The sequence below is a fragment of the Sagittula salina genome (assembly GCF_017813235.1).
Classification (GTDB): domain Bacteria; phylum Pseudomonadota; class Alphaproteobacteria; order Rhodobacterales; family Rhodobacteraceae; genus Sagittula; species Sagittula salina.
In genome coordinates this window covers 453381-510213 of the sequence record NZ_JAGISH010000001.1, presented here as the reverse complement: position 1 = coordinate 510213, position 56833 = coordinate 453381, and the positions used below count along the sequence as shown (strand labels likewise).

The window sequence follows — 56833 nt, the reverse complement described above, 5'->3', positions numbered from 1 at the left end:
GATCGATAAAATTCGCCGCGGCCTTGCTGGCCGCTTCGCTTGCCTTGCCCGTACTTGCCTTGCCCGTACTGGCCGAAACGCAGCAGGGCTTCCCGGAATTCTCCGCGCGGCGGGTGAAGCCGCCGAAGCCGGGCGAGAAACGGATCACCGTTCAGGTGCCTCTGCGGGCGAATCCTGCGGTGCCGCCCTTGCCGGTGGCAAAGGCTCCCGTGGCGGGCGGGGCGCTGGCCGTGCCAGCCGTCGCGGCCACCCCACGCGCGGGCGGGGACCAGACCCGTGGCCAGTACGCGTGGTTCTGGGATGCGGTTTCGCCTGATCGCGGGGCCAGCACGCCGGGGCGTTTGGCACCGGCTCTCGTCGCGCTTTCCCAAGGGCCGGGGGGCGCACGGGTCATGGCGCCACGCCTGCAGGACCTCCAGGACATCGCGGCGCGGCACGGGCTGGACCTGTTGCGCGAAACCGTCGGAACGCGGGTTTCCCCGGCGCTGGCCCTCGCGGTGATCGCGGTTGAATCCTCCGGCAGGGTGGCGGCGCAAAGCCATGCAGGCGCTCTTGGCCTGATGCAGCTGATGCCTGCCACGGCGGACCGTTTCGGCGTGACGGACCCGATGGACCCGCTGCAAAACATCCGGGGCGGAGTGAAATTCCTTGATCTTCTGATGGAGAAGTTCGCAGGCGATCCGATCCTCGTGCTGGCGGGCTACAACGCGGGCGAGAATTCCATTGGTGATGCCGGGGTCCCGGATTATGCCGAGACCCGCGACTACGTCCCGAAGGTACTCGCCGCCTTCGAAGTGGCACGCGGCCTATGCCTGACCCCGCCGGAGCTGATCTCGGACGGCTGCGTGTTCCGGGTATCGCAATAAGGCGGGCGCGCGCGTCGCGGTGCCTCACGCCGGCAGGACAGCGCCCGGGTTCATGATCCCATGGGGGTCGAGCGCGCCCTTGATGGCCCGCATCGCGGCAAGCTTGGCCGGATCGCCGTAGCGTGCAAGGTCGCCGGTCTTCAGCCGCCCGATGCCGTGCTCCGCGCTGACCGATCCGCCCATGGCGTGCGTCAGATCATGCACGCAGGTCTTGATCGCGTCGCTCTGGTCTGCGTGGTCGGCCCGGGTTCGGCCGGGAACGGGAAAGACGTTGAAGTGCAGGTTGCCGTCCCCCAGATGTCCGAAACAGTTGATGCGGAAGCGATCGATGCAGGCCAGCGCTGCGGTCGCTTCGGGGATGAAGGCCGGAATGGCGGAGAGCGGCAGCGCGATGTCATGGCTGGAAATCGCGCCGATACGGCGGTTGGCCTCGGGAATGTGTTCACGCACCGTCCAGAAGTCCTGTGCCTGCGCTTCTGACTGGGCGATGAGGCCGTCCTCCGACAAACCGTTGTCGAGGGCGGTCTCAAAAAGCGTTTCCAGCAGCCCTGCCGGATCTGTACCGGGGCCGGTGCCGATCTCGATCAGAACGCACCAATCGGGCGGCTCCGACCAAGGGCGGCGAATGTCGGGCAGGGTTTCCGCGAGGAAGTCGAGCCCCTGCCGGTGGATCAGCTCGAAAGCCTGAATGGCATCGCCTAGCTGGCTGCGGGCAAGGGTCAGCAGGCCCAACGCGGTGTCCGGCGAGGGCGTGGCAAAGAAAGCGGTGCCAACAGCGGCCGGGCGGGGGTAAAGCTTCAGGCTGGCGGCGGTGATGACGCCCAGCGTACCTTCGGCACCGATCAGCAGGTGGCGCAGATCATAGCCGGTATTGTCCTTGCGCAGGCGCTTGAGTCCGTTCCAGATCTGACCGTCGGGCAGCACCGCCTCCAGCCCCAACACGAGGTCGCGCGCATTGCCGTACCGCAGCGTGTTGATGCCGCCGGCGTTGGTCGACAGCAGCCCGCCGATCCGCGCGGACCCCTGCGAGGCAAGCCCCAGCGGAAAAAGCCGGTCGGCGCCTTCCGCTGCGGCGTGGACATCGACGAGGATCGCCCCGGCGTCCACCGTCATTGCGTTTTCCTGCGGCCATATTTCACGAATGGCTGTCATCCGGTCGAGCGACAGCAGAAGCGGCGCGCCCTTCGGCGCGACCTGCCCGCCCACCAGCCCGGTGCCGCCGCCGTAGGGCACGATACCCACCTTCGACTTTGCACAGGCGCGCACGATGGTGGCGACCTCCGACGTTTGGCGGGGCAGGGCGACCCAGCCAGAGGACCCCTGCCAGCGGCCGCGCGGCTCCTCGATATGGCGGGGCTCTGTCCGGCGCAGGCTGTCGGGCGGCAATTGCGCGGCAAGAGTGTCGGCAAAGCTGTCGTCGGCGGGGTTCAGCATGGGTCGTCTCCTCGTCCCACGGGATAGGGCAGGAGACGGAGCTTGGAAAGGTCATTGCCGCAGGTGGGCCGGTTGCAGCACCACCACCGTCGGGCGGCGGGGCAGGCTGCGCAGGCTGACCTCCAGCGATGGGGCATCGCGGCGGTCTATCTCGAAACTTTCGCCAATCTGGCCGAGGAACCGCTCCAGTCCGTACGCCGAAAACCAATGCATCGGGATAACGACAGAGGACCGCAGGCGGCCCAGCATGGTCACCACGTCGCGTAACGGCAGGGTCATGCCTCCGTCAACCGGCACCATGACCACATCAAGACGCCCGAGCGCGGCGTATTGTTCGGGACTGGGCACGTGATGCAGGTGGCCGAGGTGTCCGATGCAGAGGCCCGCCACCTCGAAGACAAAGATCGAATTTCCCTTCGGCTCCGTTCCGCCCCCGGCGGAGCGGATATCGGTGGAAACGTTGCGCACCAGCATTTCCCCCAGATCGAGGTGATGGTCCGTGCCGCTGCCAAAGGGGGAGCCCCAGCCTTTCAGCGCGTGCGGGATGGCCGGGTCCGGGTAGGCCGTCCAGTGCGTTTCGTGCGCGTGGTTCATGGTCACAACGTCCGGAATCAACGGCGTGTTTCCGATGAAGCCCGTGAAATCTGTCACGGCGGAAAGCCCGCCGGTGGTCTGTAACAGGAAACTGGCGTGGGCGATGTAATGCAGGCGAACGGTGTCCTGCGCGACCGGATCGGTCCAGGCGGCGGCCTGGAGGTAGGCAAGGCCTGGCGCGGCCTCGGCTATGGCGATGCAATGGGAGGGGATGCGCTGCATCTGGGCGGTGGCTGTGGAAGCGATGAGGACGAGGGCTGCGGCGAGGCGGATCATGGCACGGGCTCCTGCGAGGCCCGGAAACTGTGCCACGCCGCAGCGGTTCGCCAAAGCGCGCGGGGCTGGCAGGGCGATCACATCAAAGTGAACGCGCAACCTCCGGGCAGGCGGGAGAACCCCGCCCGCGCCCGAGATCAGCCGATATCGGTGCGGCCGCGGCGGTCCAGGCGCAGACCGGCGTAGAGAACGTGCGTTCGCCAGCGACCGTTGATCTGCAGGTAACTCTGGGCCACGCCCTCGTATTTGAAGCCAGCGCGTTCCAACAGTCCGCGCGAGGCGGCGTTTTCCGGCAGACAGGCGGCCTCCAGCCGGCTGAGGCCCAGCCGTTCAAAGGCGTGATGGGTAACGGCGGCGATGGCCTCCGACATGTATCCGCGTCGGCCATAGCGTTCGCCGGTCCAGTACCCCAACGTGCCAGCCTGCGCCGGGCCGCGGCGGATGTTGTCCAGCGTGATCGCGCCGATCAGCGCCTCGTCCTCGCGCCGGATGAGAAAGAGCGGCACCGCCGTGCCGTTCTGGATCGAGCGGGATGCCCAGTAGACCCGGTTGGTAAAGGCCTTCCGCGAAAGGTGGTCGGGCGACCAGGTCGGTTCCCACGGGGACAGGTAGTCGCGGCTTTCCTCACGGATCGCGGACCAGGCGTTGTAGTCCGAATGCACCGGCGGCCGCAGGGTGAGACGTTCGGTCTCTATTCGCAACTTGCGCCGGAAGGAGAGCATCAGGCGGCCCGCCGCTCTGCGATCTCCTCAAGCGAGGGAGCGGATGCCACGGGGCCGTAAAGCGCCAGCGCCGCTGCAGAGTCCGTGGCCTGCTTTTGGGCGAACCCCAGAACCTCTTCGCGGGTGACCGCGTCGATACGGGCGACGGTTTCCTCGATCGGCGGCACCTTGCCCCAGATCTGGATCATCCGTGCCATCCGTTCGGCGCGCGACGACGGGCTTTCCAGCCCCATCAGCAGACCGGCCTTCATCTGGGCGCGGGCGCGCTCGATCTCCGCGTCGGACATGTCTTCCGCCGCGCGCTTCATCTCGTCGATGGTCAGGGTCGTCAGGTCTGCCAGTTCCTCGCCTGAAGTTCCGGCGTAGATCGTCGTCATGCCGGTATCGGCGTAAGCGCCAGACTGGGCGAAGATCGTGTAGCACAGGCCGCGCTTTTCGCGGATCTCCTGAAACAGCCGCGAGGACATGCCGCCACCCAGCGCGATCGAATAGATCTGCGCCGTGTAGAAGGCCGGATCGCGGTAGCCCGGAGCCTCGAAGGCCAGTGCGAGGTGCGCCTGCTCGAGGTCCTTCACCCTGCGCGCCTCACCTCCGCGGAAGCTGGCGCTATTGGGTTCGAAGCCCGGGCGCGGTGCGCGGTCGCCGAACAGCGCTTCGGCCTGCTTTACCAGCGTGTCGTGATCGACCGCCCCGGCGGCGGACAGGATCATTTGCCCCGGTCCGTAGTGCTCCTTCACGAAGGTCTGCAGATCGCCGCGCCCGAAATTGCGCACCCGTGCGGCCTCGCCGAGGATGGTCCGGCCGATGGGCTGGTCGGGGTAGGCTTTTTCCTGCAGCCAGTCAAAGATGATATCGTCGGGCGTGTCGTTGGCCTGCCCGATTTCCTGAAGGATCACATGGCGCTCGGTCTCGATCTCCTTCTGGTCGAAGACCGGGTTGAGCAGGATGTCGGACAGAACGTCCACCGCCAGCGCGGTGTCCGCCTTCAGCACGCGGGCGTAATAGGCGGTCACCTCGCGCGAGGTATAGGCGTTGATGTAGCCGCCCACGTCCTCGATCTGTTCGGCGATCTGCAGCGCCGTCCGCGAGGTCGTGCCCTTGAAGGCCATGTGCTCGAGGAAATGGGCGATGCCGTTCTGCTCCGCGCGCTCATGCCGTCCGCCGGCGGTGATCCACAGGCCGACGGCTGCGGATTCCAGCCCTGGCATGTGTTCGGTGACGATGCGGAGGCCGTTGGACAGCGTGGAGAGTTGGACGGTCACTTGTGAATGCGCTCCTTGATAAGGGATTCGAGGGCGGCAAGGTCGTTGGCGACCCGCGTCACCCGTTCCGGACGCTCATACAGGTCCGCCATCCGGTTGGGAAGGGGCGGGCGGATGCCGGAGGCCTTCTCCACCGCGTCGGGAAACTTTGCCGGGTGGGCGGTGGCCAGCGTAATCATCGGCACGTCGGGCTTGCGCAGCGCTTCGGCCACGCGCACGCCGACGGCGGAATGCGGGCAGAGCAGTTCGCCCATGGTAGTATTCGCCAGCAGGATGGTGTCGAGGGTCTGCGCCTCCGACACGCAGCCGGAATCGAAGTGTTCCCGCAACGCCTGAAGCGCGCCCTGGCTGACGCTGAAACCGCCAGCCTTCAGCTCGTCCATCAGCTGCGCCACCGCCGCGCCGTCGCGGGTGTAGGCGTCGAACAGGGCGCGTTCGAAATTGGAACTGACCTGAATGTCCATCGAGGGGCTGATGGAGGGTTGCACCTCGGAGGTCTCATAGGCGCCTGAGGTCAGGCAGCGGTGCAGGATGTCGTTCTGGTTGGTTGCCACCACCAGCCGGTCGATGGGCAGACCCATCCTTTTGGCGATATAGCCGGCGAAGATGTCGCCGAAGTTGCCGGTGGGCACGGTGAAGCTGACGGTGCGGTCCGGCGCGCCCAGGCTGACGGCGGAGGAGAAGTAGTAGACGACCTGCGCCAGAACGCGCGCCCAGTTGATGGAGTTCACACCGGCAAGCCGCACGGTGTCGCGGAACTCGAAATGGTTGAACATGTCCTTCAGCCGCGCCTGACAGTCGTCGAAATGCCCGTCCATCGCCAGTGCATGCACGTTTGCCTCCGCCGGCGTGGTCATCTGGCGGCGCTGCACTTCGGAGACCCTGCCATGCGGGTACAGGATGAAGACATCGACGTTGTCGAGGCCCCGGAAGGCTTCGATCGCGGCCGAGCCGGTGTCGCCGGATGTCGCGCCGACGATCGTCACGCGTTCACCGCGACGCTCCAGCGCTTCCTGGAAGAGCTGGCCGATCAGCTGCATGGCGAAGTCCTTGAAGGCCAGTGTCGGCCCGTGGAACAGCTCAAGCAGGAAATGGTTCGGCGCCAGTTGCACCAGAGGCGCGCGGGCATTGTGGCCAAAACCGGCGTAGGCCTTGGCGATCAGGTCGGCAAAGATTTCGTCGGTAAATCCCTCGCCCACGAAGGGCCGCATCACGCGGAAGGCGGTCTCCTCGTAGCTGAGGCCGTTCAGCGCGCGGATGTCCTCCGCCGACATTTGCGGGATGGTCTCGGGCACATAAAGGCCGCCGTCACGGGCCAGGCCCGACAGCATCGCTTCTTCGAACGTCAGGGCAGGGGCCTGCCCGCGGGTAGAGATGTAACGCATCAGTCAGTGCCTTTCGCGATACGGCGCATCCAGACGCCGGTCATCAGGAGCCATACCAACCCGAGGGCGTACCAGGTGATGGCGTATTGCAGGTGATCGTTGGGAATGCCTGACGTGTCCACCGGCATGGGGTCCACGCGGGCATCAGCCGGGTCCATGGCACGGGCGACAACGAGCAGCGGTTCGGTCCGCAAGGCGTCCGCCATGGGGCCGAGGTCGCGCGCGAACCACGTGTTTTTCTCCAGGTCGTTCGCGGGCGTGGAGGAATTCCGGTCGTCGGGCCAGTGCAGGTTTCCCAGCAGGCGGGCCGGGCCGCTGTAAAGGGGCGCGGTCTTCTCGTCCACCGGAAGGAAGCCCCGGTCCAGCAGCACACGCCGCCCGTCCTCTGTCTCGAAGGCGGAGATGACGCGCCAGCCGGCGCCCTTCAACTTCGCCGAGACGAGGACGAAGAGCGCCTTGTCCTCGATGGCACCGGTCAGCGAGACCGGCCGATAGCGTTGTTCGGTGGGGGCGATCGTCCCCGGCAAGGGCTGCGGATCGCCGGAGATGGTACTTTCGATCTCGGCGAGGATGTCTTTTTTCCAGCCGAGACGCTGCATCTGCCAGGTACCCAGCCATGCAAGAATACCCGCGCCGACAAGGCCGATAAGCAGGGGAGCGGCGTAACGCTTCATGGTCGCCTCATTTCCAGTGGCGCACAGAGGGGAACGCTGTGGCGTGCAGCGCGGGGGCCTGTGGACTGTCGTGAACGGTGATTGCGCATTCTGCCTCCCTTGCGCCGCGCAAAGCGTGCTGCGCACGCCAGTGTCGGTAGTCGGATTTCCGGGCGAATTCAACTCTGTCCGAATGGCGGGGGAGGCGGTTGGCGTTAACGTGAGAAGAGATCGGTTCGGAACGCTGCTCGTTTCCGGGCCCGACGGAAAAGGGCGCGCCCAGACGGACGCGCCCCTTCCTGTTTCAGCGGGCGGGATGGCGCAGGCTCTGCGAGGGAAGGCCCCGCCAGATGTCCCGCCGCCGCGATGCCCTTACTGGCCCCAGATGTAGATCGAGGCGAAGAGGAACAGCCAGACCACGTCGACGAAGTGCCAGTACCAGGCAGCCGCCTCGAAGCCGAGGTGGTTTTCCGGGGTGAAGTGGCCGCGGTAGACGCGCAGCAGGCAGATGAAGAGGAAGATCGTCCCGATGATCACGTGCGCGCCGTGGAAGCCCGTCGCCATGAAGAAGTTCGCGCCGTAGATGTTGCCGGCAAAGCCGAAGGCGGCGTGCGAATATTCGTAGGCCTGGAAGACGGTGAACAGCAGGCCCAGCAGGATCGCGATGATCAGGCCCTGCTTGATCTCGTCACGCTTGTTGCCGTGCACCAGCGCATGGTGCGCCCAGGTCGCCGCGGCACCGGAGCACAGCAGGATCAGCGTGTTGATCAGCGGCAGGTGCCAGGGGTCGAAGGTTTCGATCCCCGCGGGCGGGAACACGCCGTCGACCTTGGGCGACAGGCCCTCCGGGTGGATCGGATAGAGCGCGTGCTTGAAGAACGACCAGAACCACGCGAAGAAGAACATCACCTCCGACATGATGAAGAGGATGAAGCCGTAGCGCAGGCCGATCAGCACGACCGGGGTGTGGTCGCCGATGGCGTTTTCCTTGATGGTCTCACCCCACCAGCCGAACATGGTATAGAGTACGCCGACAAGGCCGATCAGGAACAGCCAGGGCCCGCCGACCTCGATCGCACCGAACAGCATCGTCATGCCGCCCGACATCCAGGCGACCGCGCCGAAAAGCATGATGAACCCCATCAGCGCGCCCAGAAGCGGCCAGAGGCTCGGGCTCAGGATGTGGTAGTCGTGGTTTTTTGCATGCGCCATGGCGTTCCCTCGTTAGGCGTTAGTTCAGCGACGCTTTCGCATCTGCCGTGGTTGCGGTGTCAAGCGCGGCCTGCTCTTCCGGCAGGTCGATCTCGTAGAAGGTGTAGGACAGCGTTATGTGCTGCGTGTACTTCGCATCCGGGTCGTCGACGATCTCGGGATCGACGAAGAAGCTGACCGGCATCTGGACCCGTTCGTGCGGCTGCAGAACCTGTTCGGTAAAACAGAAGCACTCGATTTTGTTGAAGTAGCCGCCCGCCTGATAGGGCGTCACGTTGTAGGCGGCCTGCCCGGCGACGGGACGATCGGTGGGGTTGTAGGCCTCGTAGAAGGCCAGCCCCTCCTCACCGATACGCAGGGTCATCTCCGTCTGCATCGGCTTGAATTCCCATGGCATTCCGCGATCTTTCGATGCGTCGAACTTGATCTTGATCGTGCGGTCGAGAATGGCTTGTGCCTGCCCTGCCTCGGCGACCTGTGTGGTGCCGCCAAAGCCGGTCACCCGGCAGAACCAGTTGTAGAACGGAACGGAGGCCCACGCCAGCGAGCCCATTCCGATCACGACGCCCAGCGTGAGTCCCAGGGTTTTGGTCTTCGGATCAATTGCCATCTGCGGCCTCCGACTGTTGCGACACCCGCGGCGTTGCCTCCACCGGTTTGCCGGTCTCGATATCGACCAGAGTGGAGTTCGCGTCCGGGCGCATGTCGAAATCGCCTCGGCTGACCTTTACCATGGTCATGCCGAAAACGATCATGATGAAGGCCGCAAGCGTCAGCCCGAGGCCGACATTGCGCGACTTGCGGCGTTTGTGCAGGTCGTGTTCGCGCGCGATGGACATCACAGGCCTCCGAAGCGGCTCAGGCCGGCCTCGACCAGGATCGCGCCGAAGTGCGCGAAGAGGTAAAGCAGCGAAAGCTTGAAGAATTTCTTTTCGGCCCGGAAGTTGTCCGCCTCCGATGCGGCCTCGTCCCGGCGCCAGATGTCGAAGGCACCCTTCAGGAACAGCGCGTTCAGCAGCAGTGCCACCGCGAGGTAGAGCGGTCCGCCAACCTGTGTGAAACCAAGACCGATGGCGAAGGCCGCCAGCAGGATCGTGTAGACGAGGATATGGGTGCGGGTCGCGCGGCGCCCGTGGGTGACGGTCAGCATCGGCACCGTGGCATTATCGTAATCCATGCGCACGAACAGCGCCAGCGCCCAGAAATGCGGCGGGGTCCACAGGAAGGTCAGGCAGAACATCAACACGCTCGCGGTGCTGATTTCGCCGGTTGCCGCCGCCCAGCCGATCATCGGGGGGAAGGCGCCGGCCGCGCCGCCGATCACGATATTCTGCGGCGTCAAACGCTTCAGCCACATGGTGTAGATCACCACGTAGAAGAAGATGGTGAAGGCCAGCAGGCCGCCCGCGAGCCAATTGGTGGCGAGGCCGAGGAAAACCACCGCGAAGGCCGAGAGCGTCAGGCCTAGGGCCAGCGCCTCGTCGCGGGTGACCTTGCCCGCCGGGATGGGCCGCTTTGCGGTGCGCTTCATGACGGCGTCGATGTCGCTGTCGTACCACATGTTCAGGGCGCCGGATGCGCCGCCGCCAAGGGCGATGAAGAGCACGGCACAGAAGCCGAGGAAAGGATGGACGCCGACAGGTGCCGCCAGCAGACCCACGAATGCGGTGAACACGACGAGCGTCATGACGCGCGGCTTCAGCAGGGCGAAGTAATCGCCGAACTGCGCATCCTGTGTCTCGGGGCGTGTCTCAAAGCTGGCGTCGGTCATGGCTCGGGCCTTCGGGGTCATGTCGGGGATGTAGGTCGGGGATCGCCCCGACCTACGATTTTGTGGGATCAGTTGGTCAGGACCGCGCGAACGTCGGTGTAGCCACCTTCGTCGACGGAGGCCGCGAGCCATGCGTCATAAGCTTCCTGGCTGACCACCTTCACGGTGATCGGCATGTAGGCGTGGTAGATGCCGCAGAGTTCCGAACACTGGCCAAAGTAGACGCCCTCGCGTTCCGGCTTGAACCACAGTTCGGCCAGGCGGCCGGGGACCGCGTCCTGCTTCACGCCGAAGGCCGGGATAGTCCAAGCGTGGATTACGTCCGCGCCGGTAATCTGCATCACGATGGTCTTGCCCACGGGGACGACGATCGCGGTGTCGGTGGCCAGCAGCCATTCGTCCTCGGAGTAACCTGCCTCTTCCAGTTGCGCGATGGCTTCCGGGGTCTTGCGGTAGGTGCCGTCGGTGGCGGCGGAGCCGATCATGTTGCCGTCATAGGCCAGGTCGGTTCCGACGTATTCATAGCCCCAGTACCACTGGTAGCCTGTCGCCTTGATGGTGATGTCGGCCTCCGGGATTTCCTGCTGCTTGAAAAGGACCGGCAGCGAGAAGGCACCGATGAAGATCAGCACGACGATCGGAACGATGGTCCATGCCACCTCGATCGGGGAGTTGTGGGTAAAGGTCGCCGGGACCTTGTTGGCCTTGCGGTTGTACCGCACGAACACGTAGGCCAGCAGCCCGATCACGAAGAGGCAGATGGCGATGATGATCACGTTGATCATGCCGTCGAGCCACTGGAGGTCGCGGGCCAGTTCGGTCACGGCAGGCTGGAAGCCCACGCCACCCTGGTGGGGCCGGCCCACCACCGGCAGCTCTTGCGCCAGTGCCGGCGCCGCGACAAGGCCCCCTGCGAGGCCCGTCATCATCGTCTTGAGGTTCATGTGTCTTACCCTGATCGATTCGAGTTGCACGCGGGCCCGCCGACCCGGAAAGTCCTGAATGGTATATAGAAAAGAGGCGCAGTCTTGCAGCCCTGCTCCTCTTCACGGCATACCGTTGCGTTCTGCCGACCCAGAAACCATATTCTTTCCACCCGTGAAAGCTTGGCGTCCGCGGCAAAGCGCCGCTTTCTTGATCCAGATCAACTCCGAGGTCCAGATGTCAGATCAAAATTTCCGTCCTTTCGAAACGCATCTCGACCTGGATCGCACCCGGGCGTTGCTGCGTGACACCCTTTCTGGGGCGGAAGATGGCGAACTTTTCCTTGAACGACGGCGGGGCGAGGCGCTCGTGCTGGACGACGGGCGCGTGAAGACCGCGAGTTACGACGCATCCGAAGGATTCGGACTGCGCGCCGTGCGGGGCGAGGTCGCGGGCTATGCCCATGCCACCGAGATTTCCGAACAGGCGATCCGTCGCGCCTCCGAAACCGCGCGTCTTGCGGTGGGCGAGGGGGGCGGGGTCATGGCGCCGCCGCCGCCGGGCACGAATCGCCACCTCTATACCGAGGCCGATCCGATCACCGGGCACAGTTTCCCGGTGAAGGTCGACACGCTGAAGGAAATCGACGCCTATGCCCGCGCGCTCGATTCCCGCGTGGTCCAGGTCACCGCCACCATCGCGGCCTCCCTCCAGGAGGTCACGATCCTGCGCCCCGAAGGCGGTGTCGTCACGGACGTGCGCCCGATGACGCGGGTCAATGTCTCTGTCATCGTCGAGGATCAAGGCCGCCGCGAGGCCGGCACCGCGGGCGGCGGCGGGCGGGTGACGCTGCACGGCCTTCTGACGGCCGACGCGTGGCAGTCGAAAGCCCGCGAGGCGCTGCGCATCGCTCTTGTGAACCTGGAGGCGGAACCCGCCCCGGCGGGCGTCATGGACATCGTGCTGGGTCCGGGCTGGCCCGGCATCCTGCTGCATGAGGCGGTGGGTCACGGGCTCGAAGGTGACGCCAACCGCAAGGGCGCGTCGGTTTTTGCCGGGCTCATGGGCCAGCAGGTCGCGGCGAAGGGCGTGACCGTACTCGACGATGGCACGATCCCGGACCGGCGCGGCTCCCTCACTGTCGATGACGAGGGCACGCCGTCGGGGAAGAACGTCCTGATCGAGGATGGCAAGCTGGTGGGCTTCATGCAGGACCGCCAGAACGCGCGGCTGATGGGGGTGAAGCCCACCGGCAATGGTCGCCGCGAGAGCTATGCGCATATCCCGATGCCGCGCATGACCAATACCTACATGCTGGGCGGTGCGGTCGCGCCGGGCGACATCGTGGCGGACCTGAAGGACGGTATCTGGGCGGTGGGTTTCGGTGGCGGGCAGGTGGACACGACGAACGGCAAGTTCGTCTTTTCGTGTACGGAGGCCTACCGGGTGAAGGACGGGAAGGTCGGCGCGCCGGTGAAGGGAGCCACCCTGATAGGCGACGGCGCCACGGCGCTGATGGGCATTCGCGCCCTCGGCAATGACATGGCGCTGGATCCCGGCATGGGCAACTGCGGCAAGCAGGGGCAGTGGGTGCCGGTGGGCGTGGGCCAGCCGACGGTGATGATCTCCGGCCTGACCGTGGGCGGCAGCGGCGCCTGAACTTCTGCGGCAGTGTCTCACGGGGGTGTCGCTCTGGCGGTGTCAGAGCGACCGATGGGGGGAAGCGCTGCTTCCCCCCGACCCCCATCGCGGTATTTAGGAACCAAAGAAGCAGAGCAGCGGGCGCATCCCTGCGGCAGTGTCTGCAACCGTTGAAATGGGGCGAAATATCTGTCGGGGGGCGGCGGGAAGTGCGGTGTGCTGGCGACGTTGAAAGCGGCAGCGCCCGTGCCCTGCGTGGGGCGATTCCGTTATGGCAGGGCAGAATGCCGCTGGCGCTGTATTCCATCCGCATGGACGCCGTATCGCGCGTCTGCGGGATTCGCCACATCTGCCACGGGGATTTGACTTAATTTATCAAGGATTCAGCGGGTTAAATTGAATCTCGCAGTGATTTGCCTCACTTCCCGTAGCGGTTTACCAGTGGTTAACTAATCTCGCGCTATAGATGATCCCGCAAGACGACGGGGCCAGGATGCGCGAAGACAGCTACTCTTCCACTCACCCCCCACTCCCACCCACCACGGAAGATGCACGTGTGGACTGGCTCCGTCTCTTGCGCTCTCGCCGGGTCGGCGTGTCGACCTTCTGGAGATTGCTGGCTGAGCACGGCTCCGCCGCCACCGCGCTGGAGGCGTTGCCGGAAGTCGCCCGCGCCGCAGGTGTGGACCGCTACGAGCCATGCCCCGAAGGCGTCGTACTGGCCGAGATGAAGGTCGCGCGCCAGACAGGGGCCCGCCTCGTGGCGCATGGCACCCCGGACTACCCCCCTGATCTCGCTGAGCTCTCCGATGCGCCGCCACTTCTTTGGCTGGTGGGGCAATCCGACGCCCTGTGCCGCCCCATGGTCGCGCTGGTTGGCGCGCGCAATGCCTCTTCTCTGGGTTTGCGTATGGCGCGTTCGCTCGCGGAGGGTCTGGGGGAGGCGGGCTATGTCGTGGTCTCCGGGCTGGCGCGGGGCATCGACGCTGCCGCGCATCACGCGGCAATCGGGACTGGTACCGTGGGCGTGCTGGCGGGCGGTGTGGACGTCCTGTATCCGGCGGAAAATGCTCGGCTGGCTGAGGAAATCGCCGAAAAGGGTGGTGCGAGACTGTCCGAACAGCCGATGGGGATGCAGCCCCTTGCGCGGCATTTCCCCATGCGCAACCGGATCGTTTCCGGCCTGTCGAGGGCCGTCGTGGTGGTGGAGGCCGCCGGAAAGTCCGGGTCGCTCATCACCGCGCGTGGCGCGCTCGACCAGGGTCGGGAGGTTCTGGCGGTGCCGGGCCATCCGCTCGACGCGCGGGCCTCGGGTTGCAACATGCTGATCCGCGATGGAGCCTGGCTGGTGCGCGGTGTCGATGATATCCTGGAGGTGCTGCCGGCATGCACCTTGCCCGCATCGCAGCAAAGCGAATTGGACCTCGGGCCTTCGGAACCGGTGCCATCCGAACACAGGGCACGCGGTCGGACCCAGCCGAACCGGCCAAAGGCCCGCAGCCGGCCCGAGGTCTCCGGGGGCGAGGTCTCCGGGGGGCAGGAGCCCCGTCGCACGGCCCTGAGGCGGATTGCCAACTTGCACCGCGAGATCCTTGACCGCCTGGGTCCGTCGCCCACCGCAGAGGATCAACTGGTGCGTGATCTTCAGATGGGGGCCGATCAGGTCGCCTCCGCCCTTACCGAGCTGGAGCTGGATGGTGCGGTTCAACGCCAACCCGGCGGGTTCCTGTCGATCGTGCCGAAGGGTTAGTTGGCGCAGGCATCCGGAATGACAGACCACCACACCGGGCACAGCGGGGGCCAGTACCACCACGCGTCCGTCGCCCCGATTTCCCAGTGCACGGCAACCCAGGTGTCGCCGGACCGCTGGTACAGCGCCTGGATCGACGGCCCGCCGAATTCGAAAAGGTCGTCCGCCCCGTGGCCCGGCCGAAGGTCGGCTTGTGTCATGGCACGTCCGTCGGGTCGGAGCGGGTCCAGCATGGCAAAGGCCACATCGCCATCGACCCGCAATTCATCCACGCGAAACACGAGCGGCGCGCCAAAGATCCACTCCGCATGGGGGCGCATGGCGTCCATCAGGGCGCCGCGCGTGGCAGTCCCGCGAGACGGCGTTTCCCATGCGGCGAGCGGTGCGGGCGCGGCCAGCGCAAGGGACAGGAAAAGTGCGACGTGGCGCATCGGAAACCTCCGTATTGATGCGTCCACAATAGGCAGGGCGCCCCTGATATGGGAAGCGGCGGATGCGCCCACATTGACAATTCCCCCTTGTGCCCCACATCTGGCACCGCAATACGCATCCCCTGTGAGGGTCGCCAAGAGCAAAGCAGAGAGGTCCGAGTAGAGATGCCCGTCGTCGTCGTCGAGTCCCCGGCCAAGGCCAAGACAATCAACAAGTATCTGGGATCCGACTACACGGTTCTGGCTTCTTACGGGCACGTCCGAGACCTGCCTCCGAAGGATGGATCGGTCGATACCGACCACGAATTCGAGATGAAATGGGAGGTCGCGAACGATTCGCGAAAGCACGTCGCGGCCATCGCCGAAGCGCTGAAAAGCGACGACACGCTGATCCTCGCCACCGACCCCGACCGTGAGGGAGAGGCGATTTCGTGGCACCTGAAGGAGGCGCTCACGAAGCGCCGCTCGATCAAGAAAACGACCCACGTCAGCCGCGTGACCTTCAATGCGATCACCAAGCAGGCCGTGACCGAGGCCATGCAGAACCCGCGCGACATCGATGCGCCCTTGGTGGAGGCCTACCTCGCCCGCCGCGCGCTGGACTACCTTGTGGGCTTCAACCTGTCGCCCGTGCTCTGGCGCAAGCTGCCGGGCGCGCGTTCGGCGGGGCGGGTGCAGTCGGTCTGCCTGCGGTTGATCGTGGAGCGGGAGATGGAGATCGAGGCTTTCAACCCACGCGAATACTGGCAGGTGAAGACGGCATTGGTCACCCCGCGCGGCCAGTCGTTCGAGGCACGTCTGGTCGGCCTCGCGGGCAAGAAGCTGGACCGCTATGACCTGGCCAATGTCACCGATGCGGAGATGGCGGTCAGCGCCATCGAGAAACGCGCGCTGAAGGTCACGAGCGTTGAGGCGAAACCCGCCGCGCGCAACCCGTCGGCGCCTTTCATGACCTCGACGCTCCAGCAGGAAGCGAGCCGCAAGTTCGGCATGGGGGCGAAGGCGACGATGAACGCGGCGCAGCGGCTGTATGAGGCCGGGCACATCACCTACATGCGGACCGACGGCATCGACATGGCACCCGAGGCCGTGCAGGCCTGCCGTGCCGCGATCAAGGACCGCTTTGGCGCGAAATACGTTCCCGATGCCCCGCGCGTCTACAAGAACAAGGCGAAGAACGCGCAGGAAGCGCACGAATGCATTCGCCCCACCGACATGACGAAGGACGCGGAGGCGCTGCGCTTGACGGATGCCGATCAGCGCCGCCTTTACGACCTGATCTGGAAGCGGACGCTCGCCTGCCAGATGGAAGCCGCGCGGCTGGAGCGGACGACGGTGGAGATCGGCTCGGACGACGGGCAGGTCGGGCTGCGCGCCACGGGGCAGGTGGTGCTTTTCGATGGGTTCATGGCAGTCTATGAGGAAGGCCGCGACGATGTTGTGGCGGATGACGACGACGGGCGTCTGCCGCAGATCATGAACGGCGAACCCGCGAAGTTTGACGGCGGCGCGATGAAAGCCGAACATGCCAAGCAGGTTGAAAAGACCGGAGCCACGAAGAACGCCGTGATGTCCGGGGACAGCGCGACACTGGCCACCCAGAGCTTTACCAATCCGCCGCCGCGTTACACGGAAGCGACGCTGGTCAAGAAGATGGAGGAACTGGGCATCGGGCGCCCCTCGACCTATGCCTCTGTCATCACTACGATTCAGGACCGTGAGTACGTCCGCAAGGAGCAGAACCGCCTGTTCCCCGAAGACAAGGGACGTATCGTCACGATCTTTCTGCTGAATTTCTTCAAGCGCTACGTGGAATACGATTTTACCGCCGCGCTGGAGGACGAACTGGATCAGGTGTCGGCTGGTGAGTCGGACTACAAGGAATTGCTCGCCCGATTCTGGCGCGATTTTTCCGCCGCCATCGCGGAAACCTCGGACCTGCGGATTTCCGAGGTTCTGGACGTGCTGGACGAAGCGCTGGCACCGCAGCTCTACCCGCCGCGCGAGGACGGATCGGACCCGCGCGTGTGCCCGAAATGCGGGCAGGGGCGGCTGCACCTGAAAACCTCGCGCACCGGAGGGTTTGTCGGTTGCGGCAATTATCCGGAATGCACCTACACCCGTCCTATCGCGGGCGAGGGCGCGGATGGCGAAGAGAAGCTGCTCGGCCACGACGAGGGCGACGAGATCTGGCTGAAGGCCGGACGCTTTGGGCCCTACGTTCAGCGCGGGGAGCCGACGCCGGAGAACAAGAAACCGCCGCGTGCCTCGTTGCCGAAGAAGGGCGGTGCCTACCTGCCCGGCTGGGAGCCGGAAGGCATGACGCTGGATAAGGCGCTGACGTTGCTGACCATGCCCCGCGAAATCGGGATGCACCCGGACGGTGGCGTGGTCAGTGCAAACTTGGGTCGCTTTGGCCCCTATATCATGCACCAGATGCCCGACGAAGAGAAACCGGTCTACGTCAACCTCAAGGAATTCCAGGAGGTTTTCGAGATCGGTATGAACCACGCGGTGGAATTGCTGGCTCAGAAGCGTGCCAATCCGGGGCGGGGACGTCAGGCGGTAAAGGCCCTGCGCGAGATGGGTGACCATCCCGATGGCGGGAAGATCCAGGTCATGGAGGGGCGTTATGGTCCCTACGTGAAGTGGGAGAAGGTCAACGCGACCTTGCCGAAGGACGTGGAACCGGCTGACCTGAGCATGGAACAGGCACTGGCGCTGATCGCGGAAAAGTCAAAGAAGAAACCGGCGAAGAAGGCGGCTGCCAAGAAGGCGGCTCCGAAGTCGACCACCGCCAAGAAGGCCCCGGCCAAGAAGAAGGCCTGAGTGGGCTCCTTTTGTGATCCAGCGGCGCGCGTTTGTGCGCGCACAGGTTAGCAGGCGCGGCCGCGCCTGCCGCTGAGGCCCTGCCACGGTATGCGCTCCGGAGTCTCCCGGCCTGGAAGAAGGCGACGGGTGTAGCGGATCTGCCGTTACATGCGCGCTGACGAATGTGTGATTCGTCAGCGGCGCGGAACGGAGGCATGCAGCGGTCATGGTATCGAGCAAAGAGGTTCGACAATGACCCAACTGACCCGACGCGGCCTGCTGATCGCCAGCGGCGCGGCGCTGATCGTTCCCGCCACGGCACGCGCGGCAGATATGCGGCGCAACGTTTCGAGTTTCGCCATGCAGGACTGGCGCGATCATTTTGACCAACTGGGCAAGGGCTGTATCGTCTGCGACACCGAAAGCCGCGCGCTGCATTACTGGTCGGCGGACGGTATCGACTACAGGGTCTACCCGACCTCCGTACCGAAGTCGGACGAACTGACGAAGCGCGGTTATACCGAAATCGTGCGCAAGCAGGTCGGCCCCACATGGACGCCGACCGCCAGCCAGATGGAACGCTTCCCGGACTGGCATCCGGTGGAGGGCGGCGCGCCGGACAACCCGCTTGGAAGCCACGCCATGTACCTCGGCTGGCCCGCCTACCTGATCCACGGCACGCATGACACGCGGAAGATCGGGCGCCGATCCTCGGACGGGTGCATCGGGCTGTACAACGAAATGATCGCCGAGTTGTTCGAAATCACTCCTGTCGGCACGCAGGTCCGCCTGATCTGAGCGAAACCCGGCGCATGGGTTTGACGCCCATGGCGCCGGTCTACCTTGTAGGATGCCTGCCCGTTTGGGGAGGGCATTTTACGAGGAGGGAAGAGAGATGATCCGTTTGCTGCCCTTGGCCATTCTGGCCGCCGCACCCTTTGCCGCCATGGCGGAAAGCCACATGCCCGCCGAGACCGCCAGCGCCGACATCCTCGGCGCAGAGGGCGACACGATTGGAGAGGCCACCCTGACGCAGGGGCCGAAGGGCGTCCTGCTGCACGTCCGGGTCGAGGGGCTCGCCCCCGGCAAACACGGGCTGCACCTGCACGCTACCGCCGTCTGCGATCCCGCCGAGGGGTTCAAGACTTCCGGTGGTCACGTGGGCAAGATCGAGGGCGGCCATGGTCTGCTGAACATGGACGGGCCGGAGGATGGCGACCTGCCCAATCTCTACGTCAACGCGGACGGCACGGGCGAGATGGAAGCCTATACCACCATGGTCACGGTGAAGGGACTGATGGATGAGGACGGCTCTGCGCTGGTGATCCACGAAGGTGGCGATGATGGCGTGACACAGCCTATCGGCGGCGCGGGCGCTCGCGTCGGCTGTGCTGCCATCGGGGGCTGAGACCGCTACCGGTCAGGGCGCTGGCATCGAGCAGAGCACGGTGTTGAACACAGCATGACATCAGAGAGAGGCCATCCCGCGCGCCGGGCATGGCCTCTTGGGTCGTGTGAACCGGACGGTCCGTTGACACCGTGCTGCGGAGCGGCGACAACCCCTGCCAGACACAACAGGAGGGGTGTTTCCATGAAAAAGGTATACGGTTCGGCAGCCGAGGCGCTGGACGGTCTGTTGACGGACGGCATGCTGATCGCCGCAGGGGGCTTTGGCCTTTGCGGTATTCCGGAACTGCTGATCGATGCCATCGTCGAAAGCGGCGTGAAAGACCTGACGGTTGCCTCGAACAACGCCGGGGTCGATGGCTTTGGGCTGGGCAAGCTCCTGGCGACCCGCCAGGTGAAGAAGATGATGTCCTCCTACGTCGGCGAGAACGCGGAATTCATGCGGCAATACCTCTCCGGCGAACTTGAGCTGGAGTTCAATCCGCAGGGCACGCTGGCGGAGCGTATGCGCGCAGGCGGCGCCGGCATCCCCGGCTTCTACACCAAGACCGGCGTCGGTACACAAATTGCCGAGGGCAAGGAAGTGAAAGCCTGGAACGGTCAGGACTACATCCTCGAGGAAGGCATCTTCGCCGACCTCGCCATCGTGAAGGCGTGGAAGGCCGATACCACCGGCAACTGCATCTTCCGCAAGACCGCGCGCAACTTCAACCCTCCGGCGGCGATGTGCGGCAAGGTCTGCGTGATGGAGGTCGAAGAGATTGTCGAGCCCGGCGAACTCGACCCGGATCACATCCACCTGCCCGGCATTTACGTGCACCGCCTGATCCAGGGCCAGCACGAAAAGCGGATCGAACAGCGGACTGTCCGCAAGCGTGAGGAGGCCTGAACCATGGCATGGGATCGCAATCAGATGGCGGCGCGGGCCGCGCAGGAACTCGAAGACGGCATGTACGTCAACCTTGGCATCGGCATCCCGACGCTGGTGGCCAACTACGTGGGTGACAAGGACATCACGCTGCAGTCCGAGAACGGGATGCTGGGCATGGGTCCGTTCCCTTTTGAAGGTGACGAGGACCCGGACCTGATCAACGCGGGCAAGCAGACCATCACGGAACTGCCGCGCACGGCCTATTTCGACAGCGCCATGTCCTTTGGCATGATCCGTGGCGGCAAGATCGCGGCGGCAATCCTCGGTGCCATGGAAGTCGCAGAGAACGGTGATCTGGCGAACTGGATGATCCCGGGCAAGCTGGTGAAGGGCATGGGCGGCGCCATGGACCTCGTTGCGGGCGTCGGCCGGGTGATCGTCGTGATGGACCACACCAACAAGCACGGCGACAGCAAGGTTTTGAAGGAATGCACGCTGCCGTTGACCGGCAAGGGCGTTGTGGACCGCATCATCACCAACCTCGGTGTGCTGGACGTGGTCGAAGGCGGCTTGAAAATCGTCGAGTGCGCCGATGGCGTGACCGAGGACGAATTGCGCGCGGCGACACAGGCGACCCTCGTCTGACGCGGCGCACAGCTCGAATTCAGACGGCGGCCCCTGGCGGGCCGCCGTTTTCCATTGGGCATTGCGTAAATCCACCTTGAAACCGGGCAGGCCGCGCTAGCTCCCCTCACGGTGTAGTCGCCGCAGTCAGGCGGGGGCGGATGGCATTCAAAAGCGCGGAGCAACCGGGCGGGGATGCGGACAGGACAAGTCAAAGGAGCCGCATGAGTCTCAGGACCGGGGGAATCCCTCTCCGGCAGGCCGTGGTTGCCTGCCTGCTTTCGATCATGCTGGGTCTGTTCGGACTGATGCCTGCCGCGGCGCAGACGCCAGGTCCGGTGACCACGGATCAGGCAAGCACAGGGCAGGGCACGGGGCAGGGGGGCGACGCCACCGCCGGGGTCGGCGCATTGACTACCGAACAGGCGCAGGCGCTGGCCGATCTGCTCCGGAACGACCAGACGCGTGCGGCGCTTGTCGATGCGTTGACCACGGTTGGCTCTGCGCCTGCGACGTTCGGTTCCGCCGATCCCGCGACCTCTGCCGCCATCACCCAGCCGGAGGATGTGTCGCTGACCCGTCGCGTGGCGCAGGCGACGCAAGGCGCGGCAGAAACCCTGGGCACGACGCTTACCGCCTTTTGGGGCCACCTCCTGCGCGCGCCCGAAACCTTGACCAGTGCGGCGCAGATCGATCCGCAAGTGATCTGGGATGCAATCCGGGAACTTGCGTTGGTGATCGTTGCCACGGTTGTCATCTACAACCTGCTGCGCTGGATCTCCAAACGGCTCTACCGTCGCATGGGGTCCGCCGCGAACGAACGCGGGCCGCTTCAGACCGGCTTCATCATTCTCGGATCGGTGTTGATCGACGCGGTGGTTGTCGTCGCCGCCTGGGGTGTGGGCTACCTGCTGGCGCTTCTGGTCTTCGGTTCAGTCGGGCAGATCGGCATTCGTCAGACGCTCTATCTGAATGCCTTCCTGATCGTGGAGATGGTAAAGATGGTGGTTCGCGCCATTCTCTCGCCCACGACGCCGGATCTGCGGCCGATCAACATCCCCGATCAGGGTGCGCGCCATCTCAACCGCTGGATTGCCTTCATCGCGAGCCTACTGGGCTACGGCCAGATGCTCGTGGTTCCGATTATCAACCAGAACGTCGATGTCATGACCGGGCGCGGCGTCTCCACGCTGATCTCGGTACTGGCCATTGTTATCGTGGCAATTCAGGTGATCCGGTACCGCCGCGAGGTGGCCGACTGGCTGCTGGGCTCGCGGCTGCACGACTGGGGCAGCGTCATCCGCTTTCTTGCGCGGAACTGGTACATGGCAGCGCTGGGCTACCTTTTCGTGCTGCTGGCGGTGGTCCTCGCGCGGCCGGGCGGTGTGCTGTTCCCGATGCTCTATGCCTCGGGCAAGGTGTTGGCGGCAATCGTCGTGGGCTTCATCGCCTCGAACATCGTCGGCCGCCTCATCATGCGCGGTGTCAAGGTTCCGCACGGCGTTTCAGAGCGTCTGCCGCTGCTGGAGCGCCGCCTCAACGCGTTTGTCCCGCGCATGCTGACTGTCTTCCGGCTCGCAATCTTTGCCGCGGTGGTCTTCTTCACGCTCAATACAATCGGCATCATCGACGCGCAGGGCTGGCTGGAAAGCCAGGTGGGCGTACAGCTTACCGCCACCATCGTGTCGATCTTTCTGATCCTCATCGTGTCGTTCCTTGTCTGGCTGGCGGTGAACTCCTGGGTCGACTTCCGTCTCAACCCGGACTTCGGCTCAGCTCCCACCGCGCGCGAAAGGACACTGCTTTCCTTGCTGCGCAACGCGGTGACCATTGTGCTGGTGGTCATCACGCTGATGTTCGTGCTCTCCGAAGTCGGGATCGACATCGCGCCGCTCATCGCCTCTGCCGGTGTACTGGGCCTTGCCATCGGTTTCGGCGCGCAGAAACTGGTGCAGGACATCATCACCGGTGTGTTCATCCAGCTGGAGAACGCGATGAACGTTGGCGACGTGGTGTCGGTCGGCGGCACCACCGGCACTGTGGAACGGCTGACCATCCGCTCCGTGTCGCTCAGGGACGTGCAGGGGGTGTTCCACATCATCCCCTTCAGCTCGGTCGACATGGTGTCGAACTACATGCGCGACTACGGGTTCTATGTCGCTGACATGGGCATCGCGTATCGCGAAAATGTCTCGGATGCGAAACAGGCCATGCTCGATGCCTTCGAGGAATTGCGCGCCAACCCGGAGTTCGCGCCCCACATCCTAGAGGACCTGCAGTGGTTCGGTCTGAACAGCTTCGGCGCCTCCGACGTGGTGGTGCGCGCGCGCATCAAGTGCGTGGCCGGCCAGCAATGGGGCGTGGGCCGGGCGTACAACGAGATCGTAAAGCGCATTTTCGATGAACGCGGCATCGAAATCCCCTTCCCGCATCAGACCATCTACTTCGGCGAAGATAAGCAGGGTCGCGCCCCCGCCGCCCCGGTCCGGCTGATGGGCGAAAGCGAGCGCCCGGCCGAGATCGAAGGAAAGGCCAACCCGCCGGCCGCTTCGCCGGACCCGGAGGTGACCCTCGATGATGGCGTGGCCGAGGGCGACGACGCACCGCGCTAGCACGCCAGGCACGCCAAGACGGGCGGGACTTCAGGTCCCGCCCGTCGTCGTGCCCGGTCGGACCTGGGCCCTGCTTCTTCGTGGTTGAAATATTCCCGTCGGAGGCACCCCGAGGTCAGGCCTTGCCTGACCGAGATACCCCTTGCGCCGCAGGCGCGCCCTTGAACAACGAAAAATGCGGCGCACCCGGAGATGCGCCGCCTCAAAAAGGAAGGGGGCAAGTTTCCGAAGAAACCTGCCCCCAGGATTTTGCGCCAAATGGGAGGAGAGGGCGCAAACCCGAACCCCAGCGCGCCGATGCGCGCTGCGGGAATTACTTCGCTGCTTCGGTGACCTTCTTGGCCGCAGCGGTCATCTCTTCCGAAGCCTTCTTGGCCGCGGAGGTCATGTCCTCGGAGATGTCCTTGCCGGCTGCCATCAGCAGTTCGACGGTGTCCATCTGCACTTTCTTCGCGATCTCTGCGAAGGCGGCCATGTTCTCGGCGGCGGTCTCTGCCTGTGCCGAAGCGAAGTCGGTCATCGCCTTGGCGTAGTCGGCCGGTTCGGACTTCGCGGTGGTCATCGCGGCCAGCTTGGACAGCGTGTCCTTGGTCCACGCAGCGGACAGCTCGGTCGACTTCTCGGCGGCTTCCAGAGCGACGGAGGACAGCTTCTCGTTCATCGTGGCGGTGGTCTTGAAGGCGTCTTCCATTGCCTTGGTGTCCACCGGGAACGCGCCCATCATCTCTTTCATCATCGCGGTGAAATCTTGCGTCTGTGCCATTTCCAAATTCCTCTTCAATCTCCGCTGCTCAGCGGGCCCACCCCGTATCTCTGCAGCTGCACTCAATATGCATGCTGCGGCGCAGCATTTCAAGGGTTTTTCTGCGCCGCAGCAAAGTGGGAGGCAAGTCATTGAATTTGTTTGGCCGCCTTGACCTTGACGTAAGTTCCGGGGGCTGGCGCGAGTGGTGGGTGGTCCGAATCGCCCGGAGCGCGAGCCGGAACCAGCTTGCCGGAACGCGTGGCCAGCCATGCTTCCCAATGGGGCCACCAGGACCCCTTGTGATGCTCGGCGCCCGCCTGCCAGTCGTCGAAGGCCAGCGACAGGTCGTCGTTCACGAAGTGGCCGTACTTGTCCTTTCCCGGCGGATTCACGATGCCCGCGATGTGGCCCGACTGGCCCAGCACGAATTCCTTAGCCTTCGATCCCATCATCTGGACACCACGATAGACATCGCGGGCGGCAGCGATGTGATCAGTCTCCGTCGCGATGGACATCAAGGGCACATCGACGTCCCGGACCGACAGTATCTCTCCCAGAAGTTCATAACGCCCCTCGGCGAATTCGTTGCGTTGGCACAGTGCGCGCAGATACTGCAAAAACATCTTGCCCGGCAGGTTCGCCCCGTCGCCGTTCCAGTAGAGCAGGTCGAAGGCGGGCGGGGTCTCGCCCATCATATAGCTCTTGATGGCAGGGCCATAGATCAGGTCGTTGGACCGCAGGAAAGAGAAGGTCCGCGCCATTAGGAAATGCGGCAGGATACCTTCCTGCGCGATCTCCTGCTCCAGCCCGTCGGCGAAATCCTCCTGCAGGAAGGGCGTAAACTCTCCCTGATCGGAGAAATCCGTCAGCGCGGTGAAGAAGGTTGCCGATTTCACCGACTTATCGCGGCGTTTCTTCATCAGCGACAGGGTTATCGACAGTGTCGTGCCTGCGATGCAGTAGCCTACCGCGTTGACCTGTGGCACCTTGCAGATGTCCTTGACCACCTCGATGGCCTTCAGGAATCCTTCCTCGACGTAGTCCTCCATGCCGACATCGCGGTACGACGCGTCGGGGTTCACCCAGGCGACGACAAACAGCGTGTAGCCCTGAGCCACGATCCAGCGGATCAGGGAGTTCTGCGGCTTGAGATCGAGGATGTAGAACTTGTTGATCCACGGCGGGAACAGCACGATGGGGGTTTCGTGCACCTCATCGGTGGTGGGCGAATACTGGATCAACTCCATCATCCGGTTGCGGTAGATGACCTCCCCCTTGGCCGTGGCGATATTGCCGCCGACTTCGAAGGCCGCTTCGTCCACCAGCCGGACGACCATCTCGCCGTTGTTGGCCTCGAGATCGGCGACGAGGTTTTCGAGGCCGCGCACGAGGCTCTCGCCCTCGGTTTCGACCGCGCGCATCAGGGCGTCGGGGTTGGTGGCGAGGAAGTTGGTCGGCGCGAACATGTCGATGATCTGCTGGCTGAAATAGCGCAGCCGCCGCTTTTCCACCGGATCTAGGTCGTCGATTGCCTCCACTGCCTCGCGGATGGCGTCGGCGTTGGTCAGATACTGTTCCTTGACGTAGTTGAAATAGGGGTTGGTCTCCCAGAGCGGGTTCTGGAACCGCTTGTCCTGCCGTTCCGAAGTCCTTTCCGGCATGGTCAGCTTGCCCGCGGCCAGCGCCTGCTGCGCCTCCATGAAGTTCGAAACCGTCTTGCCCCAGTATCCCACCTGCTGCTCGATCAGCTTGGCCGGGTTGGTCATCCATTCCTGCATGTAGGCCTGCGCGGCCTTGGTATAAAGCGTCGCATCCGGCCCGTTCAGGGCGTGGGGCGTGGGGCTTCGTTTCGTCAGCGCCTGTACCAGCCGCTGAGACAGTTCTTCGACCCGCTTCAGGTTCGCCTCGAGCTTTTCGTGGTTCTCCCCTGCGACAACCGAGTTTGTTGTCATTTAACATTTCCCCCCGTATGCTTCGCAGTTGCAGAAATAACGTCGCCGGGGTCGGGGGGCAAAGCGACGAATTGGCTCTGGTCCGATCACCCATAAACGGTGCAACGGCCCCATGATAATAGGAGTGGCTGTCATGCGCTACATGGCGACGTACGATCTGATGGAAGCGATGCGGAATACCAACCAGTGGTTGGGGGCGACCGCACGGACCATGGCGTCCTACCCCATCTTCTCCGCCATCCCGAACCCCGCGCTGCAGTGGGCAGCTGCCTGGGGCGAGGTCACGGAGCGCACCTTCGAGCGTATGGTGGTGAAGCCCGACTGGGGCATTCGCACCTTCACCTGCGAGGACGGCAAGGATCACCTCGTCGATATCCGCACCGTGGTGGAAAAGGATTTTGGCGACCTGATCCATTTCGACGTGACGGGCCGGGAGGAGCAGCCGCGCAAGATCCTGCTGGTAGCGCCGATGTCAGGCCACTACGCGACCCTGCTGCGCTCAACGGTCAAATCGCTGATCGTCAACTCCGAAGTCTATATCACCGACTGGCACAACGCCCGCGACATCCCGGTCTCGGCCGGCAAGTTCGACGTCGAGGATTACACCCTCTACCTCGCGGATTTCATGAAGTTCCTCGGCCCGGACGTGCACGTTATCGCCGTCTGCCAGCCCGCGCCGCTGACGCTGGCCGCCACGGCCTATCTGGCCGAGATCGAACCCGAGGCACAGCCCTGCACGCTGACCCTGATCGGCGGGCCGATCAACCCGGACGCCGTGCCGACCGACGTTACCGACTTCGGTGCGCGTGTCACCATGGGGCAGCTGGAGGAGACGATGATCCAGCGCGTCGGTTTCAAGTTCAAGGGCGTCGGCCGCATGGTCTATCCGGGCCTGCTACAGCTTGCCTCCTTCATGAGCATGAACGCAGACCGCCACGGCAAGGCCTTTCAGGACCAGATCATGCGCGTTTCGCGCGGAGAGGCCTCGGACCACGATGCGCACAACCGTTTCTATGATGAATACCTCGCGGTCATGGACATGCCGGCCGAATTCTACCTTTCGACGGTGGAGCGCATCTTCAAGAAGTGCGAAATCGCCAAGAATGAATTCGTGGTGAATGGCCACCGGGTCGACATCGGCAAGATCACCGATGTGGCGGTAAAGACGGTCGAGGGTGACAAGGACGACATCACCGCTCCGGGCCAGTGCATCGCTGCGCTCGATCTCTGCACAGGTCTGCCCGACGTCATGAAGGCCAGCCACGTCGAGCCGGGCGCCGGTCACTACGGCATCTTCGCGGGCAAGTCGTGGCGCAACAATATCCGGCCACTGGTGCTGGATTTCATCGACGCCAACTGCGACCGCAAGAACCGCCGCAAGACAGACAGCAACATCGTCAATCTGAACTGATCCGTCGGCCGGTAGGCGGCGAGGAAGGCGCATTTCATACGAAGTCGCGGACCGCAGGGCCCGCGATTTTTTTCTGGTCCGTGCGTATTTCGCGGCCACGCAAAATAACTCGCTTTTTGTTTGAAAGCTGTGCAGGCTCATCTCGGATTGCGCGACACAAGCGGCACGTGTGAACTCACCGTGGCGAACAGTGGCCAAGTTCCGCACCATGACACTGAAAAACAGGAGGCCGCTGCCATGACGACAGTGCCACGCTCGGGCGACCGGCGAATGTCGCTCACCACGAAAATCATGCTCGCCATGGGGCTGGGACTCGTTTTCGGCGTGATCTTCAATGCCCTCGACTCGGACGCGATCGACAAGCATCTGGTTGGTGGCCTCTTCCATATGGTCGGCCGCATGTTCGTGAACGCGCTGCAGATGCTGGTGGTGCCGCTTGTTTTCTTCTCGCTCATCTGTGGGGTCGCGGGCATCGGCGATGTCCGCATTCTCGGTCGCGTCGGCGGCAAGAGCTTTGGTCTCTATCTCGCGACCACGGCCACGGCCATTGCCGTGGCCATCCTGATCGCGCTGGTGGTCGCACCGGGGCAGGGCTTTGTCATGGAGGGCGTCGATACCTCGGGCGTGACTGGCAAGGACGCGCCCTCCGTCTGGGACACCTTCGCCAATGTCATCCCGCGCAATCCCGTCGCGGCCTTTGCCAGCGGCGAAATGTTGCAGATCATCTTCTACACCATCGTGCTGGGCGTCGCCGTTCTGATGATGGGCGAGCGGTCGAAACCCTTTGTCGAAGCCTGCGAATACATGAACGAGGTCATGATGAAGATCGTTCAGATCGTCATGTATTTCGCCCCCTACGGCGTCTTCTGTCTGATCGCGAAAACCTTTGCGGAGCAGGGGCTTGGCCTGTTTCTCCCGGTACTGACCTACGTACTGGTGCTGGTGGGTGCTCTGCTGCTGCACCTCTTCGGCACGCTGATGCTGTACCTGAAGCTCCTTTCCGGCCTCAGCCCCATCACCTTCATGAAGAAGATCCGCCCGGCGCAGGTCTTTGCCTTTTCCACCGCCTCCTCAAACGCCACCATCCCGGTCACATTGCGCTGCGTGACGGAGCGGATGGGGGTGAACAACTCCGTGGCGTCCTTCACGGTGCCCTTCGGCGCGACGATAAATATGGACGGCACAGCGATCATGCAGGGTGTCGCGACGGTGTTCCTGGCCAATGTCTACGGCATTGACCTCGGACTTGGCGGTTACATGACCGTCATTGCCATGGCGGTGCTGGCCTCGATCGGGACTGCGGGCGTACCCGGCGTGGGCCTCGTGATGCTGACCATGGTGCTGGGGCAGGTGGGTCTTCCGATCGAAGGCATCGCCCTGATCCTCGGCGTCGACCGGCTGATGGATATGATCCGCACGGCGGTGAACATCACCGGCGACGCGGTCGTCACGACCATCGTGGCCAAAGGCGAGGGCCAGATCGACATGGCCGTCTTCCAGAACCCGGATGCGGGGGTAATCTCGGACGAGGATCTGCATATCGACCCGGCGCAGGAAGCGATCCTGGCCCGCGCGGCCCACCGCCCGGCAAAGTGACGCAGCAAAGAAAACAGGCAGGGGCGCGGTCCGTTGTGGTGCTGCGCCCCTCTTTCATCTCAATGATGAGGCATAGGGTTTTGCCCGCGGTGCGCACAGGCGCCTCGGCGCGGGTTCAGAGCCCCTCGTAGGCCACCAGCGCGTGAACCTCCATACCCAGCCTCTCCAGCCGTTTGCGTCCGCCGAGGTCGGGCAAGTCGACAATGAAGGCGCAGCCGATCACCTCGCCGCCCAGCCGTTCGATCAGGGCGATGCCCGCTTCTGCCGTGCCGCCGGTGGCCAGAAGGTCGTCGACCAGCAGGATCTTCTCGCCCGGCTTGATGGCGTCGTCATGCACCTCCACTGTGGCCTCGCCGTATTCCAGCGTGTAGGACTGTTCAATCGTCCTGCCCGGCAGTTTGCCCTTCTTGCGAACCGGAACGAAGCCCGCCGACAACTGGTGCGCCACCGCGCCACCCAGGATGAAGCCGCGCGCCTCAAGGCCCACGACCTTGTCGAACCGCACACCCGCGTAGGGGTGCAGAAGCTGATCGATCGCCATGCGAAAGCCCCGTGGATCGGCAAACAGCGTGGTCACGTCGCGGAACATGACCCCTTCATGCGGAAAGTCGGGGATCGAACGGATGTAGTCCTTGATCTCGGGACGGGGCGACATGGCGGGCCTCCGGGAGGGCTGGTGTGGGCAAAGAAAAACCGCCCAGCCTGTAGCCTGCGGGCGGTCTCTGCGCAAGGCCGCGGTTCGCGGCCCGCCGGTCGGGGGGGGTCAGATCCGGCGGCGGCCGAAGTTGTAGAGCGTGCGTTTGATCCAGTTCAGTCGGGGACGGTTGCCGTCGAGGCGATCAGTCATGAAAAGCGAGCGGACGAGGAATGGTGTCATGGCGAACCCGTTTCTGTAAAGCTGTGCGATGTAATTTGTATATACAATGTAATAACAATCTTCTAATCCCGCAACGGAAAATCGTCACACGATTGCGCTCAGGACACTGGCGCCCGGATGGATCATGTCGAAATCGGACAAGAGCAAAAAAAAGGACGGCAAGGACGCGCAGCTTGTGCTGCGACTTGACCGTGAGGACCGCGACGCCTTCGTTGCGCTGTGCAAGGAACGCGATACCACCGCATCGCGTGAGGTTCGGCGCTTCATCCGGGCCTTCCTCGCCGGGGGAGGCGAACCTTAGGACGCGCTGCCCGCCCCGGCGTCGGACTGCTCTGGCGTCAGACCCGCCGGAGGGTGGCGGTCAGCGCCCCCATGCCGATCAGAGACGCGCCCCCTGCGCGCGTCAGCCAGGTCAGCGCGTCGGGCCGGGTGATCCAGCGCCGCAGCCGAGCGGCCGCCAGCGCATAGGTCAGCGCGTTCAGCGTCGCCAGCGTGACGAAGGTCGCGATCAGCACGGCGAACTGTGGCCAGAGTGCCGCATCGACATTCACGAACTGCGGCACGAAGGCCACGAAGAAGGCGATGCTCTTGGGGTTCAGGGCCGTGACGGTGGCATTGTGCAGGTAGACGCCGCGCGCTCTCACATCCGGGCTGTCAGGCAGGATCATGCCCTTCGCCGGTGCCGAGCGGACCAGCCGGATTCCCAGCCACACGAGATAGACCGCGCCTGCCCATTTCAGCAAGGTGAACAGCGTGGCGGAGGCGGCGACCAGTGCCCCCAACCCCGCCAGAGAGGCGGTCATGGCGATGAAATCCCCGGTCGCCACCCCGGCGGCGGAAGCGACGGCCACGGTGCGTCCCTTTGACAATGCGTAGGACAGAACCAGCAGGACAGTCGGTCCCGGGATCAGCAACAGCGCGGCAGAGGCGGCGACAAAGGTCGCCCATGTGGTCAAGTCCAAGGTTTCATTCCTTTGGGTAATGACGCCGAAGGGCCATCAGGTCCTGCGCGCCGAATTGTTTCGTGTCATTGCTGTCCTGGCTGAAGATCGACACCCCTTCATAGTATGGATTGCGAATGTCAGTCATCAGGCCGAGCGCCTGAGTCAGTTCTTCGAGCATGGCGGATTCGTAGTGGCGGATGTGAAGGCGCGTGCCGAACAGGATCGTCGCGCGCTGGATCTTGTGGGTGTCCTGCCGCGACCACGTGATGACACGCGCGCCGGTGACCCGCAGACCATCTGCGCCGTCGATACCGGTATTCTGGAGCGGCGCGCTGCCGTTGCTGGCGACGAAATGAATCCTTACATCCGCCGGCCCGTCGACGTGTTGCATTCGGATGCCGGCATCGGCGGTGTTGATATACTGCACCGCGCGTTCCAGTGCGGCGCGGGCGCGCAGCTGTTTCCCCCCGAGGAAGGCCGGGTCCACGGAGGCGATCGTCACCGTCACGGGACGGTCGGTCCTCCAGCGCAGCATGGGGCGCACGCACGGGTCACCCGGCGGCGCCGCGCAGGCCACCAGTCGATAAAAATCGCTGTCCGACAGGTGGCCGTCGCTCTCGATGTAGTCGGGTTCCCCGGCTGCCAGTGGCGCCGCAAGGCAGACCAGAAGCAACCAGGGGAACCGGGCGTATGCCGCCCCGCGCGTCAGAGGACGCGCCCCGCCACTGCGTCGAGCTTCGCCAGAAGCGCGGGGTCGCGCTTTTCCGGTGCGGTCATCACCGCATATTCCAGCGCCCGGTCGCAGTGGTGCGGGCAAGGTGCGCGGTCAGCGCCCAGCAGAGCCGGCAGACGGCGGACCATCTCGCGTCCCTTGTCGGCATTGCCGGTCAGCACCTTGATGATCTCGTTGATATCCACCGCGCCGTGGTCCGGGTGCCAGCTGTCGTAGTCCGTGATCATGGCGACGGAAGCGTAACAAAGCTCTGCCTCGCGGGCGAGCTTGGCCTCCGGCATGTTGGTCATGCCGATCACATCACAGCCCCAGCTTCGGTACAACTTCGACTCCGCCATGGAGGAAAACTGCGGCCCCTCCATCGCGAGGTAGGTGCCGCCCTTATGGATGGTGATCCCTGCGGCTTCGGCCGCAGTGAAACACGCGTCGCCCAGCCGCGGGCAGGTGGGATGTGCGACGGAGACATGTGCCACGCAGCCGGTCCCGAAGAAACTCTTCTCGCGTGCAAACGTCCGGTCGATGAAGTCGTCCACAATGAGGAAATGCCCCGGTGCCATTTCCTCGCGGAACGATCCACAGGCAGAGACGGAAATCACGTCCGTCGCCCCGAGCCGCTTTAACGCGTCGATGTTGGCGCGGTAGGGCACGGTGCTGGGGGAATGGACATGGCCGCGCCCGTGACGCGGCAGGAAGGCCATCGCGACGCCCTCCAGCGTGCCTGTCAGGATATCGTCCGATGGCGCCCCCCAGGGCGTGTCCACCGCTTGCCACCGCGCATCTTCGAGGCCGTCGATATCGTATAGGCCGCTGCCGCCGATCACGGCGATCATGGTCTGGGTCATGGAGTCCTCGGGGCTTCTGTCATGGTCCGGGTTCAGGACCGAGTTAGCCATCTCGGACCAATGCCTGCAAGAGGCAGAAGCCCGCGCTGTGAACGGGGCGGGCAAACGGCAAATCCGGCACCGAATGCTGCAGCCAGCGTATGAAACGACCCGAGAATAGGCAAATTGTCACTTCACGGAATTCTCACTGGACGCGTGCAAATTGGCGCTCCGTGGCAACTGCCGGTGGCCTTCCCCGCGCGGGTGCGCTATCAGGCCGCGCGCGACAGCAAAGGATCCCCGATGAAGACCTCAGTGAAGGCGAACCTCGCCAACCGCCTCGTGATGCCCGACCTGCGGGTTTCCCCGACCACGGTGCTGACGCCGGGCCAGGTGAAGACAGACATCCTTTCCGGCCTGACGGTCGCCCTGGCCCTCGTACCCGAAGCGGTGGCCTTCTCCTTTGTCGCGGGCGTGCATCCGCTGGTGGGACTTTATGCGGCCTTCCTCGTGGGGCTCATCACGGCGATCTTCGGCGGCCGGCCCGGCATGATTTCCGGCGCAACCGGCGCGCTGGCGGTGGTCATGGTGGCGCTGGTGGCGCAACACGGGGTGGAATACCTCTTTGCCACAGTCGTGTTGATGGGGATCCTTCAGTTGATCGCGGGTGCGCTGCATTGGGGCAAGTTCATCCGGCTGGTGCCGCATCCCGTGATGCTGGGCTTCGTCAACGGGCTGGCCATCGTGATTTTCCTGGCGCAGCTGACCCAGTTCAAGGAGCCAGGGACCGGCGGGACTGAATGGCTGACCGGCCTGCCGCTCGTGATCATGCTGGGGCTTGTCGGGCTGACCATGCTGGTGGTCTGGGGCCTGCCGAAACTCACGAAAATCGTGCCGGCCCCGCTGGCGGGGATCGCCATCACCGCCGTCGTCGTCATTCTCTTCGGGCTCGACACGCCGCGCGTCGGGGATATGGCCTCCATTCAGGGCGGCTTCCCCCCGTTCCACATCCCGGCTGTGCCGCTGAACCTCGAGACGCTGCACATCATCCTCCCCTACGCGGTCATCCTCGCGGCGATCGGCCTGATCGAGTCGCTGCTGACGCTGAACCTCGTCGGTGAAATGACCGGCCAGCGCGGCGGGGCGAGCCAGGAGTGCATGGCGCAAGGCGCGGCCAACGTGGTCACCGGCTTCTTCGGCGGCATGGGCGGCTGTGCAATGATCGGCCAGTCGATGATCAATGTGAAATCCGGCGGCCGGACCCGCATCGCGGGCATCGCGGCGGCGCTCTTCCTGCTCAGCTTCATCCTCGTGGCCTCACCGCTGATCGAGCTGATCCCGCTGGCGGCGCTGGTTGGCGTGATGTTCATGGTGGTAATTGGCACCTTCGCGTGGAACTCCCTCACGATCCTGCGCAAGGTGCCGCTGATCGACGCTTTCGTCATTCTGCTGGTGACCGTGGTGACGGTCTACGCGGATCTTGCCGTGGCGGTGGTCGTCGGTGTGATCGTCAGCGCGCTGGCCTATGCGTGGAACAACGCCCGCCGCATCCACGCCACGACCTACCTGACTCCCGAGGGGGCCAAGGTCTATCAGGTGCAGGGTCCGCTGTTCTTCGGTTCTTCCGAAGGCTTTATCGAGCTCTTCGATGTGACGAACGACCCGTCTCTGGTGGTGGTGGATTTCGCAGCAAGCCGCGTTGTGGATCAGTCCGCCCTGCAGGCGATCGAAGCGCTCGCCGCCAAGTACGAGTCGCAGGACAAGACCGTCCAGCTGCGCCATCTTTCGCGCGACTGCCACCGGCTGCTGTCGAAGGCGGGACACCTGATGGTCGATTCCGACGATGACCCGGATTATCAGCTGGCGGTGGACTACGGTGTGCGCACCGGCATCCTCGGCGGCCACTGACACCGCCAGGAAGGCAGGGCGCGTTGCCCTGCCTTCCTGGATATTTGGACCATCTCAATGTCCGGTAAAGCGCTCGCGTCCTCTCAAGGTGCGCAGGTCTCCAGCGACTTGAGATCCCCGGCTTCCAGCGCCGCTCGTCCGCGCGACAGTGCCTCTGGCGGCCAGTCCCACCAGGCCAGCGCGTTCAAGCGGGCGACTTCAGCTTCGGCGAACCGCATTCGGACCACGCGCCCCGGGTTGCCGATGACTACTGCGTAGTCCGGCACCGCCCCGCGCACCACGCTGCCCGCTCCAACGATCGCGCCGTTTCCGATTGACGCGCCGGGCAGGACCATTGCACCAAACCCGAGCCAGACATCGTGGCCAATCACCGTATCGCGGCGGTCAGGCTGGAATCCCACGCGCCGCTCTGGATCCATAGCGGCGAACGGATAGGCCGACAGCCCGTCGATCTGATGATTGGCCGAGGCCGTGATGAAGCGGACGCCCTGCGCAATCTGGCAGAACCGCCCGATACGCAGCGTCTCCGCACTGACTGCAAAGAGGTAGGGAGCAAGCCGGGCGGCCCAATCCTCCGGCGGGTCGAAATCGCTCGCGTAGGTGTAATCGCCAATGGCGAAGCGCGGGTGGGCGATCACCCGGTTCAGATGCACCGTTCCGGCGTGGCGGGTGCCGTCGGGCAGGGTGATGGGATGCGACTCCTGCGCATCGGGCAGGGCGAAGAGAGCAGGCATGACGGCCTCCTTTGAAATCCGTGAGTTTTCAGGGGTTCAAAGGTGCTGGTCCATGGCTCCCTCCATCGGTGATGCCCGGTGATAGCACGTTTATGGCGTGGCGGTCAGCATTTTCCGGAAAAGCGAGGGCCGACCGAAGCCTTTTCGGCGAAAAGGCTTCGGACGCGCAATCACTCGCCGGGGCGCTTAAGCTCGAACTTTTCGCGTACTACGGTGTAGTCGCGGTAACCCATGCGCGACAGTGGGTTGAAGGTCAGCACGTCAAAGATGCCGTCGACAAGACAGTTGTCCCGGATGTGGACGCCGGTCACCTCGCCGAATACGGCGAAGTTCGTTGCGCCTTCCAGTTTCACGATCTGGGTCATGCGGCATTCGAGGTTCGCGGGTGCACCTGCGACGCGGGAGCAGGCGATCGTCTCGCATTCGGCACGGTCGATCCCTGCGGCGGTGAATTCGTCTACCTCTTTGCCGAAGAATTCCGAGGTCGCGTTCATGGCCTCACGCGCCGCGTATTCCACGATATTGATGCAGAAGACGCCTGTCTCGCGGATCTGGGCGAGGCTGTCCTTGGTGTCGTCACGGTCGGGCTTTGCCGAGGTGGAGCAGAACATGACCTGTGGCGGCACGTAGGCGCAGGCATTGAAGAAACTGTAGGGCGCGAGGTTGTCGTGACCCTCTGTCCCACGGGTGGAGACCCAGCCGATAGGGCGGGGCGAGACGATGGCGTTGAACGGGTTATGCGGCAATCCATGGCCATCGGCGGGGCGGTAGAACATGCATGTCTCCTCGGTGCAGGTGTTTGCAGGCGGTTTGTCCGAGTGATAGGCGGAAAGCGCGCCGAGTGCACGGGGTCACGGCCTGCGTCCTTGCAGAGGTCGCGTGCATTGCGATCATATGGTTATACGGAAGGAAGCCGGGCAGGGTGTATACGACGGCGCAGGAAAAACCCGAGGACTGGTGGGAGGTCGAGGCGCTCTACGACCTCTGTTTCGCGCCGGGGCGCACGCTCCTGTCCTCTTACCGCCTGCGCGAGGACGTGCCGCCGGTCGCACCACTTTGCCGTGTCGCGCGCGACAGCACCAATACGCTGGTTGCGGCGATCCGGTATTGGCCGGTGCGGGTCGGCGGTTCTCGGGTGCTGCTTCTGGGGCCTGTCGCGGTGCACCCTGTGACGCAGGGCGCGGGCCTTGGCGGTTTGCTGATCCGCGAAACCCTGCATGCTGCGGGTGAACTGGGCTACGAACGCGTTCTCCTCGTGGGCGATCCGCCCTATTACAATCGCTTCGGTTTCTTCCACCTAGCTGGCGTGGAGATGCCCCCGCCGACCAACCCCGACCGTGTGCAGGGGCTGGAGTTGATCCCGGGGGCATGGGATGGCGTGCACGGGGAGGTCGAAAAGGTGACCATGACCGAAGAGGCGGTGGATACCTTTGTCGAGGAACGCAACGAGAGCTGGGAGGATGGCGCGACAGAGGCTTGAACGCCCGCGCCGCGGGGCCATCTTTCCTGTAAAGGAGGACCGCCGATGACCGAGACCCTGCCCCTAGCCATTATGCCGAAACCGGAGCCGGAGGACGAGATCCGTGCACTGGCCAAGCGCTACAAGGCGGCGAATTCAGTCGGCATGCAACTGCTGAACATCGTCGGCGGTCAGGCGGAAAACCTGCTCGAGAAGCTTCCTGACAGCGTCAAGGATCGGCTCGAAACCGTCGCGGAACGGGCGTTGACTTCGGCGCTTTCGGCGGCAAATCGGTCGCGGGGCGTGGTGCCGGACCAGAAGGGCTGGCTGAATACCGCGATCACCACCGCCATGGGGGCCGCGGGAGGCGTTGGCGGGCTGCCCTCGGCCATGGCGGAAATGCCGATCACCGTGACCGTGCTCATGCGAGCCATGCTGGCGATTGCCGCCGAGCACGGTTTCGATCCCGATAGCCCGGAGGTCATGAAGGAATGTCTCGCCGTTTTCGCCTCTGCCGGGCCGCTTTCGGACGATGACGGGGCGGACCTCGGCTTTCTCGCGGCGCGTGTGTCGATCACGGGGGCCAGCGTCAATACGCTGATTGCCAAGGTCGCGCCCAAGGTTGCCACGACTTTGGGCCAGAAACTCGCGGCGCAGACCATCCCCGTCCTTGGGGCTGCGGCAGGGGCGGCGGTCAACTACGCTTACACGTCCTATTACCAGGACATGGCGCGGGTCCACTTCGGCCTTCTCCGACTGGCCGAGGACAGCGGCCTGCCGCGTGCCGATCTGTTGGAGGCCCTGCGCGCCGAGATCGAACCGAAACGCATTCAGCGCAATTGAATATCGTATTTTCGGTAACTTCTTCTTAGGGGCCTTGTCTTATGGTCAGGGCATCCGGGGTGCAGAAAGCCCCGTGAGAAATGCCCCCTCCCGTCGACACTTGCAGGCGCCTTCGAACTATGGGTGACCTGCCGGGAACAGGGGTGACTGTCGCGCAGAAGCGTGAACAGGGCTCTCGGCCAGAAGGTAGAGGGCAGCAAAGTGACGTCGGACCCCTACGCGCTCCGGTCGGGTGCAAAACGCCTCGCCCGGGGCGCCTTTTGCACAGGTGAACAGAATTCAGAGCGGTGACGGCCGGACCTTCTTGACCGGGTGCATGGTGAATGTCGTGCCAGTCCTCACTGTAAGGCTGGCATTGCCGGGTCCGGTTCCATGGTGAGGACAGGCGCGGCACAGCGACACCAGGCGCATTCCGGCGCGCGGATCTCAGGAAAAGTCCCGCAGATACTCCATCACCGCCTGGCGAACGGACTGTTCTCCGCGCTGTTTCGCCTCTTCGATGACATCGCGCACTTCGCTCAGCGAATAGCGCATCAGGAGCGCCTTAACCGGACCGATTGAGGCCGGACGCATCGACAGTGTCCGGATGCCGATGGCCGCAAGGCACAGTGCTTCGACCGGTCGTCCGGCGTCCTCGCCGCAGAAGGACAGCGGAGTGTCCGTCGCCTCGCAACGTCTGGCGATGTTTTCGAGGAAGGACAGGAAGGACGTGTTGAGCGAATCGTACCGCCGGCGCACCCTTTCGTTCTCCCGGTCGGCTGCAAAGAAGAACTGCTTCAGATCGTTTCCGCCAATGGAGATGAACTCCACCTCGCGGAAGAACTGCTCCGGCGCGAAGGCGAGGCTGGGTGTCTCCAGCATGCAGCCGATTTCCAGCTTGTCCGGCACCCTGTGGCCCAGCCGTTCCTCGCGTGCCAGCACGGTGTCCACCTCGGCGCGGGCACGGGCGTATTCCTCGTACTGCGCGATGAAGGGGAACATGATCGTCAGCGGCCGCCCGTTTGCGGCCCGAAACAGCGCCTGCAGCTGCATTCGCATGACGCCGGGCCGGTCGAGGGCAACGCGGATCGCGCGCCACCCCAGCGCCGGGTTTGGCTCCTCCTGCGGCTTCATGTAGGGCAGGACCTTGTCCGACCCGATGTCGAGCGTGCGGAAGACGACGCGCTTGCCCCGCGCCGCATCCAGCACGCGGGCATAGAGCGCCGCCAGTTCCATGCGCTTCGGCATCTGGTTGCGGACGAGGAACTGAAGCTCTGTGCGGAAGAGGCCGACACCTTCGGCGCCGGAACTGTCGAGCGAGGGCAGGTCCGCCATCAGGCCCGCGTTCATGTGCAGGTGTACCTCGCGGTGGTCGGCGGTGATGCAGGGCTTGTCGCGCAGTACGGAGTAGCGTTCCATCGCCTTCGCCTGCATCGCCATCTTGTCGCGGAAGGCGTTGACGACGGTATCGTCGGGCCGCAGATGCACCACGCCCTGATCGCCGTCGACCAGGACCATGTCGCCGTTCAGCGCTTCGTTGGTAACACGCTCCGCGTGGATCACCAACGGAATGGCCAACGCGCGCGCGACGATCGCCGCGTGCGAGCCGACGGAGCCTTCCTCCAGCACCACACCCTTCAGTTTTCGTCCGTATTCCAGCAGCTCGCCGGGGCCGATGTTGCGTGCAATCAGGATCGGGTTGTCCGGCATCTCGGCGCCGGTCTCTCGGCCCTGTCCCGTGAGGATCCGCAGCAGGCGGTTCGACAGGTCGTCGAGGTCGTGCAGGCGCTCGCGCAAATAGCCGTCGGTGACCTGCGCCATGCGGGCGCGTGCTTGGCTCTGTTCCTTTTCGACGGCGGCCTCGGAGGACAGACCAAGGTCGATGTCTTCCTCCATGCGCCGCAGCCAGCCCTTGGAGTTGGCGAACATGCGGTAGGCTTCGAGCACGTCGACCTGGTCCTGATCGCCCGCCGCCCCGGCGACAAGCTCGTCGACGGAGATGCGCAGTTCATCCACGGCCTGCTGCAGTCGGCGGCGTTCTGTCTCCGGATCATCGGTGACAAGGTTCGTCACCACCACGCGCGGTTCGTGCAACCAGGCCTGCCCCATGGCGCTGCCTTCCTGCCCGGTGGCACCGCGGAACAGTACCGCCTGCGTGTGCCGCTTCTTCAGCGCAGCGCCTTCGCCGATAAAGGCGCCCAGTTCGGCCATCTCCGCCAGCACCATGGCGACGACTTCGAGTGCATAGATCTCGTCCTCGGAGAACTCCCGCGCTTCCTTTGACTGCACGACCAGCACGCCGAGCTTTTCGCCCAGCCGCTGGATCGGGACGCCAAGGAAGGAGGAGTAGATCTCTTCCCCGGTTTCCGGCATGTAGCGGAATCCGCGTGCAGACGGCGCGTCGGCGGTATTCACCAGTTTGCCGGACTTGGCGACGCGCCCGACAAGGCCTTCACCCAGTTTCATCCGCGTTTCGTGCACGGCCTCCTTCTTCAGACCCTGCGTGGCACAAAGCTCCAGCGTATTGGGGTCCCGAAAGAGGTAGATGGAGCAGACCTCGGTGCCCATGCTGTCGGCGGTCAGATCGGTGATCTTGTCCAGACGCGCCTGCCCGGCGGCGTCCTCTGCCATCGTGTCCCTGAGCCGCCCGAGAAGCTTGCGGCTTTCCGATTCTGTATTGGACGGCATGGTGTTAACGGTCTTCCCTTTGTCCTTGCTCCGAGGGATAGAGCATCAGGCGGGCCTTGGGAAACGGCTTTTCACGCCGTGTCGAGCTTTTTTCCCGTTATAGGTGAAATTCTTGATCCTCCTTCAAGCCATTATGAGCTTGGTGCGAGTGAACCGATTATTTCGGAATGTTGTGACGTAAGTACCTGTCCAAAGACGGCAATGCTTCGTTACCCTCAGGTTTTCCCACATATCGACCGCCGGGGGTATGGAAGTGCCGGGTCACGCTTGCAGATGTACGAATATTGTAGGTTTCTGCTGCCCAGGAGTAGGTTTCATCTAGTAAAAAGTTGAATTATTCAGTGCCGCCGAGCATCAGTAGTTTGAACGTGTTGAAGTCCGCAGGGCACGGCTGCACCGTAGACTGCCGAAGCCATCAAGCGGGTCGTGAAGGCAACCCTTTTGCTGGTCAAAGGCTTGGGCGGCCGATCCCGCCTAAAAGTGTGACCCTCGGAACCGCGGTGACGCCGATGAGGCTTGCCATGGCTGCGTACGCAAGGCACACCCCGGCGAGGTGTCCGCGATCCGGTTCCCGGGAAAATGCCAAGTGTCTTGCTTCGATCCAGTCAGGAAAAGGCGACCATTCATGATGCGTTATCGCCTTCTTGTGAGCCTGGTGGCTGGAATGGTCCTGATCCGGCATGGGCGGGGCCGACTTCTGGCGCCGCCCGCGCCGGCGGATGCGCCCCCCCGCGTCTGGCTTCACGGGGCCTCGAACGGAGAGTTGGCATCGGTGCGGCCCATCCTCATGCAACTGATTGCAGCCCGCCCTGACCTTGGCTGGTTGGTCACGAGCAATACGGAAAGCGCCCGCGACATGGTGCGCGCCTGGAGCCTGCCCGGCGTGGAGGCAGAGGTGGCTCCGGTGGACCTGCGCCGCCTGTCACGCAAGGTAATGCAGGACTGGAGAATCGTCGCGCATATCACTCTGGAAGCAGAGCTTTGGCCGCATCGTGTAATGACATGTAAGGGTCCTGTTCTCTGGCTGGGCGCTCGGATGAGTGCCGCCACCGCCCGCGGCTGGGCGCGGCTTGGCACACTCGCTGGTCGCGTGGTGAAGCGGATCGGCTGGGTCTCTCCGCAGGACGAAGCCTCGCGCGACAGGATGCTGAAATTAGGGTTGCCCGAGGCCGCCATGGGGCCAGTGGTCGACCTGAAGGCCTTTTATGATGCCCCAGGCGTCGAAGCCCCGGAAGGGCTGATCCGGGAAAGCTGCTGGCTGGCAGCGTCGACGCACGACGGTGAGGAGCAGACCGTCCTGCAGGCACACCGTGCCGCTCGCCAGCGGGAGCCCGATCTGAGGCTCGTTCTGGCCCCGCGCCACCCCCGGCGGGCCCCTGAGATCCGGGCGATGATCGAGGCTGCGGGCCTGAGCGCCGGACAACGCAGCCGGGGCGACAGACCGGAGGTGGGCGACGTCTACCTGGCCGATACCATGGGGGAGATGCCGCTCTGGTATGCTGGCTGCGGCCGGGTTTTCGTGGCAGGGTCGTTGACGGACCGGGGCGGGCACACGCCCTACGAACCGGCAGCCTTTGGTGCCGCGTTGATCCATGGCCCCGACCTGCGGAATTTTCGTGCGGCCTATGATCGGCTGGAGGCGGCGAGCGCCGCGCTTTGCATCACCGACGCCGAAGAACTGGCAAAGGCGCTGAACGCCCTGCGTTCGCGCCAACAGGCTGCGGGGCAGGCGGCGCGGATCGCACTGCGCCCGGAAACCGATCTGAAAACGGTGTGCGATCTCCTGCTGCAGAAATTGCCGAACGCTTGAACCCTTCGACAACATAATTATCCTATAGTGATCTTTTGAGGATTGCGGATGATCCAGTACGCTTTGAAATGCACGGATGGCCATAGTTTCGACAGCTGGTTCCAGTCTGCCGGTGCCTTTGACCGGCTACAGGCCGCCGGGCATGTCTCTTGCGTGGTCTGCGGCTCCACGGGTGTCGAAAAGGCGCTGATGGCCCCCCCGCGTCAGCCACGGCGACACCCCGGCTCAGGCCGGGAAACCACTGACAGAGGCCCCGCGCCATCCGGCCGAACAGGCACTTGCCGCCTTGAAGGCCCGCGTGGAGCAGGCCTCGGACTACGTGGGAGCCGGTTTTGTGAAGGAGGCGCGCAGGATGCATCTGGGTGAGGCGCCGGAACGCCCGATCTGGGGAGAGGCCAAGCCGGAGGAGGCAAAGGCGCTGATCGACGACGGCATCCCCGTGGCACCGTTGCCCTTCCTGCCGACGCGCAAGAGCAACTGAGAACCCAAAGTTGAAGAGCATGCGCATTCTGATCACGGGAGCGAACCGCGGGATCGGCGCGGCCCTGTCCAACGAATGCGCCCGGCGCGGGGCAGAGGTCCTTGGCACCGCCCGAAGCCATCCCGACCTGCTGCCGCTGGATGTCACTGATCCGGTCTCGCTCAAGGCGCTGGCGGATCGTCTCGACCGCGAGACAATCGATGGTCTGGTCTGTAGTGCTGGCGTTTACCTCGACAAGGGGCAGGGTCTGGAGCAGGGCTATCCGCCCGAGATGTGGGCGGATAGCTTCGCCGTGAACGTCACCGGCGTCTTCCTCACAGTTCAGGCCTTGTTGCCGTGCCTCGCGCGCGCCACTGCGCCTAAGATCGGGATCATCAGTTCGCAGATGGCGTCTCAAACGCGGGCCCCCGGCGGCAGTTACATCTACCGCGCGTCAAAGGCCGCGGTGCTGAACCTTGGCCGCAACCTTGCCAGCGACCTGAAAGGGCGGGGCGTCGCGGTGGGCATCTACCACCCCGGCTGGGTCCAGACCGACATGGGCGGCGCGGCCGCGTCGATCACACCAGAGGCGGCGGCGCAAGGCCTCGCGGACAGGCTGGACGCACTGTCGCTCGCCACCACGGGCTGTTTCGAGACCTGGGACGGCAAGCCACACCCCTACTGATCCCCGCGCTTGCTATTTCCTGACAAGCGGAAGACTCTTGCGTCGCGGCAGGCACCAGCGTAAAGGCCCTTCCGACCCAAGGAAAGGCAAACCATGCCCGTTCTCGTGATGAAATTCGGCGGCACTTCCGTCGCCACGCTGGACCGCATCCGCCGCGCCGCAAAGCGCGTCGGCGTCGAGGTCGCCAAGGGCTACGATGTCATCGTCATCGTTTCGGCCATGTCGGGTGAAACCAACAAGCTGGTCGGCTATGTGGAGGAAACCTCTCCGCTTTTCGACGCGCGCGAGTACGACGCCGTGGTATCGTCCGGCGAGAACGTTACCGCCGGCCTCATGGCCCTGACCCTGCAGGAGATGGATGTCCCGGCCCGCAGTTGGCAGGGATGGCAGGTGCCGCTGGTCACCACGGGCGCGCATGCCAACGCGCGGATCGAGGAAATCCCGACTGACAACATCAACGCCAAGTTCGGTGAGGGCATGAAGGTCGCCGTGGTCGCGGGCTTTCAGGGCATCTCGCCCGAGGGGCGCATCACCACGCTGGGCCGGGGCGGATCGGATACCACGGCCGTAGCCTTTGCGGCAGCTTTCGACGCGGAACGTTGCGACATCTATACGGACGTGGACGGGGTCTATACCACCGACCCGCGCATCTGCGAAAAGGCGCGCAAGCTGGACCGCATCGCCTTTGAGGAGATGCTCGAACTGGCCTCGCTCGGGGCGAAGGTCCTGCAGACGCGGTCGGTCGAGCTGGCCATGCGGTACAAGGTGAAGCTGCGCGTTCTGTCGAGCTTCGAGGAAATGGACGACGCGGCAGGCACGCTGGTCTGCGACGAGGAGGATATCATGGAATCCAAGGTTGTGGCCGGTGTGGCCTATTCGCGTGACGAGGCGAAGCTGACCCTCGTCACTATCGAGGACCGTCCAGGCATCGCCGCGGCGATCTTTGGCACGCTGGCGGATGCTGGTGTGAATGTCGATATGATCGTGCAGAACGTCTCAGAAGAAAACTACAAGGGGCACAAGGGTGGCGTCACCGACATGACTTTCTCCTGCCCGGTGAACCAGGTGAAGCGTGCCGAAAAGGCGCTGGCTGATGCGCAGGCTGCGGGGGCGCTGAAGTACGATAGCCTCGAAGCCGAAGAGAACGTGGCCAAGGTTTCGGTCGTGGGGATCGGGATGCGTTCGGCGGCGGGCGTGGCGGCAAAGATGTTCAAGGTCCTCTCGGATGAGAACATCAACATTCAGGTCATCACCACGTCGGAAATCAAGATCTCCGTCCTGATCGAACGCAAGTACATGGAACTGGCTGTTCAGGCGCTGCACGACGCCTTCGAGCTTGAAAAGGCCTGAAGCCGGGGCTGACGCTCATTCACCGAGACTGATTGAAAAGGGCGGCTTCGGGCCGCCCTTTTCATTTCGTGCGGGCGCGATGATCAGGCGAGCCCGTAGTCCGGCTCCTCGGCGAAGGTTGTGGTCAGCTCCTGCCCATTGTCCAGGGTCAGCACCCGTTCAAGAGCATCGCCCGCAGTGTCATAGGTCGTGGTATAATGCGACCAGAAGAACGCACCGCCGCCGTCGGTCACCGTGACCGAACTGCGCGCCCCGTTGGTGTGATACTCCGTGTCGATTTCCATCCCGCTGTCGAACGTCAGTTCCCTTGCGACGCGCGCCCCGGAGGCGAGGTCGAAGTGGTCGGTGTAGCTTTGCCAGCTGAAGTTTTCGCCGCTGTCCGTGACCGAGGTCGAGGTCCGCTCACCGCCGGAATAGGCCGTGGAGATTTCGCGGCCGTCGTCCATCAGGAGTGCCTTTTCGGTCACCTGGCCGCTGGCGTCGTAGCGGGTGGTTGCGGTTTGCCAAACGAACTGGTCGTTATGGTCGGTCATCGTCCGGGCGCTGGGGTCCCCGCCGCTGAAAGCCGTTGCAATCTCAAGCCCGTTGTCCAGCGTCATGACCTGGCTTGTCCGGTTGCCGGCGGCGTCGAAGGTGTCGGTATAACTCGACCAGGAATAGCCATCACCCCCATCGGTCACGGTCACGCTGCTGCGCGTCCCATTGGCAAAGCCGGTGTTGATTTGGAGACCGTTGTCCAGGGTCATTTCCCGCTGCGTACACCGACCCAAGGCATCGAAACTGTCGGTGTAACTGTCCCAGCTATGGCGGCCCGCAGTATCGGATACCGTGACGGAGGTGCGGCTGTTCCCGCTCCATGTGGAGTTGATCTGAAGTCCGTTGTCCATGGTCATGACCTGTTCGGTGCGGGCCCCGGCATCGTCGTAGCGGTCGGTATAGCTCGCCCATGTGAAGCTGTCCGCCGCATCCGTCACCGTGGTGGTGCTGCGTTGACCGCCTTGGAAGCCTGTCTGCATGATGCGCCCGTCGTCCCACGTCACCGTCTGGCCGGTGCGCTCTCCGGTGCTGCCATAGGTGTCGCTGTATGCATCCCAGGCGGCCACGTCCTGAGTGTCCGCGGCGGCCATTTGGGTGCGCTGGCCGTCCTCGTATTGCGTTGTGCGGGTCACGCCGTTGTCCATGACCATGACGCTCTCGGTGATGGTGCCATTGCCGTCGTAGGTCCTTGTCCAGGCGGACCAGGCGTATTCATCGGAATCGTCCGTCAACGCCACAGTGGTGTCGCTGGTGGTGAAGTCTTCGAAGCTGCTGGTCCCGTTGTCGTTCAGCGTGGTCCGGGTCAGCAAGGTCCCGGAGGCATCAAAGGTGTCTGTCAGCGCGGCCCAGGCCGCCGATCGGTCAGTGTCCAACGTCACGACGACAGACACATGTGCCGCGTCGGTTGCGGTAAAGCTGTAGGTCGCGCCTTCTGAGCTGCTGCCGATCACCGCAGTACCGTCGGCAAAGACCAGCGTCTCGACCGAGACGACCTGCGTCGCGCCATCGGCTGTGCTGACCGTGATGCCGTCGGTGTGGGACAGGGCATAGTCTCCGAAGGCGCCCGAAAATTCCACTGTATCGCTGCCTGCGCCCCCATCCAGCGTGTCGTCACCGGTCGACGCCACCATGGTGTCGTTGCCGCCACCAGTTCGAATGTGGTTGTCGCCTTCATTGGTCGTCACGTGATCCCAACCGTTGCCGGTATGGGCGTTTTCGATCACCGCGCCTCGCATGATGGCGAGGTTGCCAGTCTCGCCGTTGATGTCGGAAAAGCTCTCTCCGCGCAGGTCGATCCGCTGCGCGTAACCGCGGCTGGCAAGGTTGATCGTATCGGTGCCGCCGCTGTCGAAAATCGTCACCGCCCAGGAGGTGGACAGGCCCATGCCGGTCTGGCTCAGAGTGGTGCCGTCGCCGTAGACGGTGTCGCCGGTGTTGACATTTCCGGGCGTGCCGTAAAGCCACCACATCGCCACCATGTCCGCCATCTGGGCGGATGCCACATAGTTGTGCGTGGCGTCGGTGTAGGTGTTTTCCCATTGGTCGAAGTAGGACATGATCGAATACTGCCAGCTATCCTGCTGGTAATGCGCATTCGTCCCGAAGCTGGCAGAGCCGTTGTAGTTGCCCGCGTGGCCGAGGCCCATGGCGTGGCCGATCTCGTGAATATAGGTTTGAAGGTAGTAACCGCCGTAGGCCTGCCAGCCGGCATGCACGTTGACGTAGGACTGCGTGATCGTGTGCCCGGCGATATAGCTGTAGGCGTAGGCGCCGGAATTGTCGTCCACGAAGACAATATCGGCGCTTGCCGAAGAGACAGCGGTGAACTGGATCCCGGTCGCGGCAGTCCATGCGTCAAAGGCCTGTATCGCCGTGGCCCGCCCGGTGGCGTCCAGTTGAGAGACGTCGTAGGTGAGCGTTCCGCCGGAAGTCACATCGAAGGCCCGCCAGTCGCGGCCGGTCGAATTCCAGTATCCATGGGTCAGCTGCGTGCCGACCTGATCCAGCGAATAGCTGGGCAGGCTTGCCCGGACGGTATCGACGGTGGCGGATCCACTCGCGGCGGCAACATGGCTGTCGTAGGTGGTCAGTTCGGGGTCACGGGCTAGGCACTGCAGGCACATCGGGCGGGCTCTTTCCAACTTGGCGACTTGGGGGCGCGCGGTTGCGGTGTGCCCCGGCAGGGGCAAGGGACGCGCGTCTCCAGCAGGGAGCAGGGAGGCGCGCGCAGGCGAATGGAGGAGGCGATCTTTGATCGAGGCACTTCCGGCACTTCTGCCGAATCGAAGCGGCGCATCGGCTTTGCCATGCGTCTTCGCGGCCTGCCTTGGTGGCAGGTCACGGTCGGGTAAGGTTTGGTGGGAGAATCGGCGGGTTCTGCGGCCGGAATTCGCCCGGAACATGGCATTGAAGTCGGGCTGTCGTCACTGCGCGCGCGAATGCCGTCGCTGTTTCCTGAACGGACTGGCTAAATCGTGAGATATTTCGGGAATTTTGCAGCGCCGCGGCGGCATACCAACAAAACGAATTTGCTGCCGCGTCGACAATGATGAGCCTCACCATCGCATCTGCGAATGTCTGAACATTCGGGTAGTGAGGGGGGTGGTGCTGCTGGAGAGAATTGAACTCTCGACCTCTCCCTTACCAAGGGAGTGCTCTACCTCTGAGCTACAGCAGCGCCGTGGGGGGGCTTCTACGGTCTAACTCCGAAGGGCGCAAGAGGCGTTTTTGAAAAAAAATGGGGCGTCCGTGACGCCACGCGTTCCGCGGCTTTCCGCCGTTGCGCGGGCTGGACCGGATGGGCGGAAAGCGTTAAATCCGGCGGATGAACAAGGGCACCCGTACCCCGACACAGAACCCTACGTCACCCGGGCGGGATGCCCGCGGGGACCGCCTGAAGGCGGCGCTGAAGGCGAACCTCGCGCGGCGCAAGGCGCAGGCGAAGGCCCGCGCTGGTGGGGGTCACGAAGACGGCGAGACAGGTGAAAAGTCGGGTAGCCAGACGGGTATCCAGACCGGCAGCGAAACAAACGGCCCGCGCGGCGACGAATGACGCGGTGACAGGCGCAAGGAGCAGGACAGGCATGGATTCGATTCTGGTAACGGGCAATGGCCCGCTGAACGGGGACATCCCCATCGCGGGCGCAAAAAACGCATGCCTGACGCTGATGCCCGCGACGTTGCTGTCAGAGGAACCGCTGACGCTGACCAACGCGCCACGCCTGTCAGACATTCGTACCATGACATTGCTGCTGCAGTCGCTGGGCGCTGAGGTCACGGCGATGCATGAGGGCAAGGTGCTGGCCATGTCCAGCCACGCCCTGACCTCGCAGCGCGCGGAATACGATATCGTGCGCAAGATGCGCGCCTCCATCCTTGTGCTGGGTCCGCTGTTGGCGCGGTTTGGTTATGCGGAGGTTTCGCTGCCGGGTGGCTGCGCCATTGGCGCGCGCCCTGTCGATCTGCACCTGAAGGTCATGGAGGCGCTGGGCGCGGAAATGGACCTCCGTGACGGCTACGTGCACGCAAAGGCGCCGACCGGGGGCTTGCGTGGCGGCGCATTCGAATTCCCCATCGTCTCGGTCGGCGCCACCGAAAACGCGCTGATGGCCGCGTCGCTGGCGAAGGGCACCACCGTGCTGAAAAATGCCGCGCGCGAACCCGAGATCGTCGACCTCGTGGAGTGTCTGCGCAAGATGGGTGCCCAGATTGAAGGGGAGGGGACCCCCACCATCACCATTCAGGGCGTCGACCGTCTGGGGGGCGCGACCCATCGCGTGGTGACCGACCGGATCGAGTTGGGCACCTATATGCTGGCTCCGGCAATCTGCGGCGGGGAGGTCACCTGCCTCGGGGGGCGCATCTCCCTGTTGCAGGCTTTCTGCGAAAAGCTCGACGCGGCGGGCATTTCGGTCGAGGAAACCGACAAGGGCCTGAAGGTCGCGCGCAAGAATGGCCGGGTGAAGGCGGTCGACGTGGTGACGGAGCCGTTCCCCGGCTTCCCCACCGACCTGCAGGCGCAGATGATGGCGCTGATGTGCACCGCGGAAGGCACCTCCGTGCTTGAGGAGAAGATCTTCGAGAACCGTTTCATGCATGCGCCGGAACTGACCCGTATGGGGGCGCGGATCGAGGTACATGGCGGTCACGCCACGGTCACCGGGGTGGAGCGGCTGAAGGGTGCGCCGGTCATGGCGACCGATTTGCGCGCATCGGTTTCCCTGATCCTCGCGGGTCTTGCGGCGGAAGGGGAAACCATGGTGAACAGGGTCTACCACCTCGACCGCGGTTATGAGAATGTCGAAGAAAAGCTCTCTGCTTTGGGGGCGAGGATTGAACGGGTAAAAGGCCAATGACCGATTCCGGGACCGAGGACGCGCGCTTTGAAGATGGCGGCGAACGTCCGCTGAACCTTGGGGCGATGGACGCCGACGACTTGCAGGTCATCTCTGCGCTGGTGCAGGACGCTGTCCTCCCGGTGACCGAGATCCGTTGGCAGAAGTCTGCGCGTCGTCTCGGCCTTCTGGTCAACCGGGTTCGCTGGGAGGATGTGGAGGTGGCGCAGCGGTCGGGCCGCCCGGTCGAGCGCGTGCAATCGGTCCTGGTCATCGATCACGTCGAGGGCGTCGCGAGCCAGGGCGTGGACCGCTCCGATAGGGACATGATCCTTCAGGTGCTCACGGTCGCATGGGAACCGGGGGTCGATGCCGATGGCCATGTGGTGCTGACGCTTGCCGGGGATGGCGCCCTGCGCGCCCGGGTCGAGGCGCTGGAAGTCGGCCTGCGCGACGTGACCCGCCCCTACGTGGCGCCATCGCGCAAGATCCCAGACCACGGGGCGTAATCCAGAATCCCCTGCGAGTGCGGGGCGTTACGCGTTTATCCACAAGTACCTTCGCACCAGTGGATAAAATGGCGCCGTGGGAGTTATCCACATCAACCGCTGCCCCGAACATTCTGATCCGGTTGTTCGTTTCCGTAGCGTGGGCTCTGCGCACATTCTTTGCATCGTCAGCCCCGACTTGTTTAGTTGAGCGCGGGCGCGCCACGGGCTAAACACCGCGCGACCGTTAAGGAGAACCGCCATGCCCGTCTTTCTGGACTCCGCTTCCCAAGACTTCGAGACGCAGTTCAGCGCACTGCTCTCCGCCAAGCGTGAAGACAGCCCCGATGTCGACGACACCGTGGCCCGGATCATCGCAGACGTGCGAGGGCAGGGCGACGCGGCGGTGCTGGCCCTGACTGCAAAGTTCGACCGCCTCGCGCTGACCGCCGAAACCATGCGGTTTTCCGATGCGGAGATCGCGGCGGAATGCGCCCGCGTCCCGAGACACGAAGCGCAGGCGCTGGAGCAGGCGGCGGAGCGCATCCGTGCCTACCACGTCAGACAGATGCCGGAAGACGCGTCGTGGACCGACCCGGATGGTGCGACGCTGGGCTGGCGCTGGACGCCCGTCTCGGCGGCGGGGTTGTATGTGCCGGGCGGGCTGGCGTCTTATCCCTCGTCTGTGTTGATGAACGCGATCCCTGCCAAGGTCGCGGGCGTACAGCGGCTCGCGATCTGCGTGCCAACGCCCGATGGCGTGGTGAACCCGCTGGTGCTGCTGGCTGCGCGCATCGCCGGAGTGGATGAAATCTACCGCATCGGCGGCGCACAGGCGATCGCTGCGCTGGCCTACGGCACTGAAACCATCGCCCCCGTGGACAAGATCACCGGGCCAGGGAACGCCTTTGTCGCGGCGGCGAAGCGGCGCGTATTTGGCAAGGTGGGTATCGACATGATCGCGGGCCCGTCAGAGATCCTCGTGATCGCGGATGCCGATAATGATCCGGACTGGATCGCGCTTGATCTGATGAGCCAGGCGGAGCACGACGAGAGTGCTCAGTCGCTCCTGATCACGCCCGACGCGGCCTTTGGTCAGGCAGTAGCAGCGGCTGTGGATAAACGCCTGCAAACGCTTGAGCGACGCGCCATCGCGGGGGCCTCCTGGCGGGATTTCGGGGCGATCATCACTGTGAAGGACCTTGACGAGGCGGCAGACCTGTCGAACCGTATCGCGCCCGAGCACCTCGAACTCTGTGTCGCCGACCCCGACGCGCTGGCCGGGAAATGCGTTCATGCCGGCGCGATCTTTCTCGGCGGCTGGACGCCGGAGGCGATCGGAGACTACGTGGGCGGGCCCAACCACGTGCTGCCAACCGCTCGTTCCGCCCGCTTCTCGTCGGGCCTGTCGGTCATGGACTTCCTCAAGCGGACCACAATGGCAAAGATGACGCCCGAGGCGCTGAAGGCCATCGGCCCCGCCGCAGAGGTGCTTGCGCAATCCGAGAGCCTTGAGGCACATGGCCTTTCGGTCACAGCGCGGTTGAACAAGCTGAACGGTTGACCCCCCGATCCAGCATGGTGGTGCGGCCGGTCCGCGACATTCCGCCCGACCCGGCGTGGATCAATCCGAAAGACCTGTGCGTCACGCTTGCCAAGCCGGCGCACCGGGGGTTAACTTTTGCTGCACCTGCGAAAGGATGCTTCTTTAATGTTCTGCTCCGTGATGGTCCCATGAGCCGCATCGCCCATATCGATCTAGACGACGCCAACCTGCCGCCACCCACGCCGGAAATCGAGCAGGAGCGCCGCGTTGCCATGTTCGACCTCATGGAGGAGAACAGTTTCACCCTCCCTGTGCGCGACGACCGCCCGGTGCCTCCGGGGCCGTACAACGTCGGTCTGTCGATCCGTGACAAGCGTCTGGTTTTTGACGTCAATACGGCTACCGATGAAAAGGCGGCGGAATTTCATCTCTCCCTGTCGCCCTTCCGGCAGGTGGTGAAGGACTACTTCCAGATCTGCAAAAGCTACTTCGACGCGGTGAAGACATTGCCGCCCAGTCAGATCGAAACCATCGATATGGCCCGCCGTGGCATCCACAACGAGGGCGCGCGTATCTTGCAGGAACGGCTGGAAGGCAAGGTAGAGGTGGACGATGCCACCGCCCGGCGGCTATTCACCTTGGTGTGCGTGCTGCACTTCGGGGGCTGACTTGGGCCAATTGCCGCAATCTGTGTTATTCGCCTGCGATCACAATGCGGTCCGCTCCCCCATGGCCGAAGGCATCATGAAGCGCCTCTACGGCACCGAAACCTATGTGCAGTCGGTTGGTGTCATGAACGACCTCGAGATCGACGGCTTCGCCATCGCAGTCTGCAAGGAAATCGGCGTCGAACTGGAGCGCCACCGCTCCCGCTCTTTCGAAGAGATGGAGGAGATGGGGGAGATGCTTTCGGGTTTCGACGTGGTGGTGACGCTGTCGCCCGCCAGTCAGCGCCGCGCCTTGGAACTGACCCGCTACTACCATATCAAGATCGAATACTGGCCCATCATGGACCCAACCGGCATTGGCGAGACGCGGGAGCAGAAGCTCAACGCCTACCGCCAGACCCGCGACCAACTGGTGAAGCGGCTGAAGGAAACATGGGGCGGCTGAAGGCCGCGACCGAAGGCGGTATTTTCCCGCTCCGCGCTTTCGGCTATGCGGTTTCCGACAACGGTTTTTTGGGAGGGTGCCATGGCTCGGGATGTGATCGAACGCTACTTCGCGGCGTTCAACGCGGGCGATTCGGAGGGAATGCTGGCGTGCCTGTCGGCAGATGTGGAGCACCACGTGAACGAGGGCCAGATCCGCGTCGGCAAGGTCAAGTTCGGCGAATTTCTTGCCCACATGGATCACTGCTACGCCGAGAACCTCACCGATATGGTGATCTTCGTGAACGAGGATGGCACCCGCGGCGCCGCCGAATTCACCGTGAACGGTACCTACAAGGCATCCGACGCGGGTCTGCCGGAGGCACGAGGCCAGACCTATCGGCTACCTGCGGGATCGTTCTTCAGCCTCAGGGATGGCCATATCACCCGTGTGGTGACCTACTACAACCTCGCAGACTGGGTGCGGCAGGTCTCGTGAGAATCGAGCGGCTCCGAGGCGCGGCGCTGGAGCAGGCGCTGCCCGATCTCGCCCGCCTGCGCATCGAGGTTTTTCGGGCCTTTCCCTACCTTTACGATGGCGACCCCGGGTACGAGACGGCCTATCTGCGCAGCTACGCCGATAACCCCGACGCTGTGCTGGTGGTGGCGCGCGATGGCGCGCGGATCGTCGGCGCGGCGACAGGCATGCCTTTGGCGGCGCATAACGACGCCAGCCAGATCGAAGGCCCGCTGCCGCCGGTACAAGAAATATTCTACTGTGCCGAAAGCGTGCTGCTGCCGGGGTACCGCGGCCACGGCGTCGGCCATGCCTTCTTCGAGCAACGGGAGGCAGCGGCTCGGGAACAGGGCTTCAGCTACACGCTTTTCTGCTCTGTCGTCCGACCGCCGGACCATCCGTTGTGCCCGGCCGACTACCGCCCCCTCGATGCCTTCTGGCATAAGCGCGGCTATGAGAAGGCGGAGGGCGTCACCGCGACCTTCCGCTGGACCGACCTCGGCGACAGGGATGAGACCCCGCACACCCTTCAGGCCTGGATGCGCCGCCTCTAGGCATCTGGGCCTCGAAAATCCCTCCGGGAGGGGCAGCGCCCAGATACCCTCAGTCAAAGGACACCCGTCATGAAGATCGCCACCGCCGCCTACCCGATGGATTTCCTGCCCGACTGGGAGGCTTACGCCAAAAAGCTCGAGTCCTGGGTCCGCGAAGCGGCGCAGGCCGGGTCGCAGCTTCTGGTCTTCCCCGAATACGGCGCGATGGAATTGGCGACGCTGGCCGGGCGCGAGGTGGCGATGGACCTCCAGGCGTCGATTCGCGCTGTGTCCGAACGGGTGCCTGAGGCGAACGCCTTGCACGCGCGGCTTGCGCAGCATTACGGCGTGTACATCCTTGCCGCCTCCGCGCCGGTGGAAACGGATGAGGGTCTGCCAGTGAACCGCGCGCGGTTCTTCGGTCCCGAAGGTGGCATGGCGCAGATCGACAAGCAGATCATGACCCGCTTCGAACGTGAGGACTGGGGGGTGCAGGGGGGCGCGCCGCTCCAGGTTTTCGACACCGTGCTGGGCCGGATCGGAGTTCTGATCTGCTACGACAGCGAGTTCCCCCTGCTGGGCCGTGCGCTGTCGGATGCACAGTTGTTGCTGGTCCCCTCCTGCACCGAAGCCCTGGCGGGCTATTGGCGTGTACGCATTGGCAGCATGGCACGCGCGCTGGAAAATCAATGCCTTGTGGTGATGTCTTCGACGGTCGGCACCTGCGACTGGTCAGAGGCGGTGGACACCAACTGTGGCGCAGGGGGGGTGTTCTGCCCGCCGGACCGGGGCTTTCCTTCGACCGGTGTCGTTGCCGAGGGCACGTTGAACGCCCCGGGATGGACCTATGCCGAAGTCGACCTCGAGACCGTTGATGAGGTGCGAAAAGATGGCGTTGTACTGAACAGGCGCCATTGGAAAGAGCAGGCGGGCCGTGACGCCGCACCCGGATTAACCGTATTGCGATGATCTCCTGCCAAGATGTGACTTGAAAATCCCGAAGGATAGGACCATATGCAACCTCGCCTGACCCCTATCGACGCATATGCGTCGCGGGGTCGACAACGAAGGAGAGACCATGGCCAAGGAAGAATCGCTCGAATTTCCCGGTGTCGTGAAGGAACTCCTGCCGAATGCGACGTTCCGGGTCGAGCTTGAAAACGGCCATGAGATCATCGCGCATACGGCAGGCAAGATGCGCAAGAACCGCATCCGAGTTCTGGCCGGCGACCGGGTCCAGGTAGAAATGACGCCCTACGATCTTACTAAGGGCCGTATCAACTACCGCTTCAAATAAGCCGATCCCCTTGGGGGATCGCGGTACGCAATGACCCTGATCGCTTTTGCGACCGGGGTCATTTCATTTCAAGAGGGTGGGAATTTCGCGCGCCGAAGGCCTGTCAGACACTCTTTTCCGACGCGGCGAAATTTCGTAGGTCGAGGCGCGGCTCCGACTCCTCCGAAAGGCTCAGAATGACCAGACCCCGCCTTATCCTCGGTTCCGGCAGCCCACGCCGCCGCGACCTGCTTGCGCAATTGGGAGTGGTTGCCGACGCCGTGCGCCCGCCCGACATCGACGAGGATCCGCACCCGCGTGAATTGCCGCGTCCTTATTGCGTACGCCTCGCTCGCGAGAAGGCGGTGGCCATCCCGGCTGACGCCGATGAAATCGTGCTTTCGGCCGACACGACCGTTGCGCTGGGCCGTCGCATCCTCGGCAAACCCGTCGATGAAAAAGAGGCCGCCGGCTTTCTCACCGCGCTTGCAGGCCGCCGTCATCGCGTCGTCACTGCCGTGGCGGTGCGGCGCGGTGATCGCATCTGGGAGCGCGACGTCGTTACCCAGGTGAAGATGAAGCTTCTTTCCAATGAGGAGCTGAATGCTTATCTCGCCTCCGGTGACTGGCGCGGCAAGGCTGGCGGCTATGCCATTCAAGGCCCGGCGGGTGCCTTTATCCCGTGGATCTCCGGCAGTTTTACCGCGGTCGTCGGCCTGCCGCTGACCGAAACCGCACACCTCCTGCAGGCCGCAGGCTACCCGATGTACAAGGACACGCCATGAAGGGACGCACGATTGCACTGGACCACTGGAACGGCCGCGAGGCGGCGGCACTGGTGGTGGACGGACGGATTGAGGACCTTTTTATCGAGGACGATCAGCCACGCCCGGGCAACATATACCGTGCCATCGCGCAGCGTCCGATGAAGGGGCAGGGCGGCATGTTCCTCGACACGCCAGACGGCAGTGCCTTTCTGCGGCAGGTGAAGGGCCTCTCGCCGGGCGCGGCGATATTGGTGCAGGTCACGGGCTTTGCAGAACCCGGAAAAGCCATCCCGGTGACCGCGAAGCTGCTGTTCAAGTCCCGCTACGCCATCGTCACGCCGGATGCCCCCGGTCTGAATGTATCGCGCCAGATCAAGGACGACGATCTGCGTGAAAGCCTTCTTGAACTGGTGCATGACACGCTGGGGGAGGTCCCCTTGCCGGAGGGGGCGGGCCTGATCCTGCGTTCCAGTTGCGCCGAGGCTTCGGAGGACGACGTGGCAGCGGACATCGCTGCCATGGCCGAGCTGGCCGTCAACGTTCTGGCCGACACCTCGGGCGGCGCGGAGTTGCTGGTGGAGGGCGAGGGTCCGCATGGGCTCGCGTGGCGCGAATGGTCGGAACCGGCAGAGATCGACGCGGAGGCCGGCAGCTTTGCCCGTCACGGCATCGACGAGGCGATCGACGCGCTGAAGGACCCGACGGTTCGACTCGGCGGCGGCGCCTCAATGGTGATCGAGCCGACTACCGCGCTGGTGGCGATCGATGTGAACACCGGCAACGATTCCTCTCCCGCGGCGGGGCTGAAGGCCACGCTCGCGGCCTTCCGCGACCTTCCGCGTCAGTTGCGTCTGCGTGGCCTGGGCGGCGTGGTGGTCGTGGATCCGGCGCCCATGCCGAAGAAGGACCGCCGCCAGGTCGAGGCCGCACTGAAGGCCGCGCTGAAGAAGGACCGGGTGGAGACCATCGTGGTCGGCTGGACCACACTGGGCATGTTGGAATTGCAGCGAAAGCGGGATCGGGTGCCGGTCAGGGGGCTGCTGTGAGTTGCCCGATCTGCCAGCGCAAGACTGATGTGGAGTACCGGCCGTTTTGCTCGAAGCGCTGTGCCGACATCGACCTCGCCAAGTGGCTCGGCGGCAGCTATGCCATCCCGTCGAACGACCCCGAGGATTTCGATAAGGCCGCAGAAGCGATGGAGCAGGTCATTGAGGAAGCGCAGCGCAAGCCCCACTGAGGAATCGCGCCGCGCTTGGCCCGGCGCGAAACGGCCCGCGCTCATCCTTTTCACTTCGAGACCTCTACGGGAAGGGAGCGTCGGGTACCGCCCGCGCGGCCTGCTGTCGGCGGGGGTATTCAAGTGTGAACGGGGGTGCGGTGCGTCCTGCGTACGCCCGGCACGAGACAGGGCGGAACCCTCTTTTCAACGTCGCGTCACCGGCGTACCCATCGTGCCATGTTTGACGATACGCTCCTCTCCGCAATTCGCGCGCGCTTCGCCCA

General features: G+C 64.1%; 54 protein-coding genes, 1 tRNA gene and 1 pseudogene (2 of these 56 only partly in view). 33 read left to right on the top strand and 23 right to left on the bottom strand.

What is annotated here, in order from left to right; genetic code table 11:
* Positions 1-866: the 3' portion of a lytic transglycosylase domain-containing protein gene (locus J5474_RS02365; RefSeq protein ID WP_209358938.1), read on the top strand. The gene continues 4 nt to the left of window position 1, outside the view; only the last 866 of its 870 coding nucleotides appear in the window; its start codon lies beyond the left edge, outside the window; the stop codon is at positions 864-866.
* 24 nt (positions 867-890) lie between these two features.
* Here the strand turns inward: J5474_RS02365 and J5474_RS02360 are convergent, their stop codons facing one another.
* From J5474_RS02360 to coxB, 11 genes are all read right to left on the bottom strand, one after another.
* A complete protein-coding gene (locus J5474_RS02360) occupies positions 891-2300 on the bottom strand; it encodes an FAD-binding oxidoreductase (RefSeq protein WP_209358936.1) in 1410 nt (469 codons plus the stop codon).
* Positions 2301-2351: 51 nt separating this feature from the next.
* Entirely contained in the window at positions 2352-3170 is an 819-nt protein-coding gene (locus tag J5474_RS02355) for an MBL fold metallo-hydrolase (protein WP_209358934.1), read from the bottom strand.
* A gap of 137 nt (positions 3171-3307) precedes the next feature.
* Positions 3308-3892, bottom strand: coding sequence for a GNAT family N-acetyltransferase (locus J5474_RS02350; RefSeq protein WP_209358931.1), 585 nt, complete (start codon positions 3890-3892; stop codon positions 3308-3310).
* Complete coding sequence (locus J5474_RS02345) at positions 3892-5154, bottom strand: M16 family metallopeptidase (RefSeq protein WP_209358929.1); 1263 nt, start codon at positions 5152-5154, stop codon at positions 3892-3894. Before J5474_RS02345 ends, J5474_RS02350 begins: the two co-directional genes overlap by 1 nt.
* Complete coding sequence (gene thrC / locus J5474_RS02340) at positions 5151-6539, bottom strand: threonine synthase (protein WP_209358927.1); 1389 nt, start codon at positions 6537-6539, stop codon at positions 5151-5153. The genes J5474_RS02345 and thrC overlap by 4 nt, the downstream gene beginning before the upstream one ends.
* Positions 6539-7213 carry an SURF1 family protein gene (locus J5474_RS02335; protein WP_209358926.1) on the bottom strand — a complete coding sequence of 225 codons (675 nt, stop codon included), beginning with the start codon at positions 7211-7213 and terminating at the stop codon, positions 6539-6541. Before J5474_RS02335 ends, thrC begins: the two co-directional genes overlap by 1 nt.
* Positions 7214-7564: 351 nt before the next feature.
* Positions 7565-8404 carry a cytochrome c oxidase subunit 3 gene (locus tag J5474_RS02330; RefSeq protein WP_209358923.1) on the bottom strand — a complete coding sequence of 280 codons (840 nt, stop codon included), beginning with the start codon at positions 8402-8404 and terminating at the stop codon, positions 7565-7567.
* Between the two features lie 19 nt (positions 8405-8423).
* Positions 8424-9014, bottom strand: coding sequence for a cytochrome c oxidase assembly protein (locus J5474_RS02325; RefSeq protein ID WP_209358921.1), 591 nt, complete (start codon positions 9012-9014; stop codon positions 8424-8426).
* Entirely contained in the window at positions 9004-9243 is a 240-nt protein-coding gene (locus J5474_RS02320; RefSeq protein ID WP_209359515.1) for a hypothetical protein, read from the bottom strand. The genes J5474_RS02325 and J5474_RS02320 overlap by 11 nt, the downstream gene beginning before the upstream one ends.
* On the bottom strand, positions 9243-10175 hold the full coding sequence (gene cyoE, locus J5474_RS02315) for a heme o synthase (RefSeq protein ID WP_209358919.1): 933 nt from the start codon (positions 10173-10175) through the stop codon (positions 9243-9245). Before cyoE ends, J5474_RS02320 begins: the two co-directional genes overlap by 1 nt.
* Before the next feature lie 68 nt (positions 10176-10243).
* Positions 10244-11119: a cytochrome c oxidase subunit II gene (gene coxB, locus J5474_RS02310; protein WP_209358917.1), complete on the bottom strand. Its 876-nt coding sequence runs from the start codon at positions 11117-11119 to the stop codon at positions 10244-10246.
* Positions 11120-11336: 217 nt separating this feature from the next.
* On the opposite strand from coxB, the gene tldD reads away from it, so the two are divergent.
* Positions 11337-12758: a metalloprotease TldD gene (gene tldD / locus J5474_RS02305; protein ID WP_209358915.1), complete on the top strand. Its 1422-nt coding sequence runs from the start codon at positions 11337-11339 to the stop codon at positions 12756-12758.
* Positions 12759-13233: 475 nt separating this feature from the next.
* Positions 13234-14490: a DNA-processing protein DprA gene (gene dprA, locus J5474_RS02300; protein WP_209359490.1), complete on the top strand. Its 1257-nt coding sequence runs from the start codon at positions 13234-13236 to the stop codon at positions 14488-14490.
* Here the strand turns inward: dprA and J5474_RS02295 are convergent.
* Positions 14487-14921, bottom strand: a complete 435-nt coding sequence (locus J5474_RS02295; protein ID WP_209358913.1) for a hypothetical protein — start codon at positions 14919-14921, stop codon at positions 14487-14489. The genes dprA and J5474_RS02295 overlap by 4 nt on opposite strands.
* Positions 14922-15086: 165 nt before the next feature.
* On the opposite strand from J5474_RS02295, the gene topA reads away from it, so the two are divergent.
* The 6 genes from topA to J5474_RS02265 all read left to right on the top strand — a co-directional run bounded on the left by topA (position 15087) and on the right by J5474_RS02265 (position 23246).
* Positions 15087-17750, top strand: coding sequence for a type I DNA topoisomerase (gene topA / locus J5474_RS02290; RefSeq protein ID WP_209358910.1), 2664 nt, complete (start codon positions 15087-15089; stop codon positions 17748-17750).
* 234 nt (positions 17751-17984) lie between these two features.
* Positions 17985-18530 (top strand): L,D-transpeptidase, encoded by a 546-nt coding sequence (locus tag J5474_RS02285; RefSeq protein ID WP_209358908.1) that lies wholly within the window; start codon positions 17985-17987, stop codon positions 18528-18530.
* A gap of 97 nt (positions 18531-18627) precedes the next feature.
* The gene (locus tag J5474_RS02280; protein WP_209358906.1) at positions 18628-19140 is read left to right on the top strand and encodes a superoxide dismutase family protein; all 513 of its coding nucleotides are present in this window, start codon (positions 18628-18630) and stop codon (positions 19138-19140) included.
* Positions 19141-19323: 183 nt separating this feature from the next.
* Positions 19324-20028 carry a CoA transferase subunit A gene (locus J5474_RS02275; RefSeq protein WP_209358904.1) on the top strand — a complete coding sequence of 235 codons (705 nt, stop codon included), beginning with the start codon at positions 19324-19326 and terminating at the stop codon, positions 20026-20028.
* Between the two features lie 3 nt (positions 20029-20031).
* Complete coding sequence (locus tag J5474_RS02270) at positions 20032-20655, top strand: CoA transferase subunit B (protein ID WP_209358902.1); 624 nt, start codon at positions 20032-20034, stop codon at positions 20653-20655.
* A gap of 203 nt (positions 20656-20858) precedes the next feature.
* Positions 20859-23246 carry a mechanosensitive ion channel domain-containing protein gene (locus tag J5474_RS02265; protein ID WP_209358900.1) on the top strand — a complete coding sequence of 796 codons (2388 nt, stop codon included), beginning with the start codon at positions 20859-20861 and terminating at the stop codon, positions 23244-23246.
* Positions 23247-23559: 313 nt separating this feature from the next.
* On the opposite strand, the gene J5474_RS02260 is transcribed toward J5474_RS02265, so the two are convergent.
* Together J5474_RS02260 and J5474_RS02255 are read right to left on the bottom strand one after the other, a co-directional pair.
* Positions 23560-24009, bottom strand: coding sequence for a phasin family protein (locus tag J5474_RS02260; protein WP_209358898.1), 450 nt, complete (start codon positions 24007-24009; stop codon positions 23560-23562).
* Positions 24010-24137: 128 nt separating this feature from the next.
* Positions 24138-25943 (bottom strand): PHA/PHB synthase family protein, encoded by a 1806-nt coding sequence (locus J5474_RS02255; RefSeq protein WP_209358896.1) that lies wholly within the window; start codon positions 25941-25943, stop codon positions 24138-24140.
* Between the two features lie 133 nt (positions 25944-26076).
* Between J5474_RS02255 and phaZ the strand changes: the two genes are divergently transcribed.
* Positions 26077-27354, top strand: a complete 1278-nt coding sequence (phaZ, locus tag J5474_RS02250) for a polyhydroxyalkanoate depolymerase (protein WP_209358894.1) — start codon at positions 26077-26079, stop codon at positions 27352-27354.
* Between the two features lie 237 nt (positions 27355-27591).
* Positions 27592-28950 carry a dicarboxylate/amino acid:cation symporter gene (locus J5474_RS02245; protein WP_209358892.1) on the top strand — a complete coding sequence of 453 codons (1359 nt, stop codon included), beginning with the start codon at positions 27592-27594 and terminating at the stop codon, positions 28948-28950.
* Positions 28951-29065: 115 nt separating this feature from the next.
* On the opposite strand, the gene J5474_RS02240 is transcribed toward J5474_RS02245, so the two are convergent.
* Positions 29066-29605 (bottom strand): adenine phosphoribosyltransferase, encoded by a 540-nt coding sequence (locus J5474_RS02240; protein ID WP_209358889.1) that lies wholly within the window; start codon positions 29603-29605, stop codon positions 29066-29068.
* Positions 29606-29951: 346 nt separating this feature from the next.
* Here J5474_RS02240 and J5474_RS02235 point away from each other — a divergent pair, with 346 nt between their 5' ends.
* Positions 29952-30128: a hypothetical protein gene (locus J5474_RS02235; RefSeq protein ID WP_209358887.1), complete on the top strand. Its 177-nt coding sequence runs from the start codon at positions 29952-29954 to the stop codon at positions 30126-30128.
* 37 nt (positions 30129-30165) lie between these two features.
* Here the strand turns inward: J5474_RS02235 and J5474_RS02230 are convergent, their stop codons facing one another.
* From J5474_RS02230 to J5474_RS02220, 3 genes are read right to left on the bottom strand one after another with little or no spacing between them, the layout of a single operon-like run.
* Positions 30166-30789 carry a LysE family translocator gene (locus J5474_RS02230; protein ID WP_209358885.1) on the bottom strand — a complete coding sequence of 208 codons (624 nt, stop codon included), beginning with the start codon at positions 30787-30789 and terminating at the stop codon, positions 30166-30168.
* A gap of 4 nt (positions 30790-30793) precedes the next feature.
* A complete protein-coding gene (locus J5474_RS02225) occupies positions 30794-31444 on the bottom strand; it encodes a DUF2927 domain-containing protein (protein ID WP_209358884.1) in 651 nt (216 codons plus the stop codon).
* A 32-nt stretch (positions 31445-31476) separates the two neighbouring features.
* Positions 31477-32346 carry an S-methyl-5'-thioadenosine phosphorylase gene (locus tag J5474_RS02220; RefSeq protein WP_209358883.1) on the bottom strand — a complete coding sequence of 290 codons (870 nt, stop codon included), beginning with the start codon at positions 32344-32346 and terminating at the stop codon, positions 31477-31479.
* A 324-nt stretch (positions 32347-32670) separates the two neighbouring features.
* Between J5474_RS02220 and J5474_RS02215 the strand changes: the two genes are divergently transcribed.
* Positions 32671-34233, top strand: a complete 1563-nt coding sequence (locus J5474_RS02215; RefSeq protein WP_425342855.1) for a SulP family inorganic anion transporter — start codon at positions 32671-32673, stop codon at positions 34231-34233.
* Between the two features lie 83 nt (positions 34234-34316).
* Here the strand turns inward: J5474_RS02215 and J5474_RS02210 are convergent, their stop codons facing one another.
* Complete coding sequence (locus J5474_RS02210) at positions 34317-34967, bottom strand: CatB-related O-acetyltransferase (protein WP_209358880.1); 651 nt, start codon at positions 34965-34967, stop codon at positions 34317-34319.
* A gap of 170 nt (positions 34968-35137) precedes the next feature.
* On the bottom strand, positions 35138-35743 hold the full coding sequence (locus J5474_RS02205) for a flavin reductase family protein (RefSeq protein WP_209358878.1): 606 nt from the start codon (positions 35741-35743) through the stop codon (positions 35138-35140).
* Positions 35744-35889: 146 nt separating this feature from the next.
* Between J5474_RS02205 and J5474_RS02200 the strand changes: the two genes are divergently transcribed.
* Positions 35890-36447, top strand: a complete 558-nt coding sequence (locus tag J5474_RS02200) for a GNAT family N-acetyltransferase (RefSeq protein WP_342453998.1) — start codon at positions 35890-35892, stop codon at positions 36445-36447.
* Positions 36448-36492: 45 nt separating this feature from the next.
* Positions 36493-37269 carry an EcsC family protein gene (locus tag J5474_RS02195; protein ID WP_209358875.1) on the top strand — a complete coding sequence of 259 codons (777 nt, stop codon included), beginning with the start codon at positions 36493-36495 and terminating at the stop codon, positions 37267-37269.
* 426 nt (positions 37270-37695) lie between these two features.
* Here J5474_RS02195 and ptsP read toward each other — a convergent pair whose 3' ends face one another.
* On the bottom strand, positions 37696-39936 hold the full coding sequence (ptsP, locus tag J5474_RS02190; protein ID WP_209358873.1) for a phosphoenolpyruvate--protein phosphotransferase: 2241 nt from the start codon (positions 39934-39936) through the stop codon (positions 37696-37698).
* Between the two features lie 625 nt (positions 39937-40561).
* On the opposite strand from ptsP, the gene J5474_RS02185 reads away from it, so the two are divergent.
* The 4 genes and pseudogenes from J5474_RS02185 (at position 40562) to J5474_RS02170 (ending at position 44241) form a co-directional block, all read left to right on the top strand.
* Complete coding sequence (locus tag J5474_RS02185) at positions 40562-41746, top strand: 3-deoxy-D-manno-octulosonic acid transferase (RefSeq protein WP_209358871.1); 1185 nt, start codon at positions 40562-40564, stop codon at positions 41744-41746.
* 48 nt (positions 41747-41794) lie between these two features.
* Positions 41795-42227: pseudogene (locus J5474_RS02180) on the top strand (DUF1178 family protein).
* 19 nt (positions 42228-42246) lie between these two features.
* On the top strand, positions 42247-42891 hold the full coding sequence (locus J5474_RS02175; RefSeq protein WP_209358869.1) for an SDR family NAD(P)-dependent oxidoreductase: 645 nt from the start codon (positions 42247-42249) through the stop codon (positions 42889-42891).
* Between the two features lie 93 nt (positions 42892-42984).
* Positions 42985-44241 (top strand): aspartate kinase, encoded by a 1257-nt coding sequence (locus tag J5474_RS02170; protein ID WP_209358867.1) that lies wholly within the window; start codon positions 42985-42987, stop codon positions 44239-44241.
* An 83-nt stretch (positions 44242-44324) separates the two neighbouring features.
* Here J5474_RS02170 and J5474_RS02165 read toward each other — a convergent pair whose 3' ends face one another.
* Both J5474_RS02165 and J5474_RS02160 read right to left on the bottom strand, forming a co-directional pair.
* Positions 44325-46901, bottom strand: a complete 2577-nt coding sequence (locus tag J5474_RS02165; protein ID WP_209358865.1) for a M10 family metallopeptidase — start codon at positions 46899-46901, stop codon at positions 44325-44327.
* A 479-nt stretch (positions 46902-47380) separates the two neighbouring features.
* Positions 47381-47455: transfer RNA gene (locus J5474_RS02160), tRNA-Thr, on the bottom strand.
* 147 nt (positions 47456-47602) lie between these two features.
* On the opposite strand from J5474_RS02160, the gene J5474_RS02155 reads away from it, so the two are divergent.
* The 14 genes from J5474_RS02155 to J5474_RS02090 form a co-directional block, all read left to right on the top strand.
* Positions 47603-47830, top strand: coding sequence for a hypothetical protein (locus J5474_RS02155; RefSeq protein WP_209358863.1), 228 nt, complete (start codon positions 47603-47605; stop codon positions 47828-47830).
* Between the two features lie 31 nt (positions 47831-47861).
* Positions 47862-49133 carry a UDP-N-acetylglucosamine 1-carboxyvinyltransferase gene (murA, locus tag J5474_RS02150; RefSeq protein WP_209358860.1) on the top strand — a complete coding sequence of 424 codons (1272 nt, stop codon included), beginning with the start codon at positions 47862-47864 and terminating at the stop codon, positions 49131-49133.
* Complete coding sequence (locus J5474_RS02145; RefSeq protein WP_209358858.1) at positions 49130-49621, top strand: DUF2948 family protein; 492 nt, start codon at positions 49130-49132, stop codon at positions 49619-49621. Before murA ends, J5474_RS02145 begins: the two co-directional genes overlap by 4 nt.
* 241 nt (positions 49622-49862) lie before the next feature.
* Positions 49863-51164 carry a histidinol dehydrogenase gene (hisD, locus tag J5474_RS02140; protein ID WP_209358856.1) on the top strand — a complete coding sequence of 434 codons (1302 nt, stop codon included), beginning with the start codon at positions 49863-49865 and terminating at the stop codon, positions 51162-51164.
* Positions 51165-51334: 170 nt separating this feature from the next.
* A complete protein-coding gene (locus tag J5474_RS02135) occupies positions 51335-51814 on the top strand; it encodes a UPF0262 family protein (RefSeq protein WP_209358854.1) in 480 nt (159 codons plus the stop codon).
* A 1-nt stretch (position 51815) separates the two neighbouring features.
* On the top strand, positions 51816-52259 hold the full coding sequence (locus J5474_RS02130) for an arsenate-mycothiol transferase ArsC (protein ID WP_209358851.1): 444 nt from the start codon (positions 51816-51818) through the stop codon (positions 52257-52259).
* 81 nt (positions 52260-52340) lie between these two features.
* Complete coding sequence (locus tag J5474_RS02125) at positions 52341-52736, top strand: ketosteroid isomerase-related protein (protein ID WP_209358849.1); 396 nt, start codon at positions 52341-52343, stop codon at positions 52734-52736.
* Positions 52733-53308, top strand: coding sequence for a GNAT family N-acetyltransferase (locus J5474_RS02120; protein WP_209358847.1), 576 nt, complete (start codon positions 52733-52735; stop codon positions 53306-53308). The genes J5474_RS02125 and J5474_RS02120 overlap by 4 nt, the downstream gene beginning before the upstream one ends.
* Positions 53309-53377: 69 nt before the next feature.
* Positions 53378-54256, top strand: a complete 879-nt coding sequence (locus J5474_RS02115; RefSeq protein ID WP_209358845.1) for a carbon-nitrogen hydrolase family protein — start codon at positions 53378-53380, stop codon at positions 54254-54256.
* Between the two features lie 109 nt (positions 54257-54365).
* Complete coding sequence (infA, locus tag J5474_RS02110; RefSeq protein ID WP_209358844.1) at positions 54366-54584, top strand: translation initiation factor IF-1; 219 nt, start codon at positions 54366-54368, stop codon at positions 54582-54584.
* A 176-nt stretch (positions 54585-54760) separates the two neighbouring features.
* Complete coding sequence (locus tag J5474_RS02105; protein ID WP_209358842.1) at positions 54761-55348, top strand: Maf family protein; 588 nt, start codon at positions 54761-54763, stop codon at positions 55346-55348.
* A complete protein-coding gene (locus J5474_RS02100; protein ID WP_209358840.1) occupies positions 55345-56376 on the top strand; it encodes a ribonuclease E/G in 1032 nt (343 codons plus the stop codon). Before J5474_RS02105 ends, J5474_RS02100 begins: the two co-directional genes overlap by 4 nt.
* A complete protein-coding gene (locus J5474_RS02095) occupies positions 56373-56567 on the top strand; it encodes a DNA gyrase inhibitor YacG (RefSeq protein ID WP_209358838.1) in 195 nt (64 codons plus the stop codon). Before J5474_RS02100 ends, J5474_RS02095 begins: the two co-directional genes overlap by 4 nt.
* 219 nt (positions 56568-56786) lie before the next feature.
* On the top strand, positions 56787-56833 hold the 5' portion of the coding sequence (locus tag J5474_RS02090) for an aminotransferase class V-fold PLP-dependent enzyme (RefSeq protein WP_209358836.1). The gene runs 1198 nt beyond the window's last position; the window shows 47 of its 1245 coding nt (coding positions 1-47); its start codon is at positions 56787-56789; its stop codon lies off the right edge, out of view.

Bases quoted from the DNA above. Each gene is read 5' to 3' on its own strand.
- cyoE (WP_209358919.1), bottom strand. From the start codon at position 10,175: ATGACCGACGCCAGCTTTGAGACACGCCCCGAGACACAGGATGCGCAG.
- J5474_RS02105 (WP_209358842.1), top strand. From the start codon at position 54,761: ATGACCAGACCCCGCCTTATCCTCGGTTCCGGCAGCCCACGCCGCCGC.
- J5474_RS02275 (WP_209358904.1), top strand. From the start codon at position 19,324: ATGAAAAAGGTATACGGTTCGGCAGCCGAGGCGCTGGACGGTCTGTTG.
- J5474_RS02285 (WP_209358908.1), top strand. From the start codon at position 17,985: ATGACCCAACTGACCCGACGCGGCCTGCTGATCGCCAGCGGCGCGGCG.
- J5474_RS02240 (WP_209358889.1), bottom strand. From the start codon at position 29,605: ATGTCGCCCCGTCCCGAGATCAAGGACTACATCCGTTCGATCCCCGAC.
- J5474_RS02235 (WP_209358887.1), top strand. From the start codon at position 29,952: ATGTCGAAATCGGACAAGAGCAAAAAAAAGGACGGCAAGGACGCGCAG.
- J5474_RS02165 (WP_209358865.1), bottom strand. From the start codon at position 46,901: ATGTGCCTGCAGTGCCTAGCCCGTGACCCCGAACTGACCACCTACGAC.
- tldD (WP_209358915.1), top strand. From the start codon at position 11,337: ATGTCAGATCAAAATTTCCGTCCTTTCGAAACGCATCTCGACCTGGAT.
- J5474_RS02330 (WP_209358923.1), bottom strand. From the start codon at position 8,404: ATGGCGCATGCAAAAAACCACGACTACCACATCCTGAGCCCGAGCCTC.
- J5474_RS02185 (WP_209358871.1), top strand. From the start codon at position 40,562: ATGATGCGTTATCGCCTTCTTGTGAGCCTGGTGGCTGGAATGGTCCTG.
- dprA (WP_209359490.1), top strand. From the start codon at position 13,234: ATGCGCGAAGACAGCTACTCTTCCACTCACCCCCCACTCCCACCCACC.
- coxB (WP_209358917.1), bottom strand. From the start codon at position 11,119: ATGAACCTCAAGACGATGATGACGGGCCTCGCAGGGGGCCTTGTCGCG.
- J5474_RS02205 (WP_209358878.1), bottom strand. From the start codon at position 35,743: ATGTTCTACCGCCCCGCCGATGGCCATGGATTGCCGCATAACCCGTTC.
- topA (WP_209358910.1), top strand. From the start codon at position 15,087: ATGCCCGTCGTCGTCGTCGAGTCCCCGGCCAAGGCCAAGACAATCAAC.
- J5474_RS02125 (WP_209358849.1), top strand. From the start codon at position 52,341: ATGGCTCGGGATGTGATCGAACGCTACTTCGCGGCGTTCAACGCGGGC.
- J5474_RS02155 (WP_209358863.1), top strand. From the start codon at position 47,603: ATGAACAAGGGCACCCGTACCCCGACACAGAACCCTACGTCACCCGGG.
- J5474_RS02220 (WP_209358883.1), bottom strand. From the start codon at position 32,346: ATGACCCAGACCATGATCGCCGTGATCGGCGGCAGCGGCCTATACGAT.
- J5474_RS02210 (WP_209358880.1), bottom strand. From the start codon at position 34,967: ATGCCTGCTCTCTTCGCCCTGCCCGATGCGCAGGAGTCGCATCCCATC.
- J5474_RS02245 (WP_209358892.1), top strand. From the start codon at position 27,592: ATGACGACAGTGCCACGCTCGGGCGACCGGCGAATGTCGCTCACCACG.
- phaZ (WP_209358894.1), top strand. From the start codon at position 26,077: ATGCGCTACATGGCGACGTACGATCTGATGGAAGCGATGCGGAATACC.
- J5474_RS02255 (WP_209358896.1), bottom strand. From the start codon at position 25,943: ATGACAACAAACTCGGTTGTCGCAGGGGAGAACCACGAAAAGCTCGAG.
- hisD (WP_209358856.1), top strand. From the start codon at position 49,863: ATGCCCGTCTTTCTGGACTCCGCTTCCCAAGACTTCGAGACGCAGTTC.
- J5474_RS02360 (WP_209358936.1), bottom strand. From the start codon at position 2,300: ATGCTGAACCCCGCCGACGACAGCTTTGCCGACACTCTTGCCGCGCAA.
- J5474_RS02175 (WP_209358869.1), top strand. From the start codon at position 42,247: ATGCGCATTCTGATCACGGGAGCGAACCGCGGGATCGGCGCGGCCCTG.
- J5474_RS02350 (WP_209358931.1), bottom strand. From the start codon at position 3,892: ATGCTCTCCTTCCGGCGCAAGTTGCGAATAGAGACCGAACGTCTCACC.
- J5474_RS02260 (WP_209358898.1), bottom strand. From the start codon at position 24,009: ATGGCACAGACGCAAGATTTCACCGCGATGATGAAAGAGATGATGGGC.
- J5474_RS02145 (WP_209358858.1), top strand. From the start codon at position 49,130: ATGACCGATTCCGGGACCGAGGACGCGCGCTTTGAAGATGGCGGCGAA.
- J5474_RS02270 (WP_209358902.1), top strand. From the start codon at position 20,032: ATGGCATGGGATCGCAATCAGATGGCGGCGCGGGCCGCGCAGGAACTC.
- J5474_RS02135 (WP_209358854.1), top strand. From the start codon at position 51,335: ATGAGCCGCATCGCCCATATCGATCTAGACGACGCCAACCTGCCGCCA.
- J5474_RS02320 (WP_209359515.1), bottom strand. From the start codon at position 9,243: ATGTCCATCGCGCGCGAACACGACCTGCACAAACGCCGCAAGTCGCGC.
- thrC (WP_209358927.1), bottom strand. From the start codon at position 6,539: ATGCGTTACATCTCTACCCGCGGGCAGGCCCCTGCCCTGACGTTCGAA.
- J5474_RS02100 (WP_209358840.1), top strand. From the start codon at position 55,345: ATGAAGGGACGCACGATTGCACTGGACCACTGGAACGGCCGCGAGGCG.
- J5474_RS02115 (WP_209358845.1), top strand. From the start codon at position 53,378: ATGAAGATCGCCACCGCCGCCTACCCGATGGATTTCCTGCCCGACTGG.
- J5474_RS02295 (WP_209358913.1), bottom strand. From the start codon at position 14,921: ATGCGCCACGTCGCACTTTTCCTGTCCCTTGCGCTGGCCGCGCCCGCA.
- J5474_RS02215 (WP_425342855.1), top strand. From the start codon at position 32,671: ATGCCCGACCTGCGGGTTTCCCCGACCACGGTGCTGACGCCGGGCCAG.
- infA (WP_209358844.1), top strand. From the start codon at position 54,366: ATGGCCAAGGAAGAATCGCTCGAATTTCCCGGTGTCGTGAAGGAACTC.
- murA (WP_209358860.1), top strand. From the start codon at position 47,862: ATGGATTCGATTCTGGTAACGGGCAATGGCCCGCTGAACGGGGACATC.
- J5474_RS02195 (WP_209358875.1), top strand. From the start codon at position 36,493: ATGACCGAGACCCTGCCCCTAGCCATTATGCCGAAACCGGAGCCGGAG.
- J5474_RS02355 (WP_209358934.1), bottom strand. From the start codon at position 3,170: ATGATCCGCCTCGCCGCAGCCCTCGTCCTCATCGCTTCCACAGCCACC.
- J5474_RS02335 (WP_209358926.1), bottom strand. From the start codon at position 7,213: ATGAAGCGTTACGCCGCTCCCCTGCTTATCGGCCTTGTCGGCGCGGGT.
- J5474_RS02170 (WP_209358867.1), top strand. From the start codon at position 42,985: ATGCCCGTTCTCGTGATGAAATTCGGCGGCACTTCCGTCGCCACGCTG.
- J5474_RS02325 (WP_209358921.1), bottom strand. From the start codon at position 9,014: ATGGCAATTGATCCGAAGACCAAAACCCTGGGACTCACGCTGGGCGTC.
- ptsP (WP_209358873.1), bottom strand. From the start codon at position 39,936: ATGCCGTCCAATACAGAATCGGAAAGCCGCAAGCTTCTCGGGCGGCTC.
- J5474_RS02280 (WP_209358906.1), top strand. From the start codon at position 18,628: ATGATCCGTTTGCTGCCCTTGGCCATTCTGGCCGCCGCACCCTTTGCC.
- J5474_RS02265 (WP_209358900.1), top strand. From the start codon at position 20,859: ATGAGTCTCAGGACCGGGGGAATCCCTCTCCGGCAGGCCGTGGTTGCC.